The sequence below is a fragment of the Congregibacter litoralis KT71 genome, assembly GCF_000153125.2.
Classification (GTDB): domain Bacteria; phylum Pseudomonadota; class Gammaproteobacteria; order Pseudomonadales; family Halieaceae; genus Congregibacter; species Congregibacter litoralis.
This window is the reverse complement of sequence record NZ_CM002299.1, coordinates 3,262,202-3,319,872: the sequence shown is the minus strand read 5'-3', so window position 1 is coordinate 3,319,872 and position 57,671 is coordinate 3,262,202. Positions and strand designations below refer to the sequence as shown.

The following is a 57,671-nucleotide window of genomic DNA, read 5'->3' as shown; positions in this document are numbered from 1 at the left end:
GCATTGGCAGCGCATTGAAGTCAACGGTCGCTACCTGACCTGTCGTTGTCTTGCCGATGATGTGGCCTGGTTTGAGTTTCCCGAACTTTGCGATGGCCCCCGTTCCCAGAATGATTACATCGAGCTGGCCCGGGAGTTTCACGCCGTGATCTTATCCGGTGTGCCCAGAATGGGTGCGGGGCAGGATGATGTGTGTCGGCGCTTTATCAATCTTGTGGATGAATTCTACGACCGGAGCGTAAAACTCGTGATCGCCGCCGAAGTTCCGGCATCAGAGCTCTACCACGGTACGCGCCTTAGCTTCGAATTTGCCCGCACGGAATCCCGTCTGTTCGAGATGCAGTCTCACGATTACCTGGCCCAGGAGCACCGGCCCTGAGCAATCTTTCTGGCGGTTGCTCTGACCCGCTGTGAAGAGCGCTTTGAATGTGGGAAATCTTATTGGAATTGTGGCTTGCCAAGGGTCCGTCGTTTAAGTAGTATTCGCGCTCTTTTTTTGGCCCTTTTGAGGCGAAACCCATGAAAACTTATAGCGCTAAAGTCGGCGAAGTCACCCACGACTGGTATGTCGTTGACGCCACCGACAAAACGCTTGGCCGTCTGGCCAGTGAAATTGCTCACCGTCTGCGCGGCAAGCACAAAGCAGAGTACACCCCTCACGTTGACACCGGCGACTACATCGTCGTCATCAACGCGGAGAAAGTGCACGTCACCGGCGCCAAGCGCACGGATAAAATGTATCACCGGCACACGGGATATCCCGGTGGTCTGAAGTCCCTGTCGTTCGAAAAGCTGATCGACAAAGCCCCTGAGCGTGTCATCCAGGGCGCGGTGAAGGGCATGCTGCCCCGCAACCCGCTGGGTCGTGCAATGTTCAGTAAACTCAAGGTATACGCCGGCGATGCGCACCCGCACGCCGCGCAGCAGCCTCAGCCGCTGCAGGTCTAGGAGAAACAATGAGCGCAACTCAGTATTACGGAACCGGGCGTCGCAAGACCTCCACAGCGCGAGTGTTTCTGCGCAGTGGTGGCGGCGATATCACTGTCAATCAGCGTCCTCTGGACCAGTATTTTGGTCGGGAAGTGGCACGTATGATCGTGCGTCAGCCGCTGGAACTCGTGGATCTGGTGGAAAAGTTTGACATCAAGGTGACCGTGGAAGGCGGCGGCAGTTTCGGGCAGGCCGGAGCCATCCGTCACGGCATTACCCGCGCCCTTATGGAGTATGACGAGGCCCTGCGTGGCACTCTGCGCGGCGCCGGTTTTGTGACCCGGGACGCCCGCGAAGTTGAGCGTAAGAAAGTGGGTCTGCGCAAAGCGCGGAAGCGCCCACAATTCTCCAAGCGCTAAGTCGATCATCGGGCGCTCCTCTCATGGAGCTCAGGATGAGCCAGAAAAACCCGACGGTTACCACCGGTCGGGTTTTTTTATGCGGGGAATTTGTCCAAGTTTAGAGATAAATCAAGGGTTTGGGTTGCAAAAAGCCGGGCCTTTCCTTGTTTGAAGCGGCTAAAGTCTTTACCATTCGTGCGCCCGGATTCCAGCTACCCTTGACGCAGCTATGTAAACCGGCGCCAGGGGTTTTTCAGATTGCAGGTGATGTTCCCGGGAGCCATCCGCGATCCAATGAGTTGGCATCGAAGAAACAGGAGACCAATCGATATGTCCAGTGTCACAACGGCCAGCGAAAGCGCTGAGTCAGAAGTCGACAACAACCGTCGTCGTTTTCTTACGGTTGCCACGAGTGCGGTCGGCGCGGCGGGTGCCGTCGCTGTCGCAGTACCTTTCCTTGGGTCTTGGAATCCTTCTGCCAAAGCAAAGGCGGCGGGAGCACCGGTAAAAGCCGATATCGGCAAGCTGGAGCCAGGTCAGATGGTTGTCGTGGAGTGGCGAGGCAAGCCCGTTTACGTCGTTCATCGCACTGAGGAGATGATCACAAACCTCGACAAGGTTGATGGCGATCTCAAGGATCCCGATTCGGCGATCTCCAAGCAGCCTGCCTACATCTCGTCCAAGGCGCGCAGCATTCGCCCTGAACTCCTGGTTGTCGAAGGGCTATGTACCCATCTGGGCTGTGCGCCGAAATTCCGCCCCGAAGTCGGTGCTGCGGATCTTGGCGGCGATGAATGGGTCGGCGGGTTTTTCTGTCCCTGTCACGGGTCCAAGTTTGATTTGGCAGGCCGCGTTTACTCGGGTGTGCCGGCGTCAACCAACCTGGTAGTTCCCCCTTACTCTTTTGAATCACAAAGCGTCCTTGTTATTGGCGTTGATGCGGAGGCAGTGTAATGGTCAACATGCTCATCGGTTTGCGCGACTGGGTTGACGAGCGTCTACCCATTACGCGTGCGTGGAACACCCACATGGGTGAATACTACGCGCCGAAAAACTTCAACTTCTGGTATTACTTCGGTGTGTTCTCCCTGCTGGTGCTCGTGAATCAGCTGCTCACCGGCGTATGGCTCACTATGAACTACACGCCCAGTGCAGAAGAGGCTTTTGCGTCGGTCGAATACATTATGCGCGACGTGGATTACGGCTGGGTTCTCCGCTACATGCATTCCACTGGTGCGTCGGCGTTCTTTATCGTCGTTTATCTGCACATGTTCCGCGCGATGATCTACGGCTCCTACAAGAAGCCCCGGGAACTCCTCTGGGTGTTCGGTATGCTCATCTTTGTGCTTTTGATGGCCGAGGCCTTTGTGGGTTACGTACTGCCCTGGGGCCAGATGTCCTATTGGGGGGCGCAGGTTATTATCTCTCTCTTCGGTGCGATTCCTGTTGTGGGCGAGAGCATCGTCACCTGGATTCGTGGCGATTACCTGATATCCGGCATTACGCTAAATCGCTTCTTTGCGCTCCACGTGGTCGCACTACCTATCGTGCTCCTTGCATTGGTTGTCCTACACATCCTTGCGCTGCACGAGGTGGGTTCAAACAACCCCGATGGTATTGAGATCAAGAAGAACAAGGGGCCTGATGGCGTTCCCCTCGACGGGATTCGCTTCCATCCCTACTACAGCGTGCACGACGTCCAGGCCATTGCGGTGTTCCTCTTCGTATTCTGCGCGATCATGTTTTTTGCGCCGGAGATGGGGGGCTTCTTCCTGGAATACGCCAACTTCGAGGAGGCCAACGCGCTCAAGACTCCGGATCATATTGCTCCCGTCTGGTACTTCACGCCGTTTTACTCCGTACTCCGCGCTGTTCCAGACAAGTTCTGGGGTTTTGTGGCCTTCGCGGCCAGCGTGGCAATACCCTTTGTACTGCCCTGGCTGGATCGCTCGCCGGTTAAATCCTGGCGCTATCGTGGAAACCTGAACAAGGTGATGCTCGTTCTGTTCGTCGCATCATTTCTGATTCTGGGTGTACTTGGCGTTAAGTCTCCGACACCGGCACGCACGGCACTGGCGCAGATTTGCTCCATCTTTTACTTTGCTTTCTTCCTGCTCATGCCCATCTGGTCGAGTATGGACAAGGCCAAGCCGGTGCCCGAGCGGGTGACCATGGATGGTGGCGTGGGCGCTGTCGGCTCCCTGGCCGGCCTGCTACTGATACTCGCGCTGACGATCATCCCTCTGAAGGTGGTGGGTGCCGAGTCCGCCTACAACTGCGGCACCATGCCCTGTGACGAGGTCGAGATGGATATCTCGAACAAGAGTTCGTTACAGAACGGTGCCAAGGTGTACATGAACTACTGCATGGGGTGTCATTCGCTCCAGTACGCGCGGTACAACCGCGTCGCTGACGATCTGGGGATTCCCGAGGATCTCATGCGCGGCAACATCATTGCTGACCCTGAGGTCAAAGTGGGCGCACTGATGGAAAATGCCATGGATTCGGACCGGGCCAAGGTCTGGTTTGGTGCGGCGCCGCCGGACCTCACCCTGGTTGCCCGGGCGCGGAACCCTGAGTGGCTTTACACCTATCTGCGTACATTTTACGCTGATCCTACGCGGCCTTACGGGGTGAACAACAGGGTGTTTCCCAATGTGGGTATGCCTCACGCCCTCATCGAGCTCCAGGGACTTTTGGCCTGCACGCCCACGGCGGTCCACGGTGAGGTGGAGCCTCTGTCCGGGACTCAGATGGCGGATCACAGCGACCCCTGCGGAACAATGGACGTGGTTGATGCCGGTCTCATGTCGACGGAAGAGTTCGACGAGGCTACCTATGACCTGGTCAACTTTCTGGCTTACGTGGCAGAGCCCATCAAAGCCGATCGTCAGCGTATAGGCATCTATTCTCTGCTGTTTCTTGCCGTGTTCTTCGTGTTTGCGACGCTGCTCAACCGCGAGTACTGGAAAGACGTACACTGATCGAGGTTCAACAAAGCTCCGCCTATAGCGGGTAGGAACGGTGGCGCATAGGGTGAGAATCCTACGCCGCCGTTTTCTTGTTCAGGCATGGGTACAAACAACAAGCGATTAGCTAAGGCCGTAACCGCTGCATTAACAACGGAACAGCGCGTGTAAGGCGCTCAGTGCAACACTGCTATCACAATTATTAGGCCGGGGACCAGATCGGTCGACGCAGATCCGGTGGGTCACAGAAGCCTCAAGGCCTCGTGCCCAAAGGGTAAAGCTGGTATTTTGTGTCCCCCCATTTGACGTAAACAGTTTTCCATAAACTACAGGCGCACCAACCTCCATGATTTTTTACTCCGATCCGACCTCGCACTTCAGTCATCGTGTACGCATCGTACTGGCTGAGAAAGGCGTTACCGCCGAAATTATTGACGTGGATCCCGCGCATCCGCCGAGAGAGATGTCCGAGCACAACCCCTACAACTCCCTCCCTACACTGGTTGACCGTGAGCTCTCTCTCTACGAGACCCGCGTGATGATGGAGTATCTGGATGAGCGTTTTCCTCATCCTCCGCTTTTGCCTGTTTACCCCGTAGCCCGCGCCGAGAGCCGCCTGTTTATGCACCGCATCGAGCAGGACTGGTGCGCGTTAATCGACTCCATTCAGAACTCTCGCAGCGACAACGTCGTTAAGCGATCGGTTAAAGAGTTGCGCGAGGGTATTCTGGCAATCGCGCCGATTTTCGCGGAAAAGCCGTTTTTCATGAACGATGAATTTACCCTCGTAGATTGCTGTATTGCGCCTATTCTCTGGCGCCTACCCACCCTGGGTATTGATATTCGCCCCAGCAAGCAGTCGAAGCCGCTGTTTGCCTACATGGATCAGTTGTTCAAGCGGGAGTCGTTCCAGCAGAGTTTGACCGAGCAGGAGCGCGAGATGCGCCTCTAGGCGCAGCGCTGGATTTACTGGTGAATTCAAGTCGGCCCTACCTGCTGAGAGCCCTCTACGAGTGGATCGTTGATAACGACTGTACGCCCCATGTGATTGTGGATGCGACGGCACCGGGGGTCGACGTGCCGGAAGAGTACGTCAAGGACGGACAGATTGTCCTTAACCTCTCTCCCTCAGCCGTGATTGAGCTGCAGCTGGCCGATGATTGCGTGAGCTTCAACGGCCGCTTCGGAGGAAAGCCTACGGACGTCTTTATGCCTATGGCGGCGATCCTGGGAATCTACGCACGGGAAAACGGCCAGGGCATGGCGTTTGAGCCGGAAGAGGGGGATGACGACCCCACGCCCGAGGGCGGCAATGAACCCACGCCGTTCCGGCGCAACGGAAAACCCAGTCTCACGGTCGTAAAGTAAGCGCAGTCAAGCCTGCGAAAGTATCGGCGCTCAATCGATGTACTCGAACAGGCGCACAACCCGCTGGACGCCTGAGGTGTCGGCCGCTTCTTCCGCAATACGATCAGCTTCTGCCCGGGTCACCATACCCAGGAGATAGACGACGCCATCTTCGGCGACAACCTTCACGCGCAGTCCCGGCGTATCGCTGCCCGTGAGCAGGAATGTTTTGACCTTGTTGGCGATCCAGGTATCCGAGGCCCTTGTCATCGCCGAGCTGGCGGCAGCGACTTCCAGTTCATTGTAGATACGCCGGACGTCACGAATTTTTCGTACGACATCGTTGGCTTTTTGGCGTAGCTCTTCCTGCGGCACCTGGCCGGCTATGAGCACGTAGCCGTTGTAGCTCTGCACCACCAGATGCCCCTGATCAAAACGATCATCCGCCGCATGAAGATTGACGATGGCTTTTGTCTCGATGGATTCATCGGCGATGCGCTGGGCAAAGGTGCGTTCGCCAGGATCATCTTCAATGGCGCCAGACTCAAAGGTGGCGAGAAGCGAGCCACAACCCTGAAGGAAGAGCAGGCTTGATAGTGCCAGCGCAAGAGCAAAACGCGGCAGGGCAGAGGCGGAAAAAGGGGTCGCTAAAGGTGTCGCTAAAGATACGCGGCGCGCCATGGTCAGTTTATTCTCCTACCAACAATTGTTTTAGGTGTTCCCTGAGGCAGTGGCTGGCCATGAGGGCCAGCTCGCTGCGCTGGTCGGCATCGGCGGTATGGATTTCGATACAGCTGCCGCCGTTTACTTCCAGGTTTTCTGACATCGCAACGGTCACGAGGTTTCGGGTCCCGGCAAATTGAATAAATTTTTGTGCAATGGCGGCGCCGGAGCTGCTATCGATACACAGCAGAATATCGCCGTCGCGGGAGAGCGTGCGGAGATCCCGCCATAGCTGGGTGTCTCCCTCCGCACTGTCGCTGCACAATGCGATGGCAGGTAATGGCGGCCCGGATTCCAGGGGAGTTCTTAAAGTTGCCGCGACGTGTGCGCCGAGGGTGGCGTCCCTGCCACAGGCGCAGACCAGTACTTTTCTGTCGTCCAATATCGCCTGAGCGAGAAGGCTGGTCGCTGCGGCGAGCCCGGGTGCCATGCTGTCCACGGCGTTGGCAATAGTTTCGATGCGCCGGTGGAAGCTCGCGGCTGTGCGATCATAATGTTCGTCGGTCATGGCGTTGGACTCATAAACGCCTGACAGCGGTTTGGCGCCAGGACCGTGCGATCAAGTGATGAAGGCTGCCTGAATCCAACGTGCCTCGAAGCTTTGTCCGGCGCAGCCCGGTTCCCAGGCAATGACATCGAAGCGACAGGGCAGGTGGCACCACTGGGGATGTCGATTGAGAAAATAAGCTGCGCATCGTGCGATTCTACACTGCTTTGCCCGGTTCACCGAAGCCGCGGCGCCGCCATGGCTGCGATGACGTCGGGCGCGGACCTCTACAAACAGTAAGTGATGCTCATCGCAGGCAATGATATCTATTTCCCCTGCTTTGCATCGGTACTGCGTGTCCAGGATACGCAGGCCGTAGGACTTGAGGAGGGCCGCGCTTCGCGCCTCAAAGTCATCACCACTCACCATGCCGGCTGTTCCCCCGCTCAACAATTAACACGTCAGTTGCTGCGGCCTCGCCTTGCCGTAATTGGAGGAGAGGCTGGGGGAGAGTCTAGGTCAGCGGGGGCGCAGTTCGCCTCGGTCGAATTCGGCCATATTCAATCGGCGCTCGAGGCGTCCGTCATCATCAGAGCGTAATTCGGCGGTGAGTCCAAAATACAGCGGCGTCGCTACAGAGCGCATGCGCCACCATCGCTTCGCCAGGGCGTAGGCATCCATGCCCAGGGCGTGGAGCGCAACGGAGCCGCCGTCAGCGTTTACCGAGGCGGGGTCCAGACGCCAGGGCATCGCGAGCACATTGAGGCCCCCCAGGTCGCGGTTCAGTCCGCTGCTGCCGCTGCCACTGTCTGCCGTGGATAGCGCATACACCGGCAGGTCTCCGGCGTAGTGGTAATTAACGAGGGGCTTGAGCGCCCGGGCCTCGTCGCTGCTTTTACTGAGAAGAAACACCGTATCCAGATCTTCCCTCCGTCGACCCGCGATCTCTACGGGCTCGTTGAACAAGGCACGCACCGCAAGGCTGCGGGCGCCGCTCTCTCCCAGGCCGAGGGCGTCCCGCAGGGCGGGAGAATGGCTGTCAGGCGTTCCATAGATGGCCGTGGTCGGGATCTGTCCGCCAAGAGCCTGCCAGCGTCGCGCCAGGGCCAGCTCCATGCGTTCACCCCATTCACCCTCGGGTCGAATCACCAGGGCGCGCCGGGCGCCGTCGGCGAAAGCGTTGTCTGCCAGTTGTCGGGCCTCATCTTCGGGGGCGAGGGACAGGAGGAGACTGCGGGGATTGTTGTCTCCACCGTAAAGGGGACGGTTCAGTGCCAGCACAGGCACCTTCAATTCCGTTTCAGCAAGGAGTTCCGCGACTTGCCGTTTGCCCAGGGGGCCCACGATGACACTGGCTCCCTGAGCCTGGGCTTCGGCATAAGCTGCCCCGATGGTTTCAAAGCGCCGGCTGTCGAGAACATCGACGGTCAGTCCCGGCTGCTGTTCGGCAAAAAAACCGGCGATAAAGCCCTCGCTCACCGCGGCGCCTGCTTTTTCCAGAGGCCCGGAGAGGGGAAGCACCAGCGTGAGTTTGTTGCTCTTCGCATCTTCGAGGGCGGCTTCTCTCAGGGCGTCAGCATAGGTCCGTCCTGCATGCTGGGGATACTGCGTGCTCCAGGCCCCGAGTGCCGCCGCGGTCGCCAGGGGGCTGTCGACGGTGGTTGCCGTGGCCAGATCCAGCCAGCCCTGAGTGATCGTGTCATAGGAAGGGGCGGGATTTTTGTCTTTTTGAAGTCGCTGGGCTGCATTCCAGACCGCGCCGAGAAGCCGGGAGGGCGGTGGGGCGCCCTGCGCGCCCTGGGATAGCAGGCGAAGGGCCAGCTGCAGCTGGGCAGCGTCGTTTCCCTGGCGTTGGGCGACGTCCAGCTGCAGCTCAAGTACAGCGCGGCGCAGGGCATCCGGAAGTGGCTGTGCCTCCAGCTCCGTAACAATGGCACTGTATTCTCCGGTGTCACCCCGGAGGTAAGCGATGCGAGCCTTGTAGTAGTCAATCCACAAAGCGGTGACCACCAGATCCTCGGATGCTGCGGTATCGGCCTCTTCGGCGTTTTCCGGGTCGGGTGTTTCAATAGCTGCAAGGGCGAGGGTCGCGGCCATCCAGTCACCATCCGCCAGAGCCGCGCGGGTTGCTGCAAACAGTTCGTCATTCAGGCGTTCCCCTGTGACCGCAGGAAGATAGGCTTCTACCTCGGCGGGCGACGCGGTCGCCGAAGGCGCATCGGACCTTCCCGGAAAGCCGGTGCGGTTGGGAAGGTCTCCCGGGGTGGTGCCACAGGCAGCCAGAACGCCGGCAAGGAAGGTCCCGGTGAGGCCGGTACGCCAGCGGGGGAGCGAGCTCAGCATGCTATCCTCGAAGTTGGAACGCGGCCAGTGCCGCGGAGATCTCTGCATTATAAGGGAGGCTGTCGCTCTTGGAACCGGCGCTCTACATTGTGGCCACGCCTATCGGCAATCTCGGTGACATTTCCCGTAGGGCGGTGGAGGTGCTTTCACAGGTATCGTGTATCGCGGCGGAGGATACCCGTCGCACGGGGCAGCTTCTCAGCGGGGAGGGGATCAAGACTCGCATGCTCGCCTACCATGAGCACAGCGCGCCCCAGGTGGCGGAGCAACTGGCAGCGCGGGTCGCCGCCGGCGAGTCCGTGGCGCTGGTGTCCGACGCAGGTACGCCAACGATCTCGGATCCCGGTTATCGACTCGTCAGGGTGATGCAGGATGAAGGTTTAAAAGTCATTCCCCTGCCGGGACCCTGTGCCGCCGTGGTGGGGCTGTCAGGATCGGGGTTGCCCAGTGACCGCTTTGCCTTTGAGGGCTTTTTACCCAATCGCGGTGAGGCCCGCCGGCGGCGGCTGGAAGCGCTTGCCTCCTCAGACGCGACCCTGATTTTTTACGAGGCCCCCCATCGCATCCTTGCGACCCTGGAGGATCTGCAGGCTGTGATGGGTGGCTCACGAGAAGCTGCGCTGGCACGGGAGCTGACCAAAAGCTTCGAAACGATCCGTCGGGCATCTCTTTCGGAGCTTTGTGAATGGGTGCGGGATGATGCCAACCAGGCGCGCGGAGAGATTGTTCTGCTCTTAGCGCCGGCGCCGGATCAGGGTGTTGCCGAGGTGGATTCCGCCCTGGGGGAGTTGTTACGCGGAATGGCGGAGCATATGCCGGCGCGGCAGGCGGCGAAGCTGGTGGCTGCCTACGCAGGCATGCCCAGCCGCCAGCTCTATGATTATTTACTGCAGCATAAAGAGGGCTGATGCAGGATTGCTTCTTGCGCCTGGCTCCGCCTGTCGCTACTCTGCGCGCGAAGTTGGCCAGACGATCGCGGTATTCCCTGTTTCAGGGGGTACGGAGGAAAGTCCGGGCTCCATAGGGCAGGGTGCCAGGTAACGCCTGGGGGGTGTGAGCCCACGGAAAGTGCAGCAGAAAGGAAACCGCCTTTCTCCAAGACCGCTCAGGGCTGTTAATGCAATGGCTCGGACGTCTTGGCAGGACCTCTCAACGATGTCCTGTGAAGGGTAAGGGTGAAAAGGTGCGGTAAGAGCGCACCGCGCGGCTGGTAACAGGCGCGGCGATGGTAAACCCCACCTGGAGCAAGACCAAATAGGAATCCACCAGCTGCGGCCCGCAGTGGATTCGGGTAGGTCGCTAGAGGCGGGCGGCGACGCTCGTCCCAGATGAATGATCGTTCTCGACAGAACCCGGCTTATCGGCCAACTTCTTTAATTTTTGCTGCGGCTGAGGCCGTGCAGCTCCAGGCGTTGTAGCTGCAAACCACAGCCGCCACAACGCCTGTTGCAGCCGGCGCGATCAGACGCCAGGGCGATCAGAGGCCACGACGATCAGAAGTCAGGTCTATCAGAAACCAGGGCAGGTAGAAGTGCCGCTCGTGGCACTGTTTCTCGGGCGCTGTTTTGCTCTCTGGAGAACCCGCAGGGATCCCGAAAGCGTCAACCGGGAACATCTTGCGGTAATCCCGACGCTGGTTAGACGGAATTTGCCTAAAACCCAGCGACCAAATAAGAAAATGAGCTTTAACTTAAAGTAAAAGCTTAGCTTAACGCCTTAGGCCGCTGTTTTTGTGATTTTTTACCGCCGCTAAATGCGCTTGTAAATGTCCTCCAATCCTCCCTAAACTGCTCCCAAACCCCTGAAATAACAGGCTTTTTTGCGTTTTCTTGCTTGACTTGCCCTTTCCTGCGCACCTATAGTGTCGAGAAGTGGAGAGAAGTGGGTAATTCTGGCGATTTGTGGAATTCGCCGGAAAAAAGGGGTCGATAAGAAGTGTTTCGTGGTGTGCAGCACATCAATATGGATGCAAAGGGTCGCCTGGCGATCCCCGCGCGTCAGCGTGAGCCTCTGCTTGAGCAGTGTGCTGGCGAAATTGTTGTGACTATCGATACCCAGACCTCCTGTTTGTGTATCTATCCGCTGCCCGCCTGGGAGCAGATTGAACAAGACCTGCAAAAACTACCTTCTCTCAATCCTGCGGTAAAACGCTTTCAGCGTCTGATGCTGGGCTACGCCACGGATATACAGCTCGACAGCAATGGCCGCATGTTGCTGCCGCCGTCTCTGCGCGAGTACGCCCGCCTGGAGAAAAAGCTCGTGCTGGTGGGGCAGGGCAACAAGATGGAACTCTGGAGCGAGGAGCTCTGGATTGTCGAGCGCGACAAGGCGCTGGAAGATGTCGGGGCGGATGAGCCATGGCCCGACGAGCTGATGAATCTGCCTCTCTAGATGGCGGCCTCCCATGAAACGGTATTGTTGCACGAAGCGGTGGACGCGCTGGTAGGCAGCCCCGCCGGCCTTTACGTCGATGGCACCTTCGGTCGCGGTGGCCACAGCCGTGAGATTCTTCGTCGGTTGGATAATCAAGGCCGTCTCTTTGCCTGCGACAAGGATGAAGAAGCGGAGCGCGATGCGGAGGAACTCCTTGCCGGGGATGATCGGTTTTCCTTCGCCCGTGGCTCCTTTGCCGCACTGCCGGCTTTTTTGGAGGAGCGGGGTCTGGGTGCCGTCGATGGCATCCTGCTGGATCTTGGCGTTTCCAGTCCGCAGCTGGATCAGGCGGAGCGCGGATTCAGTTTTCAGCAGGACGGCCCCCTTGATATGCGCATGGATCGCAGTCGCGGAGAATCAGCCGCCGACTGGATTGCGGCCGCGCCGGAGCAGGAAATTATCGATGTGCTGCGAGAGTACGGCGAGGAGCGCTATGCCCGCCGCATTGCCGCGGCCATCGTAAAAGCGCGCTCCGAAAAGCCCCTCACGCGAACGGCGCAGCTGGCCTCCATTGTCAGTGAGGCCCATCCGCGCTGGGAAAAGCACAAGCATCCCGCGACCCGCTCTTTTCAGGCTATCCGCATTCGGGTCAATCGGGAGCTCGATGATCTCGCCGAGCTCCTGTCCCTGGCGCTGTCGGTGCTCGCCGTCGGCGGCCGCCTGGTGGTGATCAGCTTTCACTCTCTCGAGGATCGCCTGGTCAAACGTCATCTTCGGGACATGAGCCGCGGCCCCCAGTTGCCCCGGGATCTGCCCGTAAGAGATGTCGATGTCGGTGTGCCCATGCGTCTGCTGGGCAAGGCGGTGCGGGCAAGTGACCAGGAGGTGGCAGCCAATCCGCGGTCGCGGAGCGCCATCATGCGCTGTGCGGAGAAGATCGCGTGAGCGCCGCGGTCTTAAAGCCCTGGTGGGCCCTGGTACTGCTTATGCTGGTGCTGGGGAGTGCCTTTTTCATCATTGCCAGCACGCATGCCAGCCGCGGTTTTTATGCGCAGCTTCAGGACCTCGAGGCGCGACGCTGGTACCTCGAGGAGGAATACAGCCGTCTGCTCCTGGAGCAGAGCACCCTGGCCTCCCATTACCGCATTGAAAGTGAAGCGGGCGAGACCCTGGGTCTCGTTGCTCCGGGCCATGAACAAACGCGCCTGGTGGCCCCATGAGTAAGACGGCCAAAGTATCCGTGCAGCCCTGGCGGGCAAATGTCGTGCTTGCGCTCCTGGTGCTGATGTTTCTTGCGCTGGTGGGGCGGGTGCTGTCTCTCCAGGTTCTCGATATGGGTCGTGGTGTGGAGTTCCTGAAGCGCCAGGGGGATATGCGCATGCTGCGCACGGCGGAGCTCCCGGCCTATCGCGGGCTGATCACCGATCGCCGGGGTGAGCCTCTTGCGGTCAGCACCCCGGTGATTTCTCTCTGGGCGAACCCCAAGGTCCTCAGAGATAGCGATCGCCTGCCGGAGTTGGCATCAGCCCTTGATTTGAGCACGGCAGAGCTCGAGGACCGCTTGCTGCGCTATAACGGCAAGCAGTTTATGTATCTGCGCCGGCATCTGATTCCCGACAGTGCGCGGGAAGTGCTTGCCCTGAATATTCCCGGCGTGCGCGCCGAGCGGGAGTACCGTCGTTTTTATCCCGCAGGTGAAGTGGCGGCCCAGCTTGTGGGCATGACGAATGTGGATGGCGCTGGCGTCGCGGGTTTGGAGCTGGCCTATGATGACTGGCTTCGCGGACATCCGGGGAAAAAGCGTTACATCAAGGATCTCCACGGCGATGCCGTACGCGACATCGGTGTCATTGATCCCGTGCGTCCCGGTCGCAATCTGCAGCTCTCCATTGATCTGCGTCTCCAGTACCTGCTCCACCGGGAGCTGAATCGTGCAGCGACCGTCACCGGCGCGGAGGCGGGCGTCATCGTGACCATCGACAGTCACACGGGCGAGGTGCTGGCGAGCGCGAGCTATCCCGATTTTAATCCCAATAATCGTAGCACCGTGACCATGAGTCAGACGCGCAATCGCGCCCTCACGGACATCTTTGAGCCGGGTTCGACCATGAAGCCCCTTACGCTGGTAGCCGCTTTGGAGTCGGGCCGCTACGACACGGACACCCTCATCGATACCAGTCCCGGGCGAATTCGCGTCGGGCGCAAGGTGCTTCCCGATCCCCGCAATTACGGTGAAATCACCCTCTCGCGCGTGGTCGAAAAGTCCAGTCAGGTGGGTATTACCAAGATTGCCCTGGACATCGGCCACGAGCCCATCTGGGATGTGTTTAACCGCTTTGGTCTAGGTCAGACGACCGCCACAGGATTTCCCGGCGAGAGCGCAGGCCTCCTTCCCCAGCGTCCGCGCTGGCGCCCCATTGAGCAGGTCACCCTGGCTTTTGGCTATGGTCTGACGGCCACGCCGCTGCAGATCGCCCGGGCCTACGCGGTGTTTGCCAATGGCGGCATGTTGCCGGAGCTCTCCCTTCTTCAGCGGGAGGTTGTTGATGTGCGCGGCGAGCGTGTGGTTGATGCGGATATTGCGGCCAAGGTGCGGGGCGTGCTCCACGAAGTGACAGGATCCCAGGGGACCGCCCGCAAAGCGCGGGTGCCTGGCTACGAGGTAGGCGGAAAAACCGGTACGGTGCACAAGGTCGGTGCCGGTGGCTATCTGGACGATCAATACGTGGCGCTCTTTGTCGGTATGGCGCCCATTGAAGATCCGCGGTTTGTCACGGTCGTTGTGTTGGACCGCCCCAAGGGGGACAACTACGGTGGTGGCTCTGCAGCAGCGCCGGTGTTTGCCCGGGTCGCGGCGGAGACGCTGCGCCTCCTCGGCGTAGCGCCGACGCTCGAAGCCCCCGACACGATGCTCGCCGTCGCCGCCGGAGGTGGTGCATGACGCCGGTGACCGTCAATACCTGCCGCGAACTGCCAGCGCTGCTGATGGGCACCGGGGCTGATTTGGCTGCTGGTCTGCCAAACATCGATATCGCGGGACTGTGTCTGGACAGCCGAAACGTTCAGCCGGGAGAGCTTTTCGTCGCCTTGCGTGGCGGGTCCCACGACGGCCGGGCGTATCTTTCCCAGGCTGCCGCCGCCGGTGCGGTGGCGGCCCTGGTGGAAGACGAATTACCGGGTGAGGAGCCGCCGCTCCCCTGCGTGGTCATCCCCGGTTTGCGCCATAAGCTTTGTGAAATCGCCGGACGCTACTATCGCGATCCCAGTCGCCAGATGCACGTGGCAGCGGTCACGGGCACCAATGGTAAAACCACCGTCAGTCAGTTGTTTGCCCAGCTACTGCGTAGCGCGGGGTATGACTGCGGTGTTATCGGCACCCTGGGGGCATCGCTCACCGCAGGGGTGCAGGACAGCGTCCACACCACCCCCGACTCCATCGCCATGCAGGAAATCCTGGCAAGCTGGGCGGGACAGGCGGTTCCCTTTGTGAGTATGGAGGTGTCGTCCCACGCTTTGGATCAGGGTCGTGTAAACGGGCTGGATATTGACTCCGCCATCTTCACCAATCTCACGAGAGACCATCTTGATTACCACGGCGACATGGAATCCTATGGCGCTGCAAAAGCCCGGCTGTTTGCCTTTGAATCTCTCCGTACGGCCATCCTCAATAGCGATGACCCTTTCAGTGATGTCCTTGCGGGCAGGATGTCCCTGGGCGTAGCGGTGCTTCGCTATGGTCTGAACGATGCATCGGCGGATGTCCGTCTGAGCAATCTCCGCCTCCATAGCGCCGGGATGCAGATGCGTCTCGAGAGTCCCTGGGGTAACGGGACTCTCAACTGTCCCCTTCTGGGTAAGTTCAATGCGGTCAACCTGCTCGCGGCGCTTACCGCTGCGCTCCAGGCTGGGGTTCCCTTCGATGCGGTGATGACGGCCGCAGAAAGTCTGCAGCCGGTACCCGGGCGCATGGAGCCGATTCACAGCGCAGCCGGTCCCCTGGTGGTGGTTGACTACGCCCACACGCCGGATGCCCTGCGCCATGTGCTTATAGCTTTGCGGGAGCAGTGCAAGGGCCGGCTCATTGCGGTCTTTGGCTGTGGCGGCGATCGTGACAAAGGCAAGCGTCCCCTGATGGCGGAGGCGGTCGCCGCGATAGCTGATCGCGCCGTGATCACCAGTGACAATCCCCGCAGCGAGGATCCCCTGGCGATCATTGCCGACATTGAAGCCGCGATGGCGGGGGAGTATCACGTCTGTGCAGATCGCGGCGATGCCATTGCCATGGCCATTGAATCCGCCGCGCCCGAAGACTGCGTCCTCATCGCGGGTAAGGGGCACGAGGACTATCAGATCATCGGTGATCAGCGTTTCACCTTCAGTGACAGCGCCGTGGCTCAGCAGGTTCTGGCGAGGTCTGCCGCATGATGTCCGCGCTTTCTCTGTCAGTCATCGCAGAGCGCCTGGGTGCGCCCTACGAGGGCGCGCCGTTAGCGGTCTCCGGCATCACTATTGATTCCCGTGCCGTCACGCCGGGGGATCTTTTCGTGGCCCTTCCGGGAGAGCGTGTCGACGGCCATAACTACATCGATGCGGCGGTGGCAAACGGAGCCATCGCGGCACTGGTGGAGCATCCCGTGGATGCAGACGTTCCCTGCTTGCGGGTCTCCAGCTGTCTGGCGGCACTGTCAGACATAGGGCGGGCGAGTCGCGACTTCTCCAGGAGCCTGGTGATTGCCATTACCGGCAGCTGCGGAAAAACCACGGTGAAAAACCTCTGCCGCAGCATTTTCACTCAGGCGGGGCCGACGGTGGCCACGGCCGGTAACTACAACAATGAAATTGGCGTGCCGCTGACTCTGGCACGGCTGGATGATGAAACCCGCTTCGCCATCGTTGAGATGGGTGCCACCCGGCGCGGCGACATTGCGCACCTGTGCGCCCTGGCCCGACCCTCGATAACCACGGTGCTGAATGCCATGGAGGCTCACCTCGAGGGCTTTGGCAGCGTCGCCGACGTGGCGGATATCAAAGCGGAAATCTTTGACGGTCTCGGTGCCCAGGGCACGGCTATTTTGAATCTCGACCAGCCCTGGGTGTCCCTGTGGCGTGAGCGTATCGCCCGTGCCGGCGCCGATACCGTGAGCTACTCCCTCGGCGAGGAAGGCGATATTACGGTTGCCGATCTCAGGGATCTCGGCTTGCAAGGCAGTGAGTTCACCTTGCGTGTTCACGGCGAAGAGCAGGCCGTGCGCTTTCCCCTTCCCGGCAGGCACAGCGTGGCCAATGCCCTTGCGGCAGCAGCGCTGGCGACGGCGGCGGGTCTCGATCTCGGGACCATAGTGACGGGGCTCGAACAGGCGGAAGCTGAATCCGGTCGCTTGCGGGCCGAGAGCCTGGGCGAGGATAAAACGCTGATTGATGACAGCTACAACGCCAATCCCGGATCCGTCAGAGCGGCGATAGACCTTCTGGCCGCAACCGCGGGAAACAGCCTGCTGATCCTCGGCGAAATGTTGGAACTGGGCGAGGAGAGCGCCGAGCGACACCGTGAGATGGGAGCGCGCGCCCGGGAGCAGGGCGTGACACGTTTCGTTGGTATTGGCGATGCCCTGAAGCCCGCCGTGGAGACCTTCGGATCGACAGGGCAGTGGTATCCGACGCGGGATGCCCTGACCGCGGCGCTACCGGAACTGCTGGAGCAAAGTGACACGCTCCTGGTAAAGGGTTCGCGGGGCGCGGCCATGGAGTCGGTACTGGTGGCTATTCGTGATACCGCCCGGGAGGCCGGCCTATGCTGATGATCCTGGCAGACTACCTGGCGCAGTTCGAGTCGGCGTTCCGCGTGTTCCAGTATCTGACCTTGCGCGGCATTCTCGCGGCGGGAACCGCCCTGTTGATTTCCCTGCTCGTAGGTCCGGTGATGATCCGTCGTCTCAGCTATTACCAGGTGGGGCAGTCCGTGCGCAGCGATGGTCCCGAGTCCCATCTGGAAAAGTCCGGCACACCGACCATGGGTGGTGCACTGATCCTGGTGGCCATTGCCATCAGTACCTTGCTGTGGGCCGACCTGTCCAATGCCTATGTGTGGGTCGCTCTATTGGTCACCGCGGCTTTCGGCGCTGTGGGTTGGGTGGATGATTACCGCAAAGTTGTGGAGCGCAATCACCGGGGATTGCCGGCGCGATGGAAATATCTCTGGCAGTCCGTGGCCGGCCTCTCCGCCGCCGTCTTTCTGTTTATGACCGCCGACAGCCCCGTAACAACCCAGCTGTTTATTCCCTTTTTCAAGGACATCGCGATTCCCATGGGCGCGGCCTTTGTGGTCCTCGCTTACTTCGTCATCGTCGGTGCCAGTAATGCGGTGAATCTCACTGACGGACTCGACGGTCTGGCGATTCTGCCCACGGTGCTCGTGGGAACGGCCCTGGGTCTCATCGCTTATCTCACGGGTAACGTGAATTTCGCTCAGTATCTGCAAATTCCCTATGTGGCGGGGAGCGGTGAACTGTCGGTGTTCTGCGGCAGCATTGCCGGCGCGGGCCTGGGTTTTCTGTGGTTCAACACCTATCCCGCACAGGTGTTCATGGGTGATGTGGGCGCTCTCGCCCTCGGCGCCGCCCTGGGCACCGTGGCCGTGATTACCCGTCACGAGATTGTGTTTTTCATCATGGGTGGAATTTTTGTGCTGGAGACGGTCTCCGTGATTCTCCAGGTGGCGTCTTTCAAGCTCACGGGTAAGCGCCTTTTCCGCATGGCGCCGATTCATCATCACTACGAATTGAAAGGCTGGCCTGAGCCCCGCGTTATCGTCCGGTTCTGGATTATCACGGTAATGCTGGTGCTGTTCGGTCTTGCCACCTTGAAGCTGCGGTAATGGGAGAGATAGCGAAAGACATGTCGTCTCTTATCAGCAGCACGCGTCGCAAAGTGGTTGTGGGGCTCGGTGTCACCGGTCTGTCCGTGGCCCGCTATCTGGATCGCAGTGGTGAGGAATTCACCGTTGTTGATACCCGGGAGAAGCCCCCGGGTCTGGAAGAGCTTCGCGCTGAAATGCCCGGCGTCCCCGTGATGTTGGGGAGCGACGCGCAGGATGTTTTGAACACAGCGGCGGAACTTATTGTCAGCCCGGGAATCTCGCCCGATGAGCCCTGGCTGCAAGAGGCAGTGAGCGCGGGTGCCAGACTCTGCGGTGATATTGATCTCTTCGTGGCGGCGGCTCAGGCGCCGGTGATTGGAATCACGGGCTCGAATGCCAAGTCCACGGTCACCGAGATGCTGGGAGCGATGGTCCGGGCGGCGGGTTATACCGCGGGCGTTGGCGGCAACCTGGGCGTGCCGGCGCTGGATCTTCTTGATGATCGCAATGAGCTGTATGTGCTGGAGCTCTCAAGCTTTCAGCTGGAGCGCGCGGGCGCCCTGAACCTTCAGGTAGCAACGGTGCTCAACCTGACGCCGGATCACCTGGATCGTCACGGCAGTATGCCGCGCTATCACCAGGCCAAGCATCGAATATTCAATGGCTGTAAGAAGGTGGTCTATAACCTTGATGATCCCCTGACCATTCCTCCCCTGGCGGCGGGCCGGCAGCAGCTGAGCTGGCGTCTGGGCGAACCCGATCTCCAGGGTTTTGGCCTGCGTGACATTGATGGCGAGCCAACCCTGGTACACGGTTTTGAGCCGCTGTTGAAAGCCTCGGAGCTTGCTTTGCCCGGCCGTCACAATCTTGCAAATGCTCTCGCTGCCCTGGCTCTGGGCTCGGCTATTGATCTGCCTCGGGAAGCGATGATGACGGTGCTTCGTGAATTTTCGGGTTTGGCGCATCGCTGCGAGCTGGTGCTCGAGAGCGGTGGTGTGCGTTGGATCAATGACTCCAAGGCGACCAATGTTGGCGCTGCCCTCGCGGCGATCGAAGGTCTGGGTGAGTCCCATCGCCTCATACTCATCGCGGGAGGGCGCGACAAGGGCGCGGATTTTCGGGTGCTGAAGCCCGCGGTCGCTGCCCACTGCGACAAGGTTCTGCTCATCGGGGAGGCTGCGCCGGTGATTGCCGAGGCGCTGGGTGATGCCGGTGATCTTCTGTCCGTCGACACCCTCGAGGCGGCGGTGGCGTCGGCCCGCGCGGTCGCAAAGCCCGGCGACATCGTTTTGTTGTCTCCGGCCTGCGCAAGTTTCGATCAGTTCGAAAGCTATGGCGCCCGCGGTGAGCGCTTCAAGGAATTGGTCATGGCGGAGGGCTCCCTATGACTGCCGCCGCTGCGACGACTCCCCGTGCAACGGTCGCCGCTGATACGGGTCGGTTCCCGGATCTGATGCTTATGGCCATCGCCGTGGCGCTGCTGCTCATCGGTTTGATTGCGATCAGCTCTGCCTCCGTGGGCTATGCCGAGGCGAGCTACAACAACATGTGGCATCACAGTATTCGTCACCTCATTTATCTCGCGTTGGCGCTTATCAGCGGTTTCATCTGTTACCAGGTGCCCGTGGAGTTTTGGTATCGCAGCGGCTGGCTGCTCCTGTTGCTCTCAAGCCTGCTGCTGATTCTGGTGCTGATCCCCGGGGTAGGTCGCAACGTCAACGGCAGTCAGCGCTGGCTGGCTTTGGGCTCCATGACCCTGCAGCCATCGGAGTTGGCGAAGGCGGCGATGATTGTTTATCTCTCAGGCTATCTCCTGCGCCAGGGGAAAACCCTGCAGGAAAGTTGGCAGGGCATCCTGCGGCCACTCATGATTCTTGGGCTGGTCGCCGTATTGTTGTTGGCTGAGCCGGATTTCGGCGCCGTGGTGATCATGTTCGCCACGGCCTTTGGCATGCTGTTCCTGGCGGGTATGCGCCTGACGCACCTCAGCCTGATCATTCTGGCCACCGGTGCTCTGGGCGCCTTACTGATTCAGGCAGCGCCCTACCGCCTGCAACGTCTCATTGCCTATACGGATCCCTGGGCCGATCCTTTCGGCTCAGGCTTTCAGTTGATTCAGTCGCTCATTGCCTTTGGTCGCGGCGAGTGGTTCGGCGTGGGGCTGGGTAACAGTGTGCAAAAGTTGTTTTATCTACCCGAAGCCCATACCGATTTTGTGTTTTCCATCTGGGCGGAAGAGACGGGCTTCGTGGGCGCCTTTGTGCTCATCAGTCTGTTTCTGGCCCTGGTGCTTCGGATCTTTTACCTCGGTCGACAGGCGCAGAAAGACGGACAGCTGTTCTCCGCCTATCTCTGTTTTGGGGTGGCGCTCATGTTCTCAGGGCAAGCCTTTGTCAACATGGGTGTGAGCGCCGGTCTGTTGCCCACCAAAGGCCTGACCCTGCCCTTGATCAGCTATGGCGGCACCAGTCTCATCACCGCCTGTGTGTTGCTCAGCATGGTGCTGCGCGTTGCTCATGAGCGGAACCAGCCAAAAGGAGGGCGCAAACGATGAGCGCTCCTCTGGCGTTGATGCTTGCCGGTGGTACGGGGGGGCATGTCTATCCTGCCCTCGCCGTGGCTATGGACTTGCGTGAACGCGGTTTTCGTCTCGCCTGGATCGGCACCCGCCGAGGCCTTGAGGCGCGGGTGGTACCGGACGCTGACATACAGTTTTTGCCCCTGCCCATGCGAGGGCTGCGAGGCAAGGGTCTGCTCCAGCAGATCCTCGCCGTGGTGCTCCTGGGTGTGTCGTTACTGCAGTCCCTGTGGGTAATGCTGCGCTTCAGACCGGCCCTGGTTGTGGGGATGGGCGGTTATGCCTCGTTCCCCGCTGCCTGCGCCGCCTGGATGACGCGCCGACCTTTGCTCCTGCAGGAGCAAAACGCTGTGCCCGGAAGTGCAAATCGCGCCCTGGCGCGTCTGGCCTCGGCGATTGTGACGGGCTTTCCCGGGGTGCTGACGGAATATCCCGAGGCCGAATATCTGGGCAACCCCGTGCGCAAAGACCTGCTCCCCGTGGCGAAGGATTTTCCATGGATGCCCAATTCCGCTACGCCCCTGCGGGTGCTGGTGCTCGGGGGCAGCCTCGGAGCGCGGCCTCTTAATGATGCGATCCCCGCCGTGGCGGCGGCCCTGGGCGACAAATGCGAATGGCGTCATCAGTGTGGCCCGACGCACAGCGATGCAACGCAGAACAATTACGCGGCGGTCACCAACGCCAAGTGGAAGGTGGAGCCGTACCTTGAGGATATGCCGGAAGCCTACGCCTGGGCGCAGCTGGTGATATGCCGCGCCGGTGCCTTAACCGTTGCCGAGCTTGCGGTCACGGCGCGACCTTCCATCCTCGTTCCCTTGCCCTACGCCATCGATGATCACCAGAGCGCCAATGCCCGATTTCTCGTGGAAGCCGGGGCGGCGGTGCTCCTCCCACAAGCAGAGCTAGCGGCCGCTTTGGAGTCTACGCTGCAAAAACTCCTCGATGATCCCCAGGGTCTGGCGTCTATGTCCCGTGCGGCGGGCTCCTGTGCCCGACCTCATGCTACGGCGGCCATCGCCGATCGTGCGGAGGCCTTGACGCGATGACGACTGACGTTATCCCAGGGTCCTCAGAAATGCGTCGCGTACGCCGCATCCACATGGTGGGTGTGGGCGGCAGCGGTATGAGTGGTATTGCCGAGGTGCTGGTGAATCTGGGTTTCTCCGTGAGCGGCTCCGACCTTATGGAAGGTGCGGTCACGAAGCACCTCGCCAGCATAGGTGTCACCGTCACCATTGGCCACCGTGCAGCCGCCGTGAGCGATGCCGATGTTGTGGTGATTTCCAGCGCCGTGGGCGAGGACAATGACGAGCTGGTCGCCGCCAGGGAGCGGCGGATACCGGTGGTTCGCCGCGCGGAAATGCTCGCGGAACTCATGCGCCATCGCTACGGGATCGCCGTGGCAGGTACGCACGGCAAAACCACAACCACCAGTCTCATCGCCGCCGTGTTCGCCGCTGCGGGCCTGGACCCCACTTTTGTCATCGGGGGCCGCGTGAACAGCACGGGTACCCATGCGCAGTTGGGCGCAGGACGATTTCTCATCGCAGAGGCCGATGAGAGCGATGCGTCGTTCCTGCATCTCCAGCCTATGGTCACCGTGGTCACCAATATCGAAGCGGACCACATGGAAACCTATGGTGGAGATTTTGCGGAGCTTCGCCGCACCTTTGTGGAGTTTCTTCATAATCTGCCCTTCTACGGATTGGCGGTGCTTTGCGTGGACGACCCGGTGCTGGCCGGACTGGATGCGGATCTCGGCCGTCCGATTCTCGGCTATGGCTTCAGCGAACACGCCGATTACCGTATTAGCGATCTGGAGCCCGACGGGCTGTCGACGCGCTTTGTCGTCCGACGCCCTGATGCGCATCCACCTCTTGCCATCAGCCTGAATATGCCGGGGCCCCACAATGTGCTCAACGCCACGGCGGCGGTGGCTGTGGCGACGGACCAGGGGATTGATGACGCCGTGATTCAGAATGCCCTCGCCAACTTCGGCGGGGTGGGCCGGCGCTTCAGCGTATTCGATAAAGTCCGGATTGGCGCTCATGAGGTGACGCTCGTCGACGACTATGGTCACCACCCCACGGAGGTCGCGGCCACCCTGGCATCGGCCCGCCAGGCCTGGCCCGAGCGCCGCGTCGTGATGGTGTATCAACCCCATCGCTTTACGCGCACGCGGGACCTTTATGACGATTTTGTGAGCGTGCTGTCCGAAACGGACTTTCTCGTGCTCCTGGAGGTGTATCCCGCGGGGGAGGAGGTCATCACCGGTGCCGACAGTCGCTCCCTTGCGCGTTCTATTCGCCAACGCGGACAGCTGGACCCGCTGTATGCGGCGAGCGCCCTGGAAGTCCCGGCGCTGCTGGTCGACGTGCTGGAGCCCGGCGATATCGTGGTCACCCAGGGTGCCGGCGACATCGCCAGACTGGCGAACAAGCTGCGCGACGGGCAGGTGTTGCCATGAGCGTCCACAGCCAGGTTTGTGATCTTCGCATCGCTGTACTTTTCGGCGGCACCTCCGGTGAGCGTAAGGTCTCCCTCGCCAGTGCCGATACCGTGCTGACGACCCTGCGCGATGGTGGCTACGAGCCCCTTGCCCTTGATACGGGTGAGCCCCGCTGGTGGGAGCGTCTCGAGGACGCGGATATAGCGTTCAACATCCAGCACGGCGTGGGTGGTGAAGACGGTGTCACCCAGGGGCTTCTGGCAAGCATGGGCGTGGTGGGAACGGGTAGCGATGTGCTCGGATCAGCCCTGGCCATGGATAAGCTGCGCAGTAAGCAGCTGTGGCGATCTCTGGGACTCCCCACGGCGAACTTTGCCATGGTAGATGCTCACACCGATGCCGCCGCACTCCTCTCGGAATGGGGCGCAGCATTCATCAAGCCGAGCGCTGAGGGCTCGAGCCTGGGCATGTCACGTGTTGATTCCGTGGATGGCTTTAAGGCTGCCTGCGAGGCCGCCGCGGTATACGGCGAAGGCATTCTCGCCGAGGAGTTTATTGACGGCCCGGAGTACACCGTTGCCATTCTGGGCGATCGCGCGTTGCCGCCTATCCGCATTGAGGCTAGCCGGGAGTTTTACGATTACGAGGCCAAGTACAAGGGCAATAGTACGCGCTATCACATTCCCTGTGGTCTCAGCGACGGCGAAGAAGAGACGCTCTGCCGTCTTGCTTTGGAGGCCTTTGCGGCCCTGGGCTGCTCCATCTGGGGACGTGTGGATCTCATGCGTAACCGCCGCGGCGAGTTCCAGCTTCTTGAGGTGAATACGGTCCCGGGCATGACGGACCACAGTCTGGTCCCCATGGCAGCCAAAGCGGCAGGTATGTCCCTCCTGGAGCTCCTTGAGGAGATCTTGCTGCTGTCCTGGCAGGCCGGCGCCGCGATCAAGGGGAGGGCAGCCTGATGGCAGCATCACGCAGAAACGCCCGTCGTCGACAGAAGCCCACGATGTCTTCGCGCTGCAAAGCGTTTCTTGCACGCTTGCAAAGCGGCATTGGTGCACTGGTTTCTCTCAGCGCCCTCGTGGTCCTTGGAGTGATTCTCTATCTGGGCATGGAGGCCCTTCGCACGGTCCCCGTCGAGCGCATCGTCGTCACGGGGAAGATCGAAAATTTGCGCCAGGAAGCGCTACGGAATGTCCTCTCCGGTCACCTGGATGATGGGCTTCTGTTTCTCAGCCTCAGGGATCTTCAGGAAACCCTAGAGGAGCTGCCCTGGGTTTACACCGCGCAGCTTCGCCGACGTTTTCCCGATACCCTGGAGGTGAGCGTGGTGGAGCAGCTCCCTATCGCGCGCTGGGGTGATGAGGCTTTTTTGAACCACGAGGCGCGCATTATCGAAGTGACGGACGGTGAGCGCTGGCAGGACCTTCCGGCGATCCGGGGCCCCGAAGGCAGTGAAGGGCGACTCATGAATCACTATCAGCGTCTCCTGGAGCGCCTGCGACCGCTGGAGCTCACGCCGACGGCGCTGAGCGAGGACGATTACGGGCAGCTTTATGTGCGCCTGGATAACGGGCTTGAGCTTCAGCTCGGTGACCATGACTTTTCCCTGCGACTCCAGCGCTTTATGCAGTTGTGGAGGAGCAACCTCAAGGATGCTGACCGCCTGGTGCGGCGCGTCGACATGCGCTACGCCGGCGGTGCCGCTGTGGCCTTTGACCAGACCCCGCAGTTGGCGGGGCTGTCCGAAAACACCCAGGCAGGTAGACAGTAATGGCAGCGGCAAAAGACAGACGAATGATTGTCGGACTGGATATTGGAACGTCCAAGGTAGTGGCGATCGTGGGAGAGGTTCTGGCCGATGGCAGCATCGAAGTCATCGGCATCGGCTCCCATCCGTCGAAAGGCATGAAGAAGGGTGTCGTCGTCAACATCGAATCGACGGTGCAGTCCATTCAGCGGGCCGTCGATGAAGCGGAGCTTATGGCAGGCTGCCAGATTCATTCCGTGTACGTCGGCATCGCGGGATCCCATATCCGCAGCCTCAACTCCCACGGCATCGTGGCCATCAAGGAGCAGGAAGTGGTGGGTCAGGACCTCGAGCGGGTGATTGATGCCGCGCGCGCCGTGGCGATTCCTGCGGACCAGAAGGTTCTCCATGTGCTCCCTCAGGAATACGTGATCGACAGCCAGGAGGGCATTAAAGAGCCCCAGGGTATGTCCGGTGTGCGCCTGGAAGCCAAAGTTCATCTGGTCACCTGCGCCGTGAATGCTGCACAGAACATCGAAAAGTGCATCCGCAAATGTGGCCTGGAGGTCGAGGACATTATTCTCGAGCAACTCGCGTCGTCTTACTCCGTGCTCACAGACGACGAGCGGGAGTTGGGGGTATGCCTGGTGGATATCGGCGGTGGTACCACGGATATCGCGATTTTTACCGAAGGCTCCATCCGGCACACCGGCGTGATTCCCATCGCCGGCGACCAGGTCACCAATGACATCGCCATGGCCCTGCGCACGCCATCGCAGTACGCCGAAGAGATAAAAATCCGCTACGCCTGTGCATTGACGCAGCTCGCGGGCGCGGATCAGACGATCAAGGTGCCCAGCGTGGGCGATCGACCGCCCCGGGATCTGTCACGGCAGTCTCTCGCCGAGGTGGTGGAGCCCCGCTATGACGAACTCTTCACGCTCATTCAGGCCGAGCTCCGTCGCTCCGGCTTCGAGGATCTCATTCCCTCGGGCATCGTGTTGACCGGTGGCACCTCCAAGATGGAGGGGGCTTCGGAGCTTGCCGAGGAGATTTTTCACATGCCCGTACGCGTGGGATATCCGCAGAGTATCGATGGCCTGGCCGATATTGTTCGCAATCCGATTTATTCCACCGCCGTGGGCTTACTCCTGTATGGCAGCCGCCATGCGGGAGAGGTCCACGGTGGTGCGCCCCGCGCCTCGGGGGAGGCGTGGTGGACGCGTCTGTCCCGATGGTTTCGCGACAGTTTTTAACACATAAGTTTTTTTGGGGAAGAAAGGTCACCGTCAGGTGACGTTAACAAAGGGGAAGGAAGCTATGTTTGAACTCGTAGACAACGTACCGCAGAGCGCTGTCATCAAAGTGATCGGTGTCGGCGGCGGTGGTGGTAACGCCGTCAAGCACATGATCAACAATAAGGTGGAAGGCGTTGATTTTATCTGCGCCAACACTGATGCCCAGGCTTTGTCAGATGTGGAATCACCCACGGTGCTGCAGCTGGGCGGTGAGATCACCAAGGGCCTGGGCGCGGGCGCAAATCCGGAGATTGGCCGCGCCGCGGCGGTGGAAGACCGGGAGCGTATTGCCGAGTCCCTGAGGGGCGCTGATATGGTGTTCATCACCGCAGGCATGGGAGGTGGTACCGGCACCGGCGGTGCGCCCGTGGTCGCAGAGATCGCCCGGGAAATGGGAATTCTCACGGTTGCCGTGGTTACCCGACCGTTCACTTTTGAGGGTCGTAAAAGACTTTCTCTCGCAGAGGCAGGTCTTGGGGAACTTCAGCAGCATGTTGACTCTCTAATCACCATACCCAATGAAAAACTGCTGGAGGTTTTGGGAAAAAATACCAGTCTCTTGGATGCCTTCAAAGAAGCCAATGATGTATTGTTGGGCGCGGTTCAGGGTATTGCTGACCTCATTATTCGTCCCGGCATGATCAATGTCGATTTCGCGGACGTGAGGACGGTAATGTCCGAAATGGGTATGGCCATGATGGGCACAGGAAGCTCTCGCGGCGAGAACCGGGCGCGTGAGGCAGCCGAACGCGCTATCAACAGCCCGCTTCTGGACGACATCGATCTGGAAGGTGCCCGCGGGATTCTGGTCAATATTACTGCCGGGCTGGATTTGTCGCTCGGTGAGTTCTCCGAAGTGGGCGATACCATTGAGGAGTTCGCCTCGGAAGAGGCCACCGTTGTTGTCGGGACAGTTATCGATCCCGAACTTAACGACGAATTGAGAGTTACGGTAGTCGCCACGGGGCTCGGCAACGCTGCTTCCCGGGCAAAACTGCAGGTGGTGGAAACACCGCGGGCTGTGTGTGCCGAAGAGCCACAGAGTGAAGCGGATCCCCTGGCTGCGCCCGACTATCGGGATTACGAGAAGCCGCCGGCTCGACGTGCCGCAGCACGGGGAGGTTCGGCAGCCGCCGCAACCGCGGAAAAACTGGGAGATGATTATTTCGATATCCCTGCGTTTCTGCGAAGACAGGCCGACTGATCGCTACGACCGTCATCCTGTCGACCGTGTGACAGGCGCTCCGGCGCCTGGCAGCACCCATCCTGTTCTTCGCAGCTTTTGCGTGGGCGGGCATTGACAAGGAGGTTGTATGATTCGACAGCGGACGTTGCGCAATGCCATTAAGGCAACTGGCGTTGGTTTGCATACCGGTGAAAAGGTATATCTGACGCTGGCGCCTGCGCCCGTGGACAGCGGTATCGTATTTCGCCGTGTTGATCTTGACCCCGTTGTTGAGATTCATGCCAAGGCGTCCAATGTGGGTGATACAACCCTGTCGACGACCTTGATGCATGACGGCCACCGGGTATCCACGGTAGAGCACTTGCTGTCGGCCATGGCCGGTCTGGGCATTGATAATGCTTTTGTTGATGTCAGTGCCAGCGAAGTGCCGATTATGGATGGCAGTGCGGGCCCCTTTGTTTTCCTCATTCAATCTGCGGGAATTGAGGAGCAGCCGGCGGCAAAGAAGTTCATTCGCATCAAGCGTCCCGTGACGGTAAAGGACGGAGACAAGGTAGCCAGCTTTCTTCCCTTTGATGGCTTCAAGGTCTCCTTCACTATCGATTTTGATCATCCGGTCTTTCGTGATCGCAAGGCACATGCGGAGATCGATTTTTCCTCGACCTCCTTTGTGCGTGAAATCAGCCGGGCAAGAACCTTTGGGTTTATGCACGAAATTGAGTATTTGCGCTCCAAGGGACTGGCGCGGGGCGGGAGCGTCGACAACGCCATCGTTGTCGACGAGTACCGGATCCTTAACCAGGACGGCCTTCGCTACGAGGATGAATTCGTCAAGCACAAGGTTCTTGATGCCATTGGTGACGTCTATCTTCTGGGCTACAGCCTCATCGGCGAGTTCCGGGCCCACAAATCGGGCCATGCGCTGAATAACGCGTCCCTGCGCGCGCTGATCGAGCAGACAGACGCTTGGGAGATGGTCACCTTTGATGATCCTGACACCGCACCTATTTCCTACGTAACGGCACCCGCTGCACCGGCTGCTATCTAGCTCGTCCGAAGCGGCGGCGGATGGAAAAAACACCGTGTCTGTGAGACACTTTCACGCCGGTTTTTGCTTCGCTTTTCCCCGTCATGCATTTCCCGGCAAGGCTTGATTTATGGGCGATAAGCCCCATGGATAGCCAACGTACTTTTATTTTCCCGGACGCGTAAGGAAGCGTGGCTTCATGCGCAGCCAGGGCGTTGTCGGGTCCCGGCGTTACTGCCGCACCGACAGACCCGCCGGGAGCCACACACTGATGGACCGCGCAGGCTCAAAGTCTGCCGCGGCGCAATGGTCGAATGATTAATTCAGCTCTGAAAAAAGTTTTTGGCACGCGCAATGATCGCGAGCTCAAGCGCATGCGCAAAGTGGTGCGCCAGATCAACGCTCTGGAAGAGAGCATGGAAGCGCTGGAAGACGAAGCGCTGGCTGCGAAAACCTCCGAGTTTCGCGAGCGTCTGGGTGCCGGGGAGACCCTGGACAAAATTTTGCCCGAGGCCTTTGCCGTAGCCCGGGAAGCGGGTAAGCGTGTGATGGGCATGCGCCATTTTGACGTGCAGCTGGTGGGCGGTATGACGCTCCATGAGGGCCGCATCGCAGAGCAGCGCACCGGTGAAGGTAAAACTCTGGTAGCGACCCTGGCGGCGTACCTCAATGCGCTGGGCGGCAGCGCCGTACATCTCATTACGGTCAACGACTATCTCGCGGGGCGGGACGCCCAGTGGATGTCGCCGCTCTACAACTTTCTGGGGCTCAGCGTTGGCGTGGTCCGCTCCGGTCAGACCCAGGAAGAAAAGCGCGCGGCCTATCAGTCCGATGTGATTTACGGCACCAATAACGAATTCGGCTTTGACTACCTCCGCGACAACATGGCTTTTTCCCTCGAAGACAAGATGCAGGGAGATCTCAGTTTTGCCATTGTCGATGAGGTGGATTCGATTCTCATCGACGAAGCCCGCACCCCGCTGATTATTTCCGGGGCGGCCCAGGACAGCTCGGAGCTTTACAAGCGTATCAACAAGCTGGTCCCTCGACTGCAGCGAGAGGATGAGGGGCAGGACGGGCATTACACCGTCGACGAGAAGCAGCGCCAGGTAGAACTCACGGAAGCGGGCCATGAGTTCGTGGAAGAAATGCTGGTCAAAGAGGGGATGCTGGAAGAAGGCGATAGCCTCTACGCCTCGACGAATCTGTCTCTCCTGCATCATGTACATACGGGGCTTCGCGCGCACGTGATGTTTCACCGTGATGTGGAATACATCGTGCAGGGCGGACAGGTGGTGCTCATCGATGAGCATACGGGACGCACCATGCCCGGCCGCCGACTCTCCGAGGGCCTCCATCAGGCGATCGAAGCCAAGGAAGGGGTCGAGATCCAGAGCGAGAGCCAGACCCTTGCCTCGACAACTTTCCAGAATTACTTCCGCCTCTACGACAAGCTCGCTGGCATGACGGGAACGGCAGACACCGAGGCCTTTGAGTTTCGTCAGATCTATGGTCTGGAAGTGGTGGTCATCCCCACCAACAAGGACATGGTCCGCAAGGACATGAACGACCTGGTCTATCTCACCAGCGAGGAGAAGTTCGACGCCATCGTCGAAGACGTCAAGCACTGCATGGAAATCGGTGCGCCGGCATTGGTGGGTACGGCGTCCGTAGAAACCTCCGAGGAGCTGTCTGCCCGCTTCAAGAAAGCAGGCGTCACGCACAAAGTACTCAACGCAAAGTATCACGAGCAGGAGGCGGAGATTATCGCCCAGGCGGGGCGTCCCGGCGTGGTGACCATTGCCACGAATATGGCAGGACGGGGCACGGATATCGTGCTTGGCGGTAATCTGGAGGCCGAGCTCCGTCAGGCGGGGGATATCACCGAGGAGCAGCGCGCTGCCCTGCAGGCCGACTGGGAGCAGCGCCATGCGGCAGTGCTTGAAGCCGGTGGTCTGCATATTCTGGGAACCGAGCGTCATGAGTCCCGGCGCATTGATAACCAGCTTCGCGGCCGTGCGGGCCGACAGGGGGATCCGGGGGTGTCGCGGTTTTATCTCTCCCTGGAAGACAACCTCATGCGCATCTTTGCTTCGGACCGCGTGAAAAACTTCATGCAGGCCCTGGGCATGGAAAAGGGTGAGGCCATCGAACACCGGATGGTCACCAACGCCATCGAAAAAGCCCAACGAAAGGTCGAGGGGCGAAACTTCGATATTCGTAAGCAGTTACTTGAGTACGATGATGTGGCCAATGACCAGCGTCAGATCATCTATCAGCAGCGCAATGACCTCCTGACGGAATCGGATATTTCCGAGACCATCACGGCGATCCGTCGCGATGTGGTCTATCAGGCCATCGACAGCTTTATACCGCCCATGAGCGTTGAAGAACAGTGGGATGTCGCGGGGCTGGAGCGCCAGCTGGAAGCGGAATTTGCGATTACCCTGCCCGTACAGCAATGGCTCGATGATGACGACAAGCTTCACGAGGAGGCGATTCGAGAGCGCATTCTGGCGGAGATTCAGCAGGCCTACGATAGAAAAGCGGAAGACGTGGGGCCGGACATGCGCCGCATCGAAAAGCAGATCATGCTCCAGGTGCTGGACACGCTCTGGAAAGAGCATCTGGCGACCATGGATCATTTACGCCAGGGTATTCATCTTCGCGCCTACGCCCAGAAGAATCCCAAGCAGGAGTACAAGCGCGAGTCCTTTGAGCTCTTTCAGGAACTGCTTTCCAGTCTGAAGTACGAAGTGGTGAAGTTTCTCAGCCACGTGCAGATACAAAAGAAAAACGAAGCTGAACTCATTGAGCAGCAGCGTCGTCATGAAGCGGAGCAGGCTAAGTTAGCGTTCCAGCACGCCCAGGCGTCGGGTATGGCCCCGGAGCAGCAGGCAGCAGCACCGGGAGCGGCAGCCGAGCAAAAAGACGCAGCCCCGGCACAGCCGATGACTCGCAGCCAACCCAAGGTCGGTCGTAACGATCCCTGCCCCTGTGGAAGCGGGAAGAAGTACAAGCAGTGTCACGGTGCTCTCTGATAGCGCTCCGCTTGCGTTATGAGTGCCACCTCCTCTGAGAGTGAAGGACTAGTGGCCCTTCCTGTGCCGGGCGTCACCGTGAGCGCGGTGGAGGCGGGCATCCGCTACGCCGATCGCCTCGATCTGGTTGCGCTGAAATTTGATCAAGGCACCACTGCGGCTGCGGTGTTCACGCGCAATGCCTTCTGCGCGGCGCCGGTCATCGTCGCTCGGGAGCATCTCGCGGCCTGTGATTCCATGCCGCGCTTGCTGCTGATTAATACGGGGAATGCGAACGCGGGCACCGGTGCGCCGGGCATTGCCGCGGCGCGGCGCAGTTGCGAGGAGGCGGCGACACTTCTCGGTCTGAGCGCTCACGAGGTGCTGCCGTTCTCCACCGGCGTTATCGGCGAAGACCTGCCTCTGGCCCCCCTGGTCTCCGCGCTGCCAACCCTGTTCTCGGCACTCTCGCCCGAGCATTGGCTGCGCGCCGCTCACGGCATCATGACCACCGATACGCGGCCTAAAGCGGGATCCCGGCGGTTTGCTGCGAACGGCCGAGATTATGTGCTTACGGGCATAGCGAAGGGCGCCGGCATGCTGCGTCCGGATATGGCCACGATGCTGGCCTTCCTGACGACGGATGCGCCCATCGCGCCTTCCGTGTTAGATCATTTGCTCCGCCGCGCCGTGGAGATGTCTTTTCACAGAATCACCGTAGACGGCGATACGTCCACCAATGATGCCGTGCTCCTTGCTGCCACCGGCGCTGGTGATGGCGAGGTCTGTGAGGACCCGGAGTCTGAATTGGGGAGGGCGCTCGGCGAAGCACTGGAGGCCCTGTGTCTTGAGCTTGCCCAGGGCCTGGTGCGTGATGGCGAGGGCGCGAGTAAGTTCGTGGAAGTTGATGTGCGCGGTGGAGCCGATGAAAGGGAGTGCCTCGACGTTGCATTCACCATCGCCCACTCGCCCCTGGTAAAAACGGCGCTCTTTGCGGGAGACCCTAACTGGGGGCGTCTTCTGGCCGCCATCGGCAGAGCGGGGCTGAGGGACCTCGATGTCAACGGCGTGCGCATTCTGATTAATGATGCCCTCATCGCGGAGAAGGGATCCAGAGCCACAAGCTACGATGAGTCCGAGGTCGCCGCCTTTATGCAGCAGTCTGATTTACGCGTGATCGTCGAGTTGGGACGGGGGCAGGCGGATGCCAGGGTCTGGACTTCAGATTTTTCCTACGATTACGTAAAGATTAACGCTGAGTACCGCAGTTAATCGCTCATGGCGGAGCAATCAAAACCTACAACACCCGCCCCACCTTCAGCGGAGGAGTCGTCCGCGGTACACGTGGCGGTGGCCGTCATTCGCAACGCCAGGGGTGAGGTGTTGCTGACCCAGCGTCATCCGGACAGTCATCAGGGCGGTTTGTGGGAGTTTCCCGGGGGCAAAATCGAAGCGGATGAGGACCTCGCGGGAGGACTGGCTCGGGAGCTTCAGGAGGAGCTTGGGATCAAGGTGCTCCACCACGAGTCCATGCTGCGTATCGAACATGACTATGGTGACAAGCAGGTTCTGCTGGACGTTCACAGTGTGACGGCGTTTGCCGGACAGCCATCGCCCTGTGAGGGGCAGCCCATGCGTTGGGTGGATCCCTCTGATCTGGGCAACTATGCACTCCCCGAGGCGAATGGACCGATCGTGCGTGCCATTGTCGAGGGTCAGCCCTGAGTTCGAGGTGTTACGTGCTAAGCACTGGGTGCCAGGTGCCAGGTGCCAGGTGCTAAGAGCTGAGCTCTGCGGGCTCAGCATCCCCGGAATTCAGCGCGTGTTTGCCAACGCCATAAGTTTTTCGTGAAGAGACTCGACCTGGGGATCCAGGTCGTCCAGGTCGCCACTATTGTCGATCACAGTATCGGCGGCGGCCAGACGATCTTCCCGAGTCATCTGCGCGTCCATAATGGAGCGCACAAGCGCTTCACTATTGTTGTCCCGCGCGGTGGTGCGGGCGATCTGCACCGATTCAGGAACATCCACGACCACGACATGCTCAACAAACTCCCGCTGGGATCCCTCGAGTAAGAGGGGAGAGCTCAGGACCGCATAGGGCGAAGTGGCATGGGCAAGCTGGGCCGCGATGCTCTCCCCGATAAGCGGGTGCGTGAGCGCCTCAAGCCACTCCCGCTCCCCGGGTTTGGAAAAGACGATTTCTCGCAGGGCTGCCCGATTCAGGGTGCCGTCCTTTTGAAGAATGCCATCGCCATAGTGTTGCGCTATTTTTGCCAACGCCGGACTGCCTGCCTGAACGACTTCTCGGGCGACGATGTCTGCATCCACGATGTCCACGCCTCGAAGAAGCAGGCGCTCCGTGACCGCACTTTTTCCGCTGCCAATACCGCCTGTGATGCCAACCCGGAAAGGCTCCCTCACGGACCACCATCCAGAAACAGGGTGGACAGGGCGCTTCCCCAGAGGAGGCTGATCCATCCGGCGGTGGCGAGGTAGGGACCGAAAGGCAGGGGCTGAGAACGGTCCTTTCCCTGCGCGGCGATAATCAGTATGCCGAGGACGGCCCCCACAGCCGATGACAGCAAAATGATGATGGGTAGGCTTTGCCAGCCCAGCCACGCACCCAGGGCGGCGAGCAGCTTAAAGTCGCCATAGCCCATGCCTTCCTTGCCTGTGGCGAGTTTAAAGAGCCAATAAATCGACCATAACAGCAGATAGCCGCCCGCAGCCCCCAGGATCGCGTCCACGGGAGACACGGGGCCTAGAAATACGTTGAACAAAAGCCCTGCCCAGAGCAGCGGCAGTGTCAGATCATCGGGAAGCAACTGTGTATCAATATCAATGACGGCGAGGGCAATAAGCGTCCAGGTGAGCAGCAGATAGGCGATCAGGGACAGTTCAACGCCAATGTGAAAGGCCACGGTGAGGGAAGCCACCGCCGTTGCCAGTTCCACAGCGGGGTATCGCCAGCTGATGGCGGTGGCGCAGCTTGAGCAGCGACCACGCAAGGCCAGAAAACTGATCACGGGAATGTTCTCCCAGGGCTTTATAGCGTGCTGACAATGAGGGCAGTGCGAACCGGGAAATGAAAGGGAGAGTTTTTCGTCGGCGACCGCCCCACTGTCCTCGAGGTCCAGCAAGGCGTGACAATCGGACCGCCACTCCCTTTGCATCATTTCCGGAAGACGGAGAATCACCACGTTGAGGAAACTGCCCACGATCAATCCCAGGGCGCCAACGAACAGATAAAAGTACAGCGGATACTCGCGCAGGAACTCACTGAGCAGTGGGGATTCAGTCATTTTGCTGTGTAGTGGTGGCTTTGCTGCTGTGCGACTGTGATCAGATCACGGAACCCAGCATGAAGATGGGCAGGTACATGGCGATCATCAAACCACCTACAAGCACCCCCAGGACGGACATGATCATGGGTTCCATGAGCGAACTCAGACTGTCCACGGCGTTGTCCACCGCCTCTTCGTAATGCGTGGCAACTTTGTCCAGCATCTCGTCCAATTGGCCTGACTCTTCACCGATGGAAATCATCTGTAGCAGCATGTTCGGGAACAATCCCGTGCTTTTGACAGAGTTATACAAGGTAGAGCCCGTGGTGACGTCATCGCGGATCTGCAAAATAGCCGCGCTGTACACCGCGTTACCCGCAGCGCCGGCGGTGGACTCGAGGGCGTCTACCAGAGGTACCCCCGCGTTAAAGGTGGTCGCCAGGGTGCGAGAGAAACGTGCAACCACCGAATCGTGCACAATGTCGCCGAAGATGGGCAGCTTGAGCATGATCCGATCAATGGCGTCACTGAATTTTTGTGAGCGAAGACGCGCCTCTTTGAAGGCGTAGACGCTCGCAACGATGGCGATAACAATGATGAACCACCAGGCCTGCATAAAGTCCGAGAGACCCAGGACCATGAGAGTGAACGCGGGCAGGTCAGCACCAAAGCTCGAAAACGTCTCCGCAAACTGCGGCACTACCTTCACGAGCAGAATCCCCGACACCACGAGGGCAACCACGATGACGGCCGTGGGGTAGGTGAGGGCCTTCTTGATTTTGGCTTTGAGCTGCTCGGTTTTTTCTTTGTAGGTGGCTACGCGGTCCAGCATCGTCTCCAGCGTACCCGCAGACTCACCAGCTCCGACCAGAGAGCAGAAGAGCTCGTCAAAATGACGGGGATGCTTGGATAGGGACAGGGCGAGGCCACCGCCCGCGGATACGTCGTTTTTGATACCACCTACAAGCTCTTTCATGGATGGGTTTTCGAGGCCATCACCGACGATGTCAAAACTCTGCACCAGGGGAACACCGGCCTTCATCATGGTGGCCATCTGGCGCGTAAAGATCGCAATATCAGCCGGTTTTATGGGCTTTTTTCTGGCGCTGAAAAGGGGCTTTGGCTTGCGACGGACTGAGCGAGGATTGATGCCTTTTTGCCGGAGCTGGGCACGTGCCATCGCCTGTGACGGAGCGTTGATCTCACCCTTGGTCTGGCGTCCGTTCTTGTCGGTGCCGCTCCAAGTAAACAGTTCGCTGGTAGCCGTCGTCGCCATGATCTTTGACTTATCTCCCGTTGCTCGCAAACAGCCTGAACAGGTCAGGCTGCATATCAGTCAATCGTAACGCGGTTTACTTCCTCAAGACTAATCAGTCCTTCGGCACATTTTCGCAGAGCAGAGGTGCGAAGATCCGCAAAACCATGGGCCCGGGCCTGGCGGGAAATCTCCAGGGAGTTCCCGTCCTCCATGATGGTGTTTGCAATCTCAGGCGTTATTCGCACCACCTCGTAGATACCTACGCGCCCCTTGTAGCCGTCCTTGCAGGCATCGCATCCCACGGCTTTCATGATCGTCGCATTGGCCAGCATCTCATCGGTGAAACCCTCTTCTACCAGAGTGTCCCGGGGAATCTCTGCGGGTGCCGAACACTCCTTGCAGAGACGGCGGCCCAGGCGCTGAGCGATGATAAGGCTGACGGAGGTTGCCACGTTGAACGCGGGGACGCCCATGTTCAGGAGTCGACTGATCGTTTCGGCAGCACTGTTGGTGTGGAGAGTGGAGAGCACCAGGTGACCTGTTTGCGCTGCTTTGATAGCGATTTCAGCCGTCTCGAGGTCGCGGATCTCTCCCACCATGATGATGTCGGGATCCTGCCGCAAAAATGAGCGCAGGGCCTCGGCAAAGTTCAGACCCACTTTTGCATTAACGTGAACCTGGTTGATACCCGACAGATTAATCTCCACGGGATCCTCCGCGGTGGAGATATTGCGCTCGGGCTCATTGAGGATGTTGAGGCCCGTATACAGGGAAACGGTTTTACCGGAACCCGTGGGCCCGGTTACCAGAATCATTCCCTGAGGCTGCTTCAGGGCTTTCATGAACATGTCTTTCTGATCCGGATCGTAGCCCAGGGCGTCGATGCCCATCTGAGCGCTCGTGGGATCAAGGATCCGCAGTACGATTTTTTCGCCGAATAACGTCGGCAAGGTGTTGACGCGAAAATCGATGGAGCGGTTTTTCGACAGCTTCATCTGGATGCGACCATCCTGGGGCATGCGGCGTTCGGAAATATCCATCTGGGACATAACCTTCAAACGGGCCGAGAGACGCGGTGCCAGGTTACGCGGCGGTCGCACGACTTCTCTCAACACGCCGTCGGTGCGAAAGCGCACGCGGTAGTCTTTCTCATAAGGTTCGAAGTGGATATCCGAGGCACCCTGCTTGATGGCGTCCACGAGTACCTTGTTCACGAAGCGAACGATGGGGGTTTCGTCGACGCTGCTGCCCTCATCGCCGTCATCGGCAGTGGGATCGTCGATGGCACCGATATCGATATCATCGAATTCATCGGATTCGAGATCATCGAGACCCCCGCCGATGTCATCCTGCGCATCGCTCCATTCCGCGATCGCTTTTTGCAGGCTTCTTTCATCGACGAGGATGGCTTCGGTGTTGAGGCCCGTGTGAAATTTGATTTCATCCAGTGCCGCAAGATTCGTGGGATCAGAAACCGCGATAAACAGGCGTTTGCCACGGCTGTACAGGGGAAGGGCGTGGTGTTTGGTGACCAGCTCCGGCTCTACGACGCCTTGGGGCAGAAACTGTGAATCAAAGGCACTAATGTCAAAACGGGCCGCGCCAAATTCCTGGGATGCCAGTTCCGCGAGCTTGTGGCTGTCGATTTTTACCTCGTCAACGAGGTAGCGAACAAAAGGGATGCGCTCGTTGGCTGCCGCTGCCTGGGCCTTGGACGCCTGCTCGGCGTCAAGGAGGCCCTCGATCACGAGGCGTCCCGCCAGGCCCGAGGGTTTACCGCTGGCTCGTTCGTTCATGCGTAGCTGCCCTTGAATAACGCTCAGAGTATAGCCTCAGGGCAACGCAGGCTGAAGTACCCTGATAAAGATTGATTGAGGTGATTTGTGCTCGGTTCCCGCTTTCGGACGTACTGCGCTGGTGCTTAAGACTACGCGTCGGCTCATGAGCTGACAAAAATTGTCAGTTAGTGCAGGGTTTGGTAACTAGCTTAGTGGCTTGTAGGTGATGAATGATGGGAGGTGGCTGATGATGACTTTTAGTAAGCATATGTTTTTATTGGTTTTTACTGCTTTGCGAGGAACTCTGGCCCACAATGTGCAAACGTTTACAGGCGGCACCAAATTTTTAGGCCTTTCGGCTGTCAACAATCTGGAGAGTGAACATGAAAAAGATCCAAAACACGCGTCAGCAGGGTTTTACGCTGATCGAATTGATGATCGTAATCGCGATCGTGGGTATTCTGGCGGCTATCGCATTGCCTGCGTATCAGGACTATACCGTTCGCGCACGTATGTCTGAGCCCCTCGCCCGCTTGGCAGAAGCTAAAACGACTATTGCTGAGTTTTATGCGGCGAACGGGACCATGCCTACCGCGGCGCAATCGGGTATTAACAGCGTAGAAACTCAAATAGTGAACTCTATTGTTTACGACGGCAATAGCATCATCGAAGCAATCGTAAAGCAAAGCGTTATGCCTGGTGCGACCGGCAACCTGGCGTTCGAACTTGTCGCTGTAACGAATGCAGCTACTCGCACTATTCAATGGACATGTCGCCCCGGTACCGTAACTTCTCCGGTATTGAATAATCATCTGCCGGCCAACTGCCGCGGGTAATCTGTCTTCTTAACAAAGCGGTAAAGTGGAACCGGGCCGATCTCATCGGCTCGGTTTTTTTTGCTTTCTTATTTGCCTTTTTACTTTTTTCCACCGTGTCGTCTACTGCATAAGCAGGCTTAAATGCTGACAAATGGTCGTAATACCAGTATCTTTTTGCTACTCAGTGTTTTTATTCTTGCGGCTGTCAGTGCCTCCTATCTGCCGGCTTTATCGGGTCCGTGGTTGTTCGACGATACCCCGAATCTTCTCGAAAACAGAGCGCTAAAAGAGTTTCATTGGACCCGGTTTGACGATCTTCGCGACGTGGCTGTCAGTGGTCGCGCCGGTCCCCTGGGACGCCCGATTTCGCTCTTGAGTTTTCTGGGACAGCGCTACCAAGACCAGATTCTGAGTTCCTACGCAGTAAAAGCTGTCAATTTGGGGATTCACTTTCTCATAGCGATTATTCTTGGGTACCTGGCGCTCAAGATATTCGCGGCCTGGGGCTTCTCCGAAAGGCAAGCTAAAGTCGCTGCGCTACTGACAGCTGCCCTGTGGTGCGCTGCGCCCCTGCATGTTTCAACGGTAATGTATGCGGTACAGCGGATGAGTCAACTGAGTGCGCTGTGGGTCCTGCTGGGGTTGGCGGTATATGTCCGCTGTCGCGAGCGCTGGGTCGAACAGATGCCAGGTTTGGAACATGTGCTTGCGATGCTCCTTTGGCTGATGCTCTGCCTCGTTCTGGGACTCTACAGTAAAGAGAACGCAGTAATGCTTTTGCCACTGCTCGTTCTCCTTGAGGTGAGTGTATTTGGATGCGTTGTTGCGGGGAGCCAGCGACGGGGCTTGCAGCGTGTGGGTGTGGGTGCTGCGTGCTTATGCCTGATGGCCCCATGGATTCTCTATTTCCTGGAGCCTGCATGGCTGACGGAGTCCTACGCTCGAAGAAATTTTTCTCTCGAAGATCGCGTCGCTGTGCAGGTGCCATTGCTCTGGAAGTACCTGCAGTGGACGCTTTTGCCCGACCTTCGATCCCTGGTGTTTCTCCAGGATGGGCAGTGGACACTTCTCGAAAACTCCTGGGGCCCCTTGATTGCCGCTGCTGCCTGGCTGCTCGCGATGACTCTGGCCATCGCACTCAGGAGCCGTGAGCTCATTTTTGCATTGAGCTTTTTTCTATTGGCGCACAGCATTGAGTCAACGGTACTGGCCCTGGAAGTGTCCTACGAGCACAGAAATTATTTACCCTCGGCTGGTTTGCTTCTTGGTTTCGTTGCAGTAGCTTTCAGCTTGGGCAAGCGCTTTGAGAGAGAGCGACTAACGCTCGCAATCATGGTGCTTCTGCTTGGTCTGTCACTGGTAACACTGACACTTCGCTCGCAGATTTGGTCGTCGAGTGAAAGCATCTATGAACACGCCTATCGCTATTCGCCAGAATCCCCGCGGTCAAAATTTCTTTACGCTGCTGCTCTTCTTGATACCAGCAGTGTTGACGACTCAGGCACTGACGCTGTTTTGCTGAAGCAAGCGCGACTGGTAGAAGCCCGGGAGCGGCTCAAGGAGCTTGCCCAGGCTGATGTGCCAGATATTGCAGCACTCGCTCTCTTGATGAGGATTGATAGCTCTATATTTCCACAACTAGCGGGTCGCGAGCCGTGGGCGAAGTTAATGATCCGGGCGCTTGCTATGACACAGCTTCAGGCCGAGGACTATGCGGCCCTCAGCTTTCTCACCGACTGCCTGCTGGATGGTTCCTGCACGATGAGTGCAGACGAGCGGGCGAGTCTGCTGGATTCTTTCCATAAGGACACGGGAAAGCCTGCATTCATGGCGGGCCTCCGAGCCCGATTGACCGGTGGCGGGCCGGAGTATGTGCAAGGGATTTACGAAAAGTTAGCTGAGGGGGAGGCTCCGGCACCTATTGTTTACGCAAGATTGATTGAGATTTACAGCGAGGCCGGAGAGCGCGGAAAATCAATCGATGCCATGCGACAGCTATTGAGCATTGACGAGCGCCGCACGTTCCTTAAGCCCATGATCCGAGCTATCGAATAGTGGCAGTGTTGCGGTTTGGCTAGGCTTCTGTCGCTTCTGTCGCTTTTGCTCATCGCCGGCCTGGCGAGTTGGGCCTATGCTCCGGGCATCGAGGGGCCCGCTCTGCTCGACGATCGGTCCAATATACCGGTGATCAATCCCGACACCCTGGACACCACAGAAACGTTATCCATCGTATTTGGGAACACTTCAGGCCCCCTTGGGCGCCCGGTGGCAATGGCGTCCTTTGTTGCAGAGGCAGCGATTCTAGGCGCAGGTTCAGCCACCGGGAAGACAGTTAATCTTGGAATTCACCTTGTAAATACCGTCCTCGTCTATCTTCTGGCGCTTGCTATATTTTCAAAGTTTGAGCCAACGTCGTCTCGCGTCTGCGCGCTCCTTGTCGCGATGGTCTGGTGCTGGGCACCACTACAGCTGTCCACGGTGCTCTACCACGTGCAACGCATGACGCTTTTGTCCAGCTCCTTCATGCTCTTAACACTGTTGTTTACCCTGCGGTGGAGACGGTCCTTTGATACTGAATCGAGGATGCATGTATTTTGGTCTGCTGCCGCTTTGGTCACCGCAATCCTGGCGCTTTTTGCGAAAGAGAATGCGGCAACGCTAGTGCTGATAGTGCCGAGCCTGCTGGCACTTTATCCCGTAACCCCGGGGCGGCCCCGGGGCTGCGCGGTGCGTGTGGCGGCTGCCAGAATCTTTGTTGTTCTATCGGCTGCCGCGATCTGTGTTGTGGCGGCTAAATGGTCCTGGATTGTGGCGGGCTATGAGGTCCGGGACTTCACTGTCACAGAGCGGGTGCTTAGCCAGCCGCGAATCCTGTTTGATTATATTGCTCAATTTTTTGTTCCAGACACGGGGCGTATGGGTTTGATCCATGATGATCTTGCCTTATCGAGTGGCTTATTCAGTCCGCCTTCAACCGTGCTGAGCATTTTATTTTTCTCAGCTTTACTGGCTTTGAGCTTTTGGAGAAGGCAAAAGGTCCTTGGGGCACAGGTGCTAATGTGCGCGGCAGTTTTCCTCCTGGGCCATTCCGTAGAATCATCGGTGATAGCGCTTGAGCCGTATTTTGAACATCGGAACTATTTCCCGAGCCTGGGGCTTGCCCTTGCGCTGGGGTTTGGGGCTGGAGCATTCCTGAAGAAAGCCCCCGCAGTAAAAGTTCCCTTGCTAATCTGGGTGTTGATCTACGGCGGGTGGTTGTTGGTAGAGACCGGAGCACAGGCACGCATATGGTCCAAGCTCGAAATGATTGCCTTGCACGAGGTGAACGGGCATCCCGAGTCGCCACGAGCGAACCGGGCCATGGCCCTTTTGCAGGCGAAACATGCAGATCTTGAGCTGGCAATGAAATACGCTGACAGGGCGTACCCAGAAGGCGAGCCAGGTTATCATTTGAACAGAGCCGTTTACGTATTGGCCCTTTCCTGTGTTTCAGGCCAGCCTCTTGACGAGTATGATTTTTCATCCCTAAAGAACTTCTCGGGTCTGAAAGACCGAGCTGCACGGGAGGCAATGCAGTTGCTTATCGAGGGGGTTCACGATAAAAGTTGTGATCGTGCCGCCGTACTCGAGCTTGCCGACCGGCTTTATGTCCTGGCTGCGAGCACGGCATTAAACAATGATTTTGAACCACTCCTATCGACCCTGGCTGTTCTGGAAAATGCACTGGAGCGTTACGGAAGAGCCTTGTGGTATACACAGGAGGCTTTGTCTCATTCCCCGGAGGACGTTCAGCTCATGCTGATGAAATTACACTTCTGTCTGGCAACACGGGCGGAAGACGCTTGTGAGGGAACGAGGCGAAAATTGCTGACACTTGAGAAGGATGGGCGACTCAGCGTTGAGCAGAGTGAGATGCTGGCGCTTTATCGCACAGGAGAATAGTTTTTTGTTAAGCGTGTCTATCGTTATCCCGGCGCGAAATGAAGCCAGTACGATTGCTGTGGTAACAAAGCAGCTGATTTCCTTACGGCCGGACTTTGAGCTCATCGTAATCGACGACGGCTCCACCGATGGTACGGGCGAAGTCGCCGCCGATGCCGGCGCTACCGTGATCACACAGCCCTACAGTAAGGGGAATGGTGCCGCCATCAAGCGGGGTGCCCGGGCGGCGACCGGAGATATCCTGGTTTTTATGGATGCTGACGGCCAGCACGCGCCGGCGGACGTTGAACGACTGCTTTTCAAGTTCGATGAGGGGTTTGATCTGGTGGTGGGTGCGCGATCGGGGCTTGGTTCTCAGGCGAGCGTTGCACGCTGGGGTGCCAATAGTTTCTACAATCGTTTTGCCAGTTGGATGGTAGGGCAGCCCATTGACGATCTTACTTCAGGCTTTCGCGCGGTAGATCGTCGCAAGTTTTTGAGCTTTCTCTACTTGCTACCCAACGGATTCAGCTACCCCACTACATCAACTATGGCGTTCTACCGGGCGGGCTACTCCGTAGGATTTCTCCCCATCAAGGTGGCCAAGAGACAGGGCAAGGGACACATCAACCTGCTGCGTGACGGCCTCCGGTTTCTGTTGATCATTTTCAAGGTGGGGACCTTGTACTCCCCTCTCAAAGTGTATTTCCCGTTTTCAGTTTTGACCGCCGGATTAGGTGGGGTTAACTACGTTGCCACAGCCATGGTGAGTGACTCCTGGCGTTTTACCAATATGACCGCGCTACTCATCTCCTCGGGTGTGATCATTTTTCTTCTCGGTCTGCTGTCCGAGCAGTTAACCAACCTGCAGTACAAAGATGTCAGTGTTGACGAGGACTGACTCGTCACCCTAAAGAGGTAGGGTGCGATCCCCTTGAGGCGTCTAACATACGCGCCGTTTCCATATCCTTACGGAGAGCATCAGCATGCTTATTGGGGTCCCCAAAGAAATCAAGAATCATGAATACCGGATTGGACTCACACCCGCAGGGGTCAGTGAACTGGTGCATGCCGGGCATGAGGTTCTTATCGAGACCTGTGGAGGCGCATCCATCGGTTTTGATGACGCCCAGTACGAGGCGGCGGGGGCGCGCATAGGTGCCGACGCAGAATCTGTTTTCGCCCAGGCCGAAATGATCGTGAAGGTAAAAGAACCCCAGCCTGATGAGTGTCGCATGATCAGGCCGGGTCAGCTTCTGTTTACCTACCTTCACTTAGCGCCGGATCCAGAACAGACGCGTTTGTTAGTAGAGTCCGGGGCCAGCGCCATTGCCTATGAAACTGTGACCAGTGCTCAAGGGGGCCTTCCGCTGTTGGCGCCCATGAGCGAAGTGGCCGGGCGAATGGCGATTCAGGCGGGCTGTCACAGCCTCGAAAAAGCGCAGGGCGGTAGCGGCACATTGCTTGGAGGCGTACCGGGTGTTGAGCCAGCACGGGTTTTAGTCATCGGTGGTGGGGTGGTGGGAGTCAACGCCGCGCGCATGGCCATGGGCTTGGGCGCCGACGTCACCATCGTGGATCGCTCCATCACACGCCTGAAGGAACTGGATACACTGTTCGAAGGCCGAATGAAAACGCTCTACTCCACCCGTGATGCCCTCGAGCGCCATGCTCTGGAGGCGGATCTTGTTGTGGGTGCGGTGCTCGTTCCCGGTGCCGCTGCACCCAAGTTGATTTCAGCAGAACTGGTGTCCAGGATGAAGCCGGGTTCGGTGATGGTCGACGTCGCTATTGATCAAGGGGGGTGCTTTGAAACAAGTCGGCCCACCACGCATCAGAACCCCTGTTACATTGTTGACGACGTTGTGCACTACTGCGTCGCCAACATGCCAGGAGGCGTTGCGCGAACCTCTACGCTGGCATTGACCAACGCAACGCTTCCGTACGTTCTGTCACTGGCATCAAAAGGCCTTAAGAAAGCGCTGGAAGATGATCGCTATTTACGTGACGGATTAAACGTGCACAACGGGAAAGTGACCTATCAGGCGGTGTCCGAGGCCCTGGGTTATGAGTATTTGCCGCCTATGCAGGCGCTGGCTGATTTGTAGTCGGTGTGAGGCAGCTACGCCTGAATAGCGCGTAGTTGCCTCGGGTTGCTCGGCAATGGCAGCCTACCTAGGCTGCCGCCTTCGCCTCCCGGCGCCGCGCATGGAGCACGGGCTCTGTGTAACCGCTGGGCTGCTCCGTACCGAGAAACACCAGATCGCAGGCAGCTTGAAAGGCCACGCTATCGTCGAAGTTTGGTGCCATGGGCTGGTACAGCGGGTCGCTGGCATTCTGTTTGTCGACCACGGCTGCCATACGCTCCAGGGTTTCCCGAACCTGGCTCTCGCTGCAAACGCCATGGGTGAGCCAGTTGGCGATATGCTGCGATGAGATGCGCAGCGTTGCCCGGTCTTCCATCAAGCCCACGTTGTGAATATCCGGCACCTTGGAGCAGCCTACTCCCTGATCAATCCAGCGAACCACATAGCCGAGGATGCCCTGGGCGTTGTTGTCCAGCTCGCGCTGAATGTCCTCGGAGCTCATATTCGCCGCTCCGCGCAGGGGGATAGCGAGAATGTCGTCAATGGATGCGGGTTCCCGTTCCTTGAGCCGGGACTGCACGGCGGCGACATCCACATCGTGATAATGGGTGACGTGAAGGGTTGCCGCGGTGGGAGAGGGCACCCAGGCGGTGCTCGCGCCAGCTTTGGGATGACCGATCTTCGCATCCAACATCGCGGCCATCAGGTCGGGCATTGCCCACATACCCTTGCCGATCTGGGCGCGGCCCAGAAGCCCGCAGGCGAGGCCGGCGTCGACATTGTGGTCCTCATAGGCGCTGATCCAGGCCTCTGACTTCATGTCTCCCTTGGGCGTCATGGCAGCGGCTGCCATGCTGGTGTGAATTTCGTCGCCCGTGCGATCAAGGAAGCCCGTGTTAATGAATACCACGCGCTCCTTTGCCCGACATATGCACTCTTCAAGGTTGATCGTCGTGCGCCGTTCCTCGTCCATGATGCCCAGCTTGAGCGTGTTCCTGGACATGCCCAGCGCATCTTCGACGCGGGAAAACAGATCCACGGTGAAGCTGACTTCATCGGGGCCGTGCATTTTGGGTTTTACGATGTAGACGCTACCGCAACGGGAATTGCGAATCTCTCCCTCGCCTTTTAAATCGTGGAGGGCGATGGCCGCGGTGAACATGGCATCCATGATGCCTTCGGGGATTTCGTTGCCCTCACTGTCAAGAATCGCTTCGTTGGTCATGAGATGACCGACGTTGCGCACGAACATCAGGCTGCGGCCAGGCAGCACCAGATCACTGCCATCGAGGGCGGTGTAGTGACGGTCCGGGTTGAGCTTGCGGGTCTGGCTCTGCCCCCCCTTGGTAAACTGCTCGCTCAAGTCGCCGCGCATCAAGCCCAGCCAGTTGCCGTAAACGATGGCTTTGTCCTCGGCGTCCACCGCGGCAACGGAGTCCTCGCAATCCTGAATGGTACTGATTGCTGACTCCATGAGCAGATCCTTGACCCCCGCTTTGTCTTCCGCACCGATGGAACTTGAGGGATCGATCTGTATTTCGAGGTGGAGGCCATTGTGCTTGAGCAGTACGGCCTCGGGCGCGTCAGCGGAGCCCCGGTAGCCGCAAAGCTGTGCCCCATCGGCCAGAGTGGTTTTTTCACGCTCGTTGCCAATTTCGACGTCAAGGGCACCGTCGGTGATCAGATACCGCAAAGCCTCATGGTGACTGCCGGACTCAAGGGGGAAGTGTTTGTCGAGGAAGTCACGGGCCCAGGCGATGACCTTCGCACCGCGTACGGGGTTGTAGCCTCCCCCGCGCTCGGCCCCGTCTTCCTCAGAAATCACATCGGTGCCGTAGAGTGCATCGTAGAGGCTGCCCCAGCGAGCATTGGCTGCATTCAGGGCGTAGCGTGCGTTCATGACGGGAACGACCAGTTGAGGGCCGGCGATAGTAGCCACCTCCGGGTCAACGTTTTCCGTGCTTATGGAAAACGGCGCGGGCGCAGGGAGGAGATATCCAATATCCTGTAAAAATGCTTTGTAGGCGGCCCGGTCGTAATCAGGCCCGGGGTGCTGACGGTGCCAGGCATCGATTTGCTCCTGCATGCGTTCGCGAATGGTAAGCAACTCCAGGTTCCGCGGCCGCAGTTCCTCGATGATGCGAGCGAGGCTCGCCCAAAAGTCATCGGCATTGATATCAACACCCGGGCAGATTTGCTCCTCCAGCAGTGTTGCGATAACCGGTGCTACTTGTAAGCCTGCTCGTGAAACGCGATTTGTCATGGCCTAAACTCCTTGCTCCTATCGTGCAAACGCACGATCGCGACTGTAAAGGGGCGATATTAATCTCTGGGCCATAATTTCCAAAGTCGATGGCTTTGATCGCCGTCATTTATCCAATGAATGCCTGTGTCAGGCGGATTTATCCGAAGCCACTTTATCCGCAGCAATTTTGTCCGTAGAAACAATGTGACGCGCCGTTTCAACGATGAGTTTGCGCAGCCAGCGGTTCCCGGGATTGTGCTGAAGCAGAGGGCTCCAGGCCATTTTGAGCTCCAGGGGCGGGATTTCCATGGGCGGGTCCCGACGTACCAGGCGCGGGTTGTCCCGCTTCAGCAGCGCCGCGCGGGTGGGCAGCGTGACAATCAGGTCGTTGTGCTCTGCCAGGGTCATCGCAGCCTGGTAGTGACGGGTAAACACTCGAATCTGGCGCTTTTTACCGAGACGGTTGAGGGCAGCGTCTACCCAGCCAAGACGCTGCACATCATCGGGGTTGACGCCTACGCCTACTCCCATGCCGGTTTTGCTGACCCAGACGTGATCGGACTCGAGATATTTCTCCAGGGTGAAGTCATCGAGGATCGGGTGGTGGGTACTGAGGAGGCAGGAGAAGCTGTCGTCCCACAGGGGGATCTGATGGAAAGACTGGGGCATGGAATCAAAGCGATTGATCACCATGTCGACTTTGCCTCGCTCGACGTCGAGGAAACTGACGTCTGAGGGCGTCATTATATCCAGGGTTATACCCGGCGCCTCGTGGCGGAGCTTGCCCAGCACCTGAGGAAACAAGGTGGATTCTGCGTAATCACTGGCCATGATTCTGAACACGCCCTGGGCTTCCTCCGGATGAAAAGCAGAGCGGGGCTGCACGGCCTGATCAATACGCGACAGGGCATCCCGCACCAGCGGTTCGAGCTCCAGGGCCCGCTCCGTGGGAGTCATGCCCTCGGAAGTCCGCACGAGCAGGGGGTCGTCAAACAGGGTGCGCAGGCGCCGTAAGCCGTTACTCATGGCAGGCTGTGACAGATTGAGCTGCTGAGCGGCCTGGGTCACATTTCGCTCGCGAAGCAGAGCGTCGAGATAGACCAGCAGGTTAAGGTCGATGCGATGGAGATTCATGCGGGCAACCGGGAGCTGTACAAGCGTCACAGTATCGCGATGATGCCGCCTTTCTGCCAAGCCTTTATACTTGGGTCTCCCGGCGCGCTGTCCGCGCCCATCCATTACTCGGGAATATTTAGAGGCTTTTCTGCTATGTATCGTGCCCCCCTGGAAGACATGCGATTTGTGATTGATGAAGTCCTGCGCGTTGGCGAAACCCTGGGCAGCCTGCCCCGTTTTGAGGAACTGGGCGTGGGAGAAGAGCTCACAGCCGCGCTTCTGGATGAGGGGGGAAAGCTTGCCGGGGAGGTCCTCGGTCCGCTCCGTCGGGTGGGAGACATGAATCCCGCCCGCTGTGAAGATCAAAAGGTGCATATTTCTCCCGGCTATGCCGAGGCCCTGCAACAGTTGGCCCAGGGTGGCTGGTTTGGCATCTCCGCCGACGCGGAGTTTGGGGGGCAGGGCCTGCCGGAGCTCTATGGCACGGCGGCATCAGAAATGTGGAACGGTGCCGATATGGCCTTTGCCCTGGCACCGTTTTTGAGTAGCGGCGCAGCGCTGGCTATCGCATCCCATGCCAGCGATGAGCTCAAGGCCATCTACCTTGAAAAACTTCATACCGGTGAGTGGACGGGCACCATGAACCTCACGGAATCCGGCGCTGGATCAGATCTTGGTGTTATGAAAACCCGTGCGGTTCCCAATGGCGATCACTATCTTATTTCCGGACAGAAAATCTATATCACCTGGGGTGACCACGACGCCGTCGATAACATCGTGCATCTCGTGCTCGCCAAGCTTCCTGATGCGCCCGAGGGCTCCAGCGGGATATCACTGTTTTTGGTGCCCAAGTTTCTGGTGAATGCCGATGGCAGCCTGGGGGAGCGCAACGATGTGTATCCCGTATCGACGGAACACAAACTTGGCATCCATGGCAGCCCCACCTGTGTCATGGCCTTCGGCGATGATGGCGGTGCCGTCGGCTATCTCGTGGGCGAGGAGAACCGCGGGCTTACCTGCATGTTCACCATGATGAACGAGGCGCGTCTAAAAGTGGGACTGCAGGGTCTGGGCGCCTCCGAGGGCGCCTATCAACAGGCTCTGGCTTACGCAAAGGAGCGTGTGCAGGGAGGCGTGCCCATCATCGAGCATCCCGATGTCAAACGTATGCTTCTGACCATGAAGGCGCTTAATGAAGCGATGCGGGCCCTTGCCTACAGCGAAGCCGTCACCATGGATCTGGCGCATTACGGGCCGGAGTCCGACCGCGTCGCATCGCAGGCGCGTATCGACCTTATGATCCCCGTTATTAAGGGTTGGATGACCGAGGTGGGTGTGGAGCTGACGTCCCTGGGGGTGCAGGTGCACGGTGGCATGGGATATGTCGAGGAGACCGGCGCAGCCCAGTACCTTCGCGATGTGCGGATTACCCCCATTTACGAGGGTACCAACGGTATTCAGGCGGCAGATCTTGTGGGTCGTAAGCTGGGTCGGGATGGTGGTACCGCCATGGGCATTGTTATCGAGGAAATTCGTGCCGATGCCAGGACTTACATTGATGCCGGGGGTGAGCTTGCTATCGTTGGCAAGGCGCTGGAGAGCGCGGCGGCACTGCACGCCAGCTCCACGGAAGCGATTTTGCAGATGCTTGCTCACACTCCCGAAGCGGCGAGGGCGGCAGCCTTCGATTATATGATGCAGACCGGCTACCTGTTCGGGGGCTGGCAGCTGGCCCGGGGCGCTTTTGTTGCCCAGGCCGCTCTGACGGCGGGAGACGACAATGATTTCTATGCCCGCAAGGTCGCCACGGCGACGTTCTATGCGCAAAGCATTCTGCCGCGCTGTGAGGGGTATGCCGGGGCCGTCGCGAATGCCGGTGGTGCATTGCAGGATTACCCCGTGGGGTGGCTCTGATGGCAGACAGCTTCAGTACGCCGGATCTCGCGGACAGCGCTCCCGACGCGCGAGCACTCATTCACGCCTGGCGGGATTTTGGGGGCGTGGACAACTTCACGGGTGTGGCGGTGACGGTCAAGTGTTTTGAGGACAACTCCCTGGTGAAGGAACTGGTGCAACAGCCGGGAGAGGGCCGGGTGATGGTGGTGGATGGGGGCTGCTCGTTACGACGCGCCCTCCTGGGTGATCAGCTGGCCGCGAAGGCCGTGGAAAACGGTTGGTCTGGTTTAGTGATCGCAGGGGCTGTTCGCGATGTTGAGATTCTCGCGACCCTTGCTCTGGGCGTGAAAGCCCTGGGAGCCTGCCCCCAGAAAACCGATAAGCGGGGTGAGGGGCAGCGTGATCTGCCCATCGATATCGGTGGTACCACGGTGCGAAGTGGGGACTACGTTTACGCGGATCGCAATGGTGTGCTCGTCAGCGCCGAGGCTTTGCTGCCCCTCTGATAGCTCCTGCGCCTGCCTCCTGCGCCTTTTCAGGGCCGACCGCCGGGGGCCGGGTTCAGGAAAGCCGCATCGATAAATCCAGAGGCTCGCAGCCTTTGGTCAGGGCACCGATAGAAATAAAGTCCACGCCGGTTTGCGCGATGGCAGCAAGGGTCTCCAGGGTTACGTTTCCCGAGGCTTCAAGCTCCGCTCTGCCGTCGTTAAGCCGCACCGCTTCGCGCATCGCGTCGAGATCAAAGTTATCCAGCATGACGCGCTCGCACTCCGCATCGATGGCTTGAACCAACTCGTCCATGCTTTCCACCTCTACTTCAACGGGTTTCCCGGGCGCATTTTCCCTCGCTCGCATGACCGCCGCAGGAATACCGCCACAGGCAAGGATGTGATTTTCCTTGATAAGAAAGGCATCGAAAAGACCCACGCGGTGGTTGTGGCATCCGCCGCAGCGCACGGCGTATTTTTGCGCCGCCCGGAGTCCCGGGAGCGTTTTGCGCGTATCCAGGAGGCGAACGCCCGTACCTTCCACACGCTGGGCATATTCCCGACACCGGGTCGCCGTGCCCGACAGGGTCTGAAGAAAATTGAGGGCCGTGCGTTCTGCCGTCAGGAGGCCGCGGGCAGGCCCCCGCAGCTGGAGCAGGGTCTGGCCTGCTCTTAGACTATCACCGTCGGAGGTGTTCCACTGGAGCATGATACGGTCATCAACCTGCTCAAAAACCCTGTTAACCCACTGTTGGCCACAGAGCACTCCCTCATCGCGGGTGACAATGGTGGCCTCAGCCATGCTGTCAGCAGGTAGCAGCTCCGCCGTGATGTCTCCGTCGCCGATATCCTCGGCAAGAGCGGCCTGAACATTCGCATCGACAATGTCGTCGGGGACACGGTGAAGATTTAAGGTCATGAAAGCTACCGGTTCAGTGGCACAGCAGAAGAAGGGCCATGGTAGCAGTGAGGGGTCCGTATCCGAAACTGTCAGGACGCTTGCCGTTGACGGGTTTGATGCACACAATGCGCCCTATGTCCCAATCCAAAGCGTGGAATGGCTGGCTCGAAGGGGCCCGCCACTGCCCTTCGCCCAACTGCAATGTCCGACCCGCGCCCTGGGCGCCGGATATGCTGGTGGTGCACAATATCTCCCTGCCTCCCGGCCGTTTTGGCGGTGATGATGTGGAGGCGCTGTTTTGCAACACTCTGGATTGCTCCCGGGATCCGTCGTTTGATGAATTGCGGGGGCTGGAAGTCTCCGCACATTTTTTTATCAATCGCGAGGGTGCCCTGACCCAGTTTGTCTCCTGTCACGATCGGGCGTGGCACGCCGGCGTATCGACCTGGGGGAGCAGGGTAAACTGCAACGACTTTAGCATTGGCATAGAGCTGGAAGGTACGGATTATCAGGCCTATGAAGATATGCAGTATGCAATGCTCAGCTCTCTCATAGGAGAGCTTCGCTGTCGGATGCCGTCCCTGGCGCGGGGACCCATCGTCGGGCACAGCGATATTGCTCCGGGCAGAAAGACGGACCCGGGGGAGGCTTTTGACTGGAACCGCCTGAGGCAAGGCCTCCGTTCCGGGTCTCATACCATCGTTCACACACAAAGGGATTCTTAGCGCGATGACCTTTCTTGCCATGATCATTGCCCTGTCCCTCCATCAGGTCATCCAGCCTGATAGTTTTCTTCAGCGGGATACCTGGCTGCTGCAGTGGAATCGCTGGGCCACGGGCCGCATTGTCAGCCCGGCGGTGCGGGTCGCGATCACTCTTATAGCCGTCACCCTGGTTGTAGTCTGGGCGTTGGCGACCATCGATGACTGGCTCTTTGGTTTGCTGGAACTCCTGGCCACGGCGGGACTGTTTGTGTGGAGCCTGGGGCGAGCGGATTTTCATACCGCTCTGGAGCGCTTTGAGGCTCGCGCCGCCACGGATCCGCTGGCCGCTACCGCTGCCCTGGAGGCCTTGTGGGCGCCAATCCATGAGCCCGAATCTCATGAACCCGGACCCATGGAGCGCTTGGTTTACAGCGGCTATGCCCGTTGGTTTGCTCCGCTGTTCTATTTTGCCCTCGGGGGAGTGCTTGCGGCGGTGTTGTATCGCGTTGTCTCGGTTCTTGCGGAGAGAGAACAGCCGCCATCGGCATACACGCAGCTATTGCGCTGGGCTGACTGGGCTCCCTCGCGCGTTCTGGGTCTGACCTTTGCCTTGACTGGCGATTTCATGGCGGTGAGCAAACGCGCACCACTCAAACATTTCGCGGACGCTACACCCGCATCCCAGCTCCTTCAGGAGTTGGCAGGCGTGGCCTGCAATCACGGCGAGAGCGCGCGGGAACTCGGAAATATTCTTTACCGCAGCGCGGGTCTCTGGCTGGTGTTTTTGTCGGTGGTGCTCATCTTCGGCTGATCCTTGATGCTTTCTTCCTGACGCTTGGCTGCTATGCTCAGGATTATCGGCATCGTTAGCGGAGGGGCCTGTGAGCAATTCTGAAGACGGGGGAAGCACCCGCTCCATCGACAGTAGTGACACTGGCTTCACTCACACCGGAGGGCATCGGCAGGCGCCGTTGGAGTTGTATGCGGTCCTTGCTTTTCATCCGGACACGTCGCGCATCGGGGCGATTTTTCGTGCGTCTCCTCACGAAAAAGTCATCAGCTTTGGCCGTCATTCGCCGACGTTTCAGCCTTCCCGCCCGGGGGAACCGCCGGATGCGTGTAATGGCTCCCTCGAGAGCGCTGATGCCTTGGTAGCCGTGAATGTTGCCGAAAGCACTGTCGGGAGTACCCACGAAAGTACGGGCGAAGGTCTTGGTGAGCGAGTCGTCAGTCGCAAGGCCTTCAGCCTGATGCGGGACGGGGAGTGCTGGCGGCTGCTCCGTCATGAGGGGAGTTCCCGCTTGCGCATCAACGGGCAGGAACTGCGGGACGAAGCGACGCTTTCTGAAGATCAGTTGATGTCCGGTGTGGTTTTGACCCTTGCGCAGCGCATCGTCCTGCATCTCCGATTACGGGGACACGTTGCTCCATCCGACGGCATGGGGGAACTTGTAGCCCTGCGCGGCGTGAGCGCCGCCATGGCGGCGTTGCGTGAAAGCGCCCTGGCCGCCGCCAAGAGCCGCGACGATGTATTGCTCATCGGACCCACGGGGAGTGGTAAAGAACGCATTGCCAGAGCTATCCACGCTCTTGCCTGTTCATCGGGGGAGCCCTGGGTTGCCGTCAATATGGCTGCGCTGCCGACGGAAATTGCCAGCGCCGCGCTCTTCGGCGCGCGAAAGGGCGCCTACACGGGCGCCGACAGCCACCGGCGGGGTTTCTTCCAGGAAGCGGACGGCGGCACGCTGTTTCTTGACGAGGTGGGTGATACGCCACCTGCTTTGCAACCGATGCTCTTGCGGGCGCTGCAGGAGCGGGAAATCCAGGTGGTCGGCGGAAACCCCCAGCGTGTTGATCTGCGCGTAATCGCCGCCATGGAGCAGGATCCCGATCACTTGCGGGATAGCTTTCGCCCCGCGCTGCGTTACCGCCTCGGCGCCCTGGAGATACGCCTTCCCGCTCTGGCCGAGCGAGCCGAAGATGTCGCTCTCCTCGCAGCGGATTTTTTTCGTGCTCGCGCCCGGGAGGCGGACGATACCTGGGATGTATATCGCGGAAACGCCGGCCCGGGCGCCTGGGCGCGGCTCTTTGAGGAATTTTTGCTCTACCCCTGGCCGGGAAATATTCGTGAGTGTCAGCACATCGTGGCCCAGATCAGCAATGTGTCCCACGACGGCCTGCAGGTGCCCGCCACCATTCGTGCGCGGTGGCGGCGATCTTCCGGTGACGCAAGGCCCTCCGAGGCCCAGTCTCAAAGTCGAAAGTCCCAGATTAATGAACCTTCTCCGAAACGCCTCGCCGATGTCTCCGATGAGGTCTTTGCCGAGGCCTGGAAGAAGGCACGCTACGAGGTTGCCACCATCGCGCGAGACCTCGGTGTTTCCAGGCCGGCGATCTATCGGCGTCTAAAAACCCTCCGGGACTGCCGGCTGGCCGCGGATGTCCCTCTGGGAGAATTGCTGTCTGCCCTCGATGCCTGCCGTGGAGACCTTCGCAGCACGGCGGAGCGCCTGGCCGTGTCCCGCCAGGGACTCCAGACACGCCTGCGGGCCAGTGGTGTAGCTCCGGCGAACTTCACGGAAATATTTGAGGATCAGGACTCCCCCTAAGCCGTGATCCGGGGGCTTTCACAGTATCGACTGCTTTGCAGGCTCGGCCAGGGTGGTCAGGGTGATGTCTACCTGGCTTTTGATACCCGTCTAAAACGCCGGGTCTGTATCAAGCTTTATCATCTTTCCGGGTCCCTGAGTGCCCGGCGGCGCGCCGTTCGCGAGGCCCGCCATCTCATGGAGGTCGAAAGTCCCCAGACCGTTACTATTTACGACGTGGTGAGTGTCGGGTCGCAACTCGCCCTGGTCATGCAATACGTCCAGGGTGGGACCCTCAAGGCGTTGCTGGCTACGGTCCCCCGTCTCAGTCCTGCGAATGCCCTCGCGATCATTACCGATCTCGCAGCCGCCCTGGCGGGCCTGCGTCGCTCGAAGCTGGTTCATGGCGATCTAAAGTCGGCAAATGTACTCATTGATGGGCGGGGGCGGGCTGTCTTATCGGACTTTGGCGCATCGATTTTCGCAGGCGAGCGCTGGTCGGTTTTCAGCTATGAGTCCCTTTCTCCCGAGCAATCCCGCGGGGAGCCGGCAGCACTGACCAGCGACTTTTTTGCCCTGGGTCTCCTCCTTTATCGCATGCTTTATGGGCAGCATCCTTTTTATGACGGTGAGACTCTGGATATGCAGCGGCTCCGTGCGGGCCTGAAACATGTGCCCGATCTGCCGGACGCGCCAGGCACCGCCGAAGGGGCCCTCAAAGCATTGCTACTGCGTCTCCTCGCCGCAAATCCCGGGGATCGTCCCCAGGGGACCTTTGCGCTAAGAGAGAGCTTACGGGAGCTGCGCAGCCTCCTCCCGGCGCCCAGCCTTACCGAGCTGCCCGTGCATGCTTTGTCTAAAGATCTTTCTGAGAGCCCGGGGAATCTCCGCCTGCCTCGCAAGCTCCTGCGCCCACCGATCTCGGAGCGCTTTAAAGCCTGGCTTGCCTACTGTTGGTATCGGGGCAGCTGGGGAGCGCGGGGTCTGCTTATAGGTGCTGCTGTTTTGCCCGCACTGCTATTGACACTTCTCTGGCTCGCGCCCGGGCCCTGCGTAGCCGTCGCTGTGCCGCAAATTAATGTGGGTCCCGATGGGCGCAGAGTGAATGCGGGTGAAGGGGAGCTGCATGTGCTTCTCACAGCTCTCCTCAAGCAGGCTGGTGGAGGCGCCGTGGTGCTGGGCGCCGGGGAGAGTAACGATAGCCGCTATACCCTCAGCAAGGCGGGTGCGCACAATCAATGTATCGCCACCCGGCAGCTGTATCTGCAGCTCGACTGCGATCGAGGGCGCTGCCTCATGCAGCTTGAGGGGCGAAGAGACGGTACAGCCAGGGAGAGGCAGCTGTCCCTGCCGCAGACAGCGTCCCCCATAGAGTTAAAAACGGCTCTGGCCCAGCTTCTTGATGAGCAGCGGGATTTTCTTTTGTTTTAACGCAGCCTACCGTTTTACCGCAGCCTGATGTATCAACGTAGCGCGTTTACCAGGGCGTGATTGATAGGCAGCTCCAGCCCCAGCGGCTCTGCGCGGCGCAGAAGCTCGCCGTTAAGGTAGGCGATCTCCGTAGGGCGGCCGGCGATAACATCCTGCAGCATGGACGAGCGATTCAGCGCGGTCTGTCGGCAGATTTCTACGGCGGTGTCCAATAATGCCGGGTCACCCGACCATAGGCCCAACGCCCTCAATGCGGGCTCGCTTTCTCTGCACAGTGCGACCAGATCCGGCCCGGGCGTATCACCCTGCAAGAGCTCGCCATTGTGGCAGCGCAGTTGTGCGGTGAGGGGGTTGATGACGCAGTTGATGGAAAACTTCTCGGCGATGGCGCGCGCGATATCCCCTTCCCATCGCCATTCCTCAAGGGGCTCGAGGCTGTCGCAGAACCAGTGGGGCGCTTCAGTGGAGCCATCGGCTGCGCCCATGCGGATACGCCCCAGGGAGGCGATGTGCACGCGATTTTGTGCATCCCGGTAGGCCCCCGCAGTGCTGATTGCCCGGTAGAGCATTCGACCTGACAGGCCTCCCCTCATTGCCTCTTCAAACCCGAGGCCATTAGCGGTGCAGGCAATAATGGCCCCGGGGGATAAATAGGGTAATGCCAGATTCAGCGCATCGAGCAATTGCCCGGCTTTGGTGGTCAGGAGCAAGTGCTCAATGCTGCCCCTTTTAAGACTATGCAGGGGTTCCGCCACCAGGGCTGTCTCTACCTCCCCGTCGACAACAACCCGCTCCTCCACATCCTGGTGATGGTGAAGGAGGCTGTAGGAACGCTGATGCAGATGCATGCGGTAAGCGACAAAACTGCCTATCGCACCGGCGCCCAGAATGTGCCAGTGCGTCACAACAAAGCATCCCCATGGGAATGCGTCGCGAGGCGATCAAGCGACGCCTGGGTCTCGGGGCCATGGGCAGCGTTGGCGCTATACCAACAGGCCTCTACGCAGGCGTAGAGCAGGCTCTGGGCCGCAAAGCGTTGTTTTTCTTCGTCCATGGGTTCGCGCTGGAGGTAGGCCTTCAAAAGTGCCCGGGCATTGTTGCTGGTCATCTGCGACGCGCATACCGCAAGATCAAAAAAGGGATCACCGCTTGCTGCATACTCCCAATCCAGAGCGAAAAGATGGCCCCGGCTGCGAAGACGGTTAGCCCCGAGTAGATCGTTGTGACACATTTTGAGGTCTGAACTCTCATGGTCCTCAAGAAACTTCACGGCGCGGTCGATCGCTTCTGCGCCGTGCTGTAACAAGGTTTCCAGAGCGGTGTCACCTGCGGCGTCTTTACGGCAGCGACGAAAAGCGTCGGGCGAGTGCAGCACCTCCCCTTGAAGGGGGAGGGCATGGATTTTTCCGAAGAGTT

General features: G+C 59.1%; 51 protein-coding genes and 1 other RNA gene (2 of these 52 running past the window's edge). 39 read left to right on the top strand and 13 right to left on the bottom strand.

Annotated elements, in window-relative coordinates; all coding sequences use genetic code 11:
- From zapE to KT71_RS15090, 7 genes are all read left to right on the top strand, one after another.
- A protein-coding gene (gene zapE / locus KT71_RS15120; protein WP_008294492.1) for a cell division protein ZapE crosses the window boundary here: on the top strand, positions 1–379 show its end. It extends 719 nt beyond the left edge of the window; 379 of the gene's 1,098 nt are visible here — the last part of the coding sequence; its start codon lies beyond the left edge, outside the window; it ends in the stop codon at positions 377–379.
- A 140-nt stretch (positions 380–519) separates the two neighbouring features.
- Complete coding sequence (gene rplM, locus KT71_RS15115) at positions 520–948, top strand: 50S ribosomal protein L13 (protein ID WP_008294493.1); 429 nt, start codon at positions 520–522, stop codon at positions 946–948.
- Between the two features lie 8 nt (positions 949–956).
- Positions 957–1,349 (top strand): 30S ribosomal protein S9, encoded by a 393-nt coding sequence (gene rpsI, locus KT71_RS15110; protein WP_008294494.1) that lies wholly within the window; start codon positions 957–959, stop codon positions 1,347–1,349.
- 312 nt (positions 1,350–1,661) lie between these two features.
- The gene (gene petA / locus KT71_RS15105) at positions 1,662–2,285 is read left to right on the top strand and encodes a ubiquinol-cytochrome c reductase iron-sulfur subunit (RefSeq protein WP_008294495.1); all 624 of its coding nucleotides are present in this window, start codon (positions 1,662–1,664) and stop codon (positions 2,283–2,285) included.
- A complete protein-coding gene (locus KT71_RS15100) occupies positions 2,285–4,315 on the top strand; it encodes a ubiquinol-cytochrome c reductase (protein WP_008294496.1) in 2,031 nt (676 codons plus the stop codon). The genes petA and KT71_RS15100 overlap by 1 nt, the downstream gene beginning before the upstream one ends.
- A 331-nt stretch (positions 4,316–4,646) precedes the next feature.
- On the top strand, positions 4,647–5,252 hold the full coding sequence (locus KT71_RS15095; RefSeq protein ID WP_008294497.1) for a glutathione S-transferase N-terminal domain-containing protein: 606 nt from the start codon (positions 4,647–4,649) through the stop codon (positions 5,250–5,252).
- Positions 5,253–5,272: 20 nt separating this feature from the next.
- Positions 5,273–5,668 carry a ClpXP protease specificity-enhancing factor gene (locus KT71_RS15090; RefSeq protein ID WP_008294498.1) on the top strand — a complete coding sequence of 132 codons (396 nt, stop codon included), beginning with the start codon at positions 5,273–5,275 and terminating at the stop codon, positions 5,666–5,668.
- A 30-nt stretch (positions 5,669–5,698) separates the two neighbouring features.
- Here the strand turns inward: KT71_RS15090 and KT71_RS15085 are convergent, their stop codons facing one another.
- From KT71_RS15085 to KT71_RS15070, 4 genes are all read right to left on the bottom strand, one after another.
- Complete coding sequence (locus KT71_RS15085; RefSeq protein ID WP_008294499.1) at positions 5,699–6,328, bottom strand: BON domain-containing protein; 630 nt, start codon at positions 6,326–6,328, stop codon at positions 5,699–5,701.
- Positions 6,329–6,335: 7 nt separating this feature from the next.
- Positions 6,336–6,878 (bottom strand): phosphoheptose isomerase family protein, encoded by a 543-nt coding sequence (locus tag KT71_RS15080; RefSeq protein WP_008294500.1) that lies wholly within the window; start codon positions 6,876–6,878, stop codon positions 6,336–6,338.
- A gap of 51 nt (positions 6,879–6,929) precedes the next feature.
- Positions 6,930–7,307, bottom strand: a complete 378-nt coding sequence (locus KT71_RS15075; protein WP_202962361.1) for a YraN family protein — start codon at positions 7,305–7,307, stop codon at positions 6,930–6,932.
- A 69-nt stretch (positions 7,308–7,376) separates the two neighbouring features.
- Positions 7,377–9,200, bottom strand: a complete 1,824-nt coding sequence (locus KT71_RS15070) for a penicillin-binding protein activator (RefSeq protein ID WP_008294502.1) — start codon at positions 9,198–9,200, stop codon at positions 7,377–7,379.
- A gap of 68 nt (positions 9,201–9,268) precedes the next feature.
- Between KT71_RS15070 and rsmI the strand changes: the two genes are divergently transcribed.
- The 21 genes from rsmI to mutT all read left to right on the top strand — a co-directional run bounded on the left by rsmI (position 9,269) and on the right by mutT (position 33,462).
- Positions 9,269–10,108, top strand: coding sequence for a 16S rRNA (cytidine(1402)-2'-O)-methyltransferase (gene rsmI, locus KT71_RS15065; protein ID WP_008294503.1), 840 nt, complete (start codon positions 9,269–9,271; stop codon positions 10,106–10,108).
- A 49-nt stretch (positions 10,109–10,157) separates the two neighbouring features.
- An RNA gene (rnpB, locus tag KT71_RS19935) (RNase P RNA component class A) lies at positions 10,158–10,576 on the top strand.
- Between the two features lie 559 nt (positions 10,577–11,135).
- Positions 11,136–11,591, top strand: a complete 456-nt coding sequence (mraZ, locus tag KT71_RS15060) for a division/cell wall cluster transcriptional repressor MraZ (RefSeq protein WP_008294505.1) — start codon at positions 11,136–11,138, stop codon at positions 11,589–11,591.
- Positions 11,592–12,518 (top strand): 16S rRNA (cytosine(1402)-N(4))-methyltransferase RsmH, encoded by a 927-nt coding sequence (gene rsmH, locus KT71_RS15055; protein WP_008294507.1) that lies wholly within the window; start codon positions 11,592–11,594, stop codon positions 12,516–12,518. It abuts the gene before it with no gap.
- Positions 12,515–12,793: a cell division protein FtsL gene (ftsL, locus tag KT71_RS15050; RefSeq protein ID WP_008294508.1), complete on the top strand. Its 279-nt coding sequence runs from the start codon at positions 12,515–12,517 to the stop codon at positions 12,791–12,793. Before rsmH ends, ftsL begins: the two co-directional genes overlap by 4 nt.
- Positions 12,790–14,514, top strand: a complete 1,725-nt coding sequence (locus KT71_RS15045) for a peptidoglycan D,D-transpeptidase FtsI family protein (RefSeq protein ID WP_008294509.1) — start codon at positions 12,790–12,792, stop codon at positions 14,512–14,514. The genes ftsL and KT71_RS15045 overlap by 4 nt, the downstream gene beginning before the upstream one ends.
- The gene (locus tag KT71_RS15040; RefSeq protein WP_008294510.1) at positions 14,511–15,998 is read left to right on the top strand and encodes a UDP-N-acetylmuramoyl-L-alanyl-D-glutamate--2,6-diaminopimelate ligase; all 1,488 of its coding nucleotides are present in this window, start codon (positions 14,511–14,513) and stop codon (positions 15,996–15,998) included. Before KT71_RS15045 ends, KT71_RS15040 begins: the two co-directional genes overlap by 4 nt.
- Positions 15,995–17,371, top strand: coding sequence for a UDP-N-acetylmuramoyl-tripeptide--D-alanyl-D-alanine ligase (locus KT71_RS15035; RefSeq protein ID WP_008294511.1), 1,377 nt, complete (start codon positions 15,995–15,997; stop codon positions 17,369–17,371). Before KT71_RS15040 ends, KT71_RS15035 begins: the two co-directional genes overlap by 4 nt.
- Positions 17,365–18,447, top strand: coding sequence for a phospho-N-acetylmuramoyl-pentapeptide-transferase (gene mraY, locus KT71_RS15030; RefSeq protein WP_008294512.1), 1,083 nt, complete (start codon positions 17,365–17,367; stop codon positions 18,445–18,447). The genes KT71_RS15035 and mraY overlap by 7 nt, the downstream gene beginning before the upstream one ends.
- 20 nt (positions 18,448–18,467) lie before the next feature.
- Complete coding sequence (murD, locus tag KT71_RS15025) at positions 18,468–19,817, top strand: UDP-N-acetylmuramoyl-L-alanine--D-glutamate ligase (RefSeq protein WP_040363324.1); 1,350 nt, start codon at positions 18,468–18,470, stop codon at positions 19,815–19,817.
- Positions 19,814–20,983, top strand: coding sequence for a putative lipid II flippase FtsW (ftsW, locus tag KT71_RS15020; protein WP_008294514.1), 1,170 nt, complete (start codon positions 19,814–19,816; stop codon positions 20,981–20,983). The genes murD and ftsW overlap by 4 nt, the downstream gene beginning before the upstream one ends.
- Entirely contained in the window at positions 20,980–22,053 is a 1,074-nt protein-coding gene (gene murG / locus KT71_RS15015) for an undecaprenyldiphospho-muramoylpentapeptide beta-N-acetylglucosaminyltransferase (protein ID WP_008294515.1), read from the top strand. Before ftsW ends, murG begins: the two co-directional genes overlap by 4 nt.
- Positions 22,050–23,474, top strand: a complete 1,425-nt coding sequence (gene murC / locus KT71_RS15010) for a UDP-N-acetylmuramate--L-alanine ligase (RefSeq protein ID WP_023660148.1) — start codon at positions 22,050–22,052, stop codon at positions 23,472–23,474. The genes murG and murC overlap by 4 nt, the downstream gene beginning before the upstream one ends.
- Positions 23,471–24,418, top strand: a complete 948-nt coding sequence (locus tag KT71_RS15005) for a D-alanine--D-alanine ligase (RefSeq protein ID WP_008294517.1) — start codon at positions 23,471–23,473, stop codon at positions 24,416–24,418. The genes murC and KT71_RS15005 overlap by 4 nt, the downstream gene beginning before the upstream one ends.
- Complete coding sequence (locus KT71_RS15000) at positions 24,418–25,230, top strand: cell division protein FtsQ/DivIB (protein ID WP_008294518.1); 813 nt, start codon at positions 24,418–24,420, stop codon at positions 25,228–25,230. The genes KT71_RS15005 and KT71_RS15000 overlap by 1 nt, the downstream gene beginning before the upstream one ends.
- Positions 25,230–26,462 carry a cell division protein FtsA gene (gene ftsA / locus KT71_RS14995; protein ID WP_008294519.1) on the top strand — a complete coding sequence of 411 codons (1,233 nt, stop codon included), beginning with the start codon at positions 25,230–25,232 and terminating at the stop codon, positions 26,460–26,462. The genes KT71_RS15000 and ftsA overlap by 1 nt, the downstream gene beginning before the upstream one ends.
- A 64-nt stretch (positions 26,463–26,526) precedes the next feature.
- Positions 26,527–27,708 (top strand): cell division protein FtsZ, encoded by a 1,182-nt coding sequence (gene ftsZ / locus KT71_RS14990; protein ID WP_023660147.1) that lies wholly within the window; start codon positions 26,527–26,529, stop codon positions 27,706–27,708.
- A 109-nt stretch (positions 27,709–27,817) separates the two neighbouring features.
- Positions 27,818–28,738: a UDP-3-O-acyl-N-acetylglucosamine deacetylase gene (gene lpxC / locus KT71_RS14985; protein WP_008294521.1), complete on the top strand. Its 921-nt coding sequence runs from the start codon at positions 27,818–27,820 to the stop codon at positions 28,736–28,738.
- Positions 28,739–29,031: 293 nt separating this feature from the next.
- On the top strand, positions 29,032–31,758 hold the full coding sequence (gene secA, locus KT71_RS14980; protein WP_008294522.1) for a preprotein translocase subunit SecA: 2,727 nt from the start codon (positions 29,032–29,034) through the stop codon (positions 31,756–31,758).
- A gap of 51 nt (positions 31,759–31,809) precedes the next feature.
- Complete coding sequence (argJ, locus tag KT71_RS14975) at positions 31,810–33,009, top strand: bifunctional glutamate N-acetyltransferase/amino-acid acetyltransferase ArgJ (RefSeq protein WP_008294523.1); 1,200 nt, start codon at positions 31,810–31,812, stop codon at positions 33,007–33,009.
- A 6-nt stretch (positions 33,010–33,015) separates the two neighbouring features.
- Entirely contained in the window at positions 33,016–33,462 is a 447-nt protein-coding gene (gene mutT, locus KT71_RS14970; RefSeq protein ID WP_008294524.1) for an 8-oxo-dGTP diphosphatase MutT, read from the top strand.
- A 90-nt stretch (positions 33,463–33,552) separates the two neighbouring features.
- On the opposite strand, the gene coaE is transcribed toward mutT, so the two are convergent.
- The 4 genes from coaE to pilB are packed head-to-tail and all read right to left on the bottom strand — an operon-like array spanning position 33,553 to position 38,078.
- Positions 33,553–34,161, bottom strand: coding sequence for a dephospho-CoA kinase (gene coaE, locus KT71_RS14965; RefSeq protein WP_008294525.1), 609 nt, complete (start codon positions 34,159–34,161; stop codon positions 33,553–33,555).
- Positions 34,158–35,042 (bottom strand): prepilin peptidase, encoded by an 885-nt coding sequence (locus tag KT71_RS14960; RefSeq protein ID WP_008294526.1) that lies wholly within the window; start codon positions 35,040–35,042, stop codon positions 34,158–34,160. Before KT71_RS14960 ends, coaE begins: the two co-directional genes overlap by 4 nt.
- 40 nt (positions 35,043–35,082) lie before the next feature.
- Positions 35,083–36,300, bottom strand: coding sequence for a type II secretion system F family protein (locus tag KT71_RS14955; protein ID WP_008294527.1), 1,218 nt, complete (start codon positions 36,298–36,300; stop codon positions 35,083–35,085).
- Between the two features lie 56 nt (positions 36,301–36,356).
- Entirely contained in the window at positions 36,357–38,078 is a 1,722-nt protein-coding gene (pilB, locus tag KT71_RS14950; protein WP_008294528.1) for a type IV-A pilus assembly ATPase PilB, read from the bottom strand.
- Positions 38,079–38,443: 365 nt separating this feature from the next.
- Here pilB and KT71_RS14945 point away from each other — a divergent pair, with 365 nt between their 5' ends.
- From KT71_RS14945 to ald, 5 genes are all read left to right on the top strand, one after another.
- A complete protein-coding gene (locus KT71_RS14945) occupies positions 38,444–38,896 on the top strand; it encodes a pilin (protein ID WP_008294529.1) in 453 nt (150 codons plus the stop codon).
- 123 nt (positions 38,897–39,019) lie between these two features.
- The gene (locus tag KT71_RS14940) at positions 39,020–40,933 is read left to right on the top strand and encodes a hypothetical protein (RefSeq protein WP_008294530.1); all 1,914 of its coding nucleotides are present in this window, start codon (positions 39,020–39,022) and stop codon (positions 40,931–40,933) included.
- 45 nt (positions 40,934–40,978) lie between these two features.
- Positions 40,979–42,820, top strand: a complete 1,842-nt coding sequence (locus tag KT71_RS14935) for a hypothetical protein (RefSeq protein WP_008294531.1) — start codon at positions 40,979–40,981, stop codon at positions 42,818–42,820.
- Positions 42,821–42,833: 13 nt separating this feature from the next.
- Entirely contained in the window at positions 42,834–43,700 is an 867-nt protein-coding gene (locus KT71_RS14930; protein ID WP_008294532.1) for a glycosyltransferase family 2 protein, read from the top strand.
- An 85-nt stretch (positions 43,701–43,785) separates the two neighbouring features.
- The gene (gene ald / locus KT71_RS14925; RefSeq protein WP_008294533.1) at positions 43,786–44,907 is read left to right on the top strand and encodes an alanine dehydrogenase; all 1,122 of its coding nucleotides are present in this window, start codon (positions 43,786–43,788) and stop codon (positions 44,905–44,907) included.
- A 67-nt stretch (positions 44,908–44,974) separates the two neighbouring features.
- On the opposite strand, the gene KT71_RS14920 is transcribed toward ald, so the two are convergent.
- Both KT71_RS14920 and KT71_RS14915 read right to left on the bottom strand, forming a co-directional pair.
- Positions 44,975–47,149: a malate synthase G gene (locus KT71_RS14920; protein WP_008294534.1), complete on the bottom strand. Its 2,175-nt coding sequence runs from the start codon at positions 47,147–47,149 to the stop codon at positions 44,975–44,977.
- A 129-nt stretch (positions 47,150–47,278) separates the two neighbouring features.
- A complete protein-coding gene (locus tag KT71_RS14915; RefSeq protein ID WP_040363323.1) occupies positions 47,279–48,265 on the bottom strand; it encodes a LysR family transcriptional regulator in 987 nt (328 codons plus the stop codon).
- Between the two features lie 135 nt (positions 48,266–48,400).
- On the opposite strand from KT71_RS14915, the gene KT71_RS14910 reads away from it, so the two are divergent.
- Complete coding sequence (locus KT71_RS14910) at positions 48,401–50,161, top strand: acyl-CoA dehydrogenase (protein WP_008294536.1); 1,761 nt, start codon at positions 48,401–48,403, stop codon at positions 50,159–50,161.
- The gene (gene rraA, locus KT71_RS14905; protein WP_008294537.1) at positions 50,161–50,649 is read left to right on the top strand and encodes a ribonuclease E activity regulator RraA; all 489 of its coding nucleotides are present in this window, start codon (positions 50,161–50,163) and stop codon (positions 50,647–50,649) included. The genes KT71_RS14910 and rraA overlap by 1 nt, the downstream gene beginning before the upstream one ends.
- A 55-nt stretch (positions 50,650–50,704) precedes the next feature.
- Here the strand turns inward: rraA and nadC are convergent, their stop codons facing one another.
- Entirely contained in the window at positions 50,705–51,550 is an 846-nt protein-coding gene (gene nadC, locus KT71_RS14900; protein ID WP_008294538.1) for a carboxylating nicotinate-nucleotide diphosphorylase, read from the bottom strand.
- 116 nt (positions 51,551–51,666) lie between these two features.
- Here nadC and ampD point away from each other — a divergent pair, with 116 nt between their 5' ends.
- From ampD to KT71_RS14880, 4 genes are all read left to right on the top strand, one after another.
- Positions 51,667–52,257 carry a 1,6-anhydro-N-acetylmuramyl-L-alanine amidase AmpD gene (gene ampD / locus KT71_RS14895; protein WP_008294539.1) on the top strand — a complete coding sequence of 197 codons (591 nt, stop codon included), beginning with the start codon at positions 51,667–51,669 and terminating at the stop codon, positions 52,255–52,257.
- Positions 52,258–52,261: 4 nt separating this feature from the next.
- Positions 52,262–53,047, top strand: coding sequence for a regulatory signaling modulator protein AmpE (gene ampE, locus KT71_RS14890; protein ID WP_008294540.1), 786 nt, complete (start codon positions 52,262–52,264; stop codon positions 53,045–53,047).
- A 70-nt stretch (positions 53,048–53,117) separates the two neighbouring features.
- A complete protein-coding gene (locus KT71_RS14885) occupies positions 53,118–54,845 on the top strand; it encodes a sigma 54-interacting transcriptional regulator (protein WP_023660142.1) in 1,728 nt (575 codons plus the stop codon).
- A 3-nt stretch (positions 54,846–54,848) separates the two neighbouring features.
- Positions 54,849–56,255, top strand: a complete 1,407-nt coding sequence (locus KT71_RS14880; RefSeq protein ID WP_008294543.1) for a serine/threonine-protein kinase — start codon at positions 54,849–54,851, stop codon at positions 56,253–56,255.
- Between the two features lie 32 nt (positions 56,256–56,287).
- Here the strand turns inward: KT71_RS14880 and KT71_RS14875 are convergent, their stop codons facing one another.
- Complete coding sequence (locus KT71_RS14875; protein ID WP_008294544.1) at positions 56,288–57,160, bottom strand: ketopantoate reductase family protein; 873 nt, start codon at positions 57,158–57,160, stop codon at positions 56,288–56,290.
- A protein-coding gene (locus KT71_RS14870) for a phosphotransferase (protein ID WP_023660141.1) crosses the window boundary here: on the bottom strand, positions 57,157–57,671 show its 3' portion. It continues 355 nt past the right edge of the window; the window shows 515 of its 870 coding nt (coding positions 356–870); its start codon lies beyond the right edge, outside the window; it ends in the stop codon at positions 57,157–57,159. The genes KT71_RS14875 and KT71_RS14870 overlap by 4 nt, the downstream gene beginning before the upstream one ends.

Excerpts from the sequence above, each read along its gene's own strand:
- nadC (WP_008294538.1), bottom strand. The coding sequence starts at position 51,550 with ATGACCTTAAATCTTCACCGTGTCCCCGACGACATTGTCGATGCGAAT.
- rpsI (WP_008294494.1), top strand. The coding sequence starts at position 957 with ATGAGCGCAACTCAGTATTACGGAACCGGGCGTCGCAAGACCTCCACA.
- KT71_RS14945 (WP_008294529.1), top strand. The coding sequence starts at position 38,444 with ATGAAAAAGATCCAAAACACGCGTCAGCAGGGTTTTACGCTGATCGAA.
- secA (WP_008294522.1), top strand. The coding sequence starts at position 29,032 with ATGATTAATTCAGCTCTGAAAAAAGTTTTTGGCACGCGCAATGATCGC.
- rsmH (WP_008294507.1), top strand. The coding sequence starts at position 11,592 with ATGGCGGCCTCCCATGAAACGGTATTGTTGCACGAAGCGGTGGACGCG.
- KT71_RS15035 (WP_008294511.1), top strand. The coding sequence starts at position 15,995 with ATGATGTCCGCGCTTTCTCTGTCAGTCATCGCAGAGCGCCTGGGTGCG.
- KT71_RS15045 (WP_008294509.1), top strand. The coding sequence starts at position 12,790 with ATGAGTAAGACGGCCAAAGTATCCGTGCAGCCCTGGCGGGCAAATGTC.
- KT71_RS14920 (WP_008294534.1), bottom strand. The coding sequence starts at position 47,149 with ATGACAAATCGCGTTTCACGAGCAGGCTTACAAGTAGCACCGGTTATC.
- petA (WP_008294495.1), top strand. The coding sequence starts at position 1,662 with ATGTCCAGTGTCACAACGGCCAGCGAAAGCGCTGAGTCAGAAGTCGAC.
- ftsZ (WP_023660147.1), top strand. The coding sequence starts at position 26,527 with ATGTTTGAACTCGTAGACAACGTACCGCAGAGCGCTGTCATCAAAGTG.
- ampD (WP_008294539.1), top strand. The coding sequence starts at position 51,667 with ATGTCCCAATCCAAAGCGTGGAATGGCTGGCTCGAAGGGGCCCGCCAC.
- ftsA (WP_008294519.1), top strand. The coding sequence starts at position 25,230 with ATGGCAGCGGCAAAAGACAGACGAATGATTGTCGGACTGGATATTGGA.
- KT71_RS15005 (WP_008294517.1), top strand. The coding sequence starts at position 23,471 with ATGAGCGTCCACAGCCAGGTTTGTGATCTTCGCATCGCTGTACTTTTC.
- KT71_RS14960 (WP_008294526.1), bottom strand. The coding sequence starts at position 35,042 with ATGACTGAATCCCCACTGCTCAGTGAGTTCCTGCGCGAGTATCCGCTG.
- KT71_RS14940 (WP_008294530.1), top strand. The coding sequence starts at position 39,020 with ATGCTGACAAATGGTCGTAATACCAGTATCTTTTTGCTACTCAGTGTT.
- KT71_RS15000 (WP_008294518.1), top strand. The coding sequence starts at position 24,418 with ATGGCAGCATCACGCAGAAACGCCCGTCGTCGACAGAAGCCCACGATG.
- mraY (WP_008294512.1), top strand. The coding sequence starts at position 17,365 with ATGCTGATGATCCTGGCAGACTACCTGGCGCAGTTCGAGTCGGCGTTC.
- pilB (WP_008294528.1), bottom strand. The coding sequence starts at position 38,078 with ATGAACGAACGAGCCAGCGGTAAACCCTCGGGCCTGGCGGGACGCCTC.
- KT71_RS14955 (WP_008294527.1), bottom strand. The coding sequence starts at position 36,300 with ATGGCGACGACGGCTACCAGCGAACTGTTTACTTGGAGCGGCACCGAC.
- KT71_RS15040 (WP_008294510.1), top strand. The coding sequence starts at position 14,511 with ATGACGCCGGTGACCGTCAATACCTGCCGCGAACTGCCAGCGCTGCTG.
- KT71_RS15080 (WP_008294500.1), bottom strand. The coding sequence starts at position 6,878 with ATGACCGACGAACATTATGATCGCACAGCCGCGAGCTTCCACCGGCGC.
- lpxC (WP_008294521.1), top strand. The coding sequence starts at position 27,818 with ATGATTCGACAGCGGACGTTGCGCAATGCCATTAAGGCAACTGGCGTT.
- ald (WP_008294533.1), top strand. The coding sequence starts at position 43,786 with ATGCTTATTGGGGTCCCCAAAGAAATCAAGAATCATGAATACCGGATT.
- ftsW (WP_008294514.1), top strand. The coding sequence starts at position 19,814 with ATGACTGCCGCCGCTGCGACGACTCCCCGTGCAACGGTCGCCGCTGAT.
- KT71_RS15070 (WP_008294502.1), bottom strand. The coding sequence starts at position 9,200 with ATGCTGAGCTCGCTCCCCCGCTGGCGTACCGGCCTCACCGGGACCTTC.
- murC (WP_023660148.1), top strand. The coding sequence starts at position 22,050 with ATGACGACTGACGTTATCCCAGGGTCCTCAGAAATGCGTCGCGTACGC.
- rraA (WP_008294537.1), top strand. The coding sequence starts at position 50,161 with ATGGCAGACAGCTTCAGTACGCCGGATCTCGCGGACAGCGCTCCCGAC.
- rplM (WP_008294493.1), top strand. The coding sequence starts at position 520 with ATGAAAACTTATAGCGCTAAAGTCGGCGAAGTCACCCACGACTGGTAT.
- KT71_RS15100 (WP_008294496.1), top strand. The coding sequence starts at position 2,285 with ATGGTCAACATGCTCATCGGTTTGCGCGACTGGGTTGACGAGCGTCTA.
- KT71_RS15085 (WP_008294499.1), bottom strand. The coding sequence starts at position 6,328 with ATGGCGCGCCGCGTATCTTTAGCGACACCTTTAGCGACCCCTTTTTCC.
- murD (WP_040363324.1), top strand. The coding sequence starts at position 18,468 with ATGTCGTCTCTTATCAGCAGCACGCGTCGCAAAGTGGTTGTGGGGCTC.
- murG (WP_008294515.1), top strand. The coding sequence starts at position 20,980 with ATGAGCGCTCCTCTGGCGTTGATGCTTGCCGGTGGTACGGGGGGGCAT.
- mutT (WP_008294524.1), top strand. The coding sequence starts at position 33,016 with ATGGCGGAGCAATCAAAACCTACAACACCCGCCCCACCTTCAGCGGAG.
- ampE (WP_008294540.1), top strand. The coding sequence starts at position 52,262 with ATGACCTTTCTTGCCATGATCATTGCCCTGTCCCTCCATCAGGTCATC.
- KT71_RS14915 (WP_040363323.1), bottom strand. The coding sequence starts at position 48,265 with ATGAATCTCCATCGCATCGACCTTAACCTGCTGGTCTATCTCGACGCT.
- KT71_RS14910 (WP_008294536.1), top strand. The coding sequence starts at position 48,401 with ATGTATCGTGCCCCCCTGGAAGACATGCGATTTGTGATTGATGAAGTC.
- KT71_RS15095 (WP_008294497.1), top strand. The coding sequence starts at position 4,647 with ATGATTTTTTACTCCGATCCGACCTCGCACTTCAGTCATCGTGTACGC.